Source organism: Streptomyces sp. NPDC003248, assembly GCF_055563235.1.
In genome coordinates, this window is the sequence record NZ_JBVHDT010000009.1 from 171,549 (window position 1) to 227,779 (window position 56,231).

Annotated in this window: 43 protein-coding genes (1 of these 43 only partly in view); 27 read left to right on the forward strand and 16 right to left on the reverse strand. The window is 67.8% G+C overall.

All coding sequences use genetic code 11. The features are described 5' to 3' along the window. The 7 genes from ACZ3KJ_RS22145 to ACZ3KJ_RS22175 all read right to left on the reverse strand — a co-directional run. On the reverse strand, positions 1-2,203 hold the 5' portion of the coding sequence (locus ACZ3KJ_RS22145) for an amino acid adenylation domain-containing protein (RefSeq protein ID WP_467529310.1). 5,012 nt of this gene lie to the left of the window's left edge; 2,203 of the gene's 7,215 nt are visible here — the first part of the coding sequence; the start codon lies at positions 2,201-2,203; the stop codon falls past the left edge of the window. A gap of 100 nt (positions 2,204-2,303) precedes the next feature. Further along, on the reverse strand, positions 2,304-3,404 hold the full coding sequence (locus ACZ3KJ_RS22150) for an SIS domain-containing protein (RefSeq protein WP_467529311.1): 1,101 nt from the start codon (positions 3,402-3,404) through the stop codon (positions 2,304-2,306). Positions 3,405-3,487: 83 nt separating this feature from the next. Beyond that, entirely contained in the window at positions 3,488-4,234 is a 747-nt protein-coding gene (locus ACZ3KJ_RS22155) for an SDR family NAD(P)-dependent oxidoreductase (RefSeq protein WP_467529313.1), read from the reverse strand. Between the two features lie 436 nt (positions 4,235-4,670). Next, complete coding sequence (locus ACZ3KJ_RS22160; protein WP_467529315.1) at positions 4,671-5,723, reverse strand: methyltransferase; 1,053 nt, start codon at positions 5,721-5,723, stop codon at positions 4,671-4,673. 165 nt (positions 5,724-5,888) lie between these two features. Continuing rightward, on the reverse strand, positions 5,889-7,082 hold the full coding sequence (locus ACZ3KJ_RS22165) for a cytochrome P450 family protein (RefSeq protein WP_467529464.1): 1,194 nt from the start codon (positions 7,080-7,082) through the stop codon (positions 5,889-5,891). Positions 7,083-7,871: 789 nt separating this feature from the next. Further along, positions 7,872-8,528 (reverse strand): ATP-dependent Clp protease proteolytic subunit, encoded by a 657-nt coding sequence (locus ACZ3KJ_RS22170; RefSeq protein WP_467529466.1) that lies wholly within the window; start codon positions 8,526-8,528, stop codon positions 7,872-7,874. Between the two features lie 61 nt (positions 8,529-8,589). Further along, the gene (locus tag ACZ3KJ_RS22175) at positions 8,590-9,186 is read right to left on the reverse strand and encodes an ATP-dependent Clp protease proteolytic subunit (RefSeq protein ID WP_467529467.1); all 597 of its coding nucleotides are present in this window, start codon (positions 9,184-9,186) and stop codon (positions 8,590-8,592) included. 659 nt (positions 9,187-9,845) lie between these two features. Between ACZ3KJ_RS22175 and ACZ3KJ_RS22180 the strand changes: the two genes are divergently transcribed. The 3 genes from ACZ3KJ_RS22180 to ACZ3KJ_RS22190 all read left to right on the forward strand — a co-directional run bounded on the left by ACZ3KJ_RS22180 (position 9,846) and on the right by ACZ3KJ_RS22190 (position 20,575). Continuing rightward, positions 9,846-10,571, forward strand: coding sequence for a dienelactone hydrolase family protein (locus tag ACZ3KJ_RS22180; protein ID WP_467529316.1), 726 nt, complete (start codon positions 9,846-9,848; stop codon positions 10,569-10,571). A 969-nt stretch (positions 10,572-11,540) separates the two neighbouring features. After that, positions 11,541-14,795, forward strand: coding sequence for a type I restriction-modification system subunit M (locus tag ACZ3KJ_RS22185; RefSeq protein WP_467529318.1), 3,255 nt, complete (start codon positions 11,541-11,543; stop codon positions 14,793-14,795). Between the two features lie 458 nt (positions 14,796-15,253). Beyond that, positions 15,254-20,575 carry a sacsin N-terminal ATP-binding-like domain-containing protein gene (locus tag ACZ3KJ_RS22190; RefSeq protein WP_467529320.1) on the forward strand — a complete coding sequence of 1,774 codons (5,322 nt, stop codon included), beginning with the start codon at positions 15,254-15,256 and terminating at the stop codon, positions 20,573-20,575. A 380-nt stretch (positions 20,576-20,955) separates the two neighbouring features. On the opposite strand, the gene ACZ3KJ_RS22195 is transcribed toward ACZ3KJ_RS22190, so the two are convergent. The 5 genes from ACZ3KJ_RS22195 to ACZ3KJ_RS22215 all read right to left on the reverse strand — a co-directional run bounded on the left by ACZ3KJ_RS22195 (position 20,956) and on the right by ACZ3KJ_RS22215 (position 25,603). Further along, on the reverse strand, positions 20,956-21,942 hold the full coding sequence (locus tag ACZ3KJ_RS22195) for a tyrosine-type recombinase/integrase (RefSeq protein ID WP_467529322.1): 987 nt from the start codon (positions 21,940-21,942) through the stop codon (positions 20,956-20,958). Positions 21,943-22,110: 168 nt separating this feature from the next. Continuing rightward, entirely contained in the window at positions 22,111-22,317 is a 207-nt protein-coding gene (locus ACZ3KJ_RS22200) for a helix-turn-helix domain-containing protein (protein WP_467529324.1), read from the reverse strand. 764 nt (positions 22,318-23,081) lie between these two features. Further along, positions 23,082-23,870, reverse strand: coding sequence for a WbqC family protein (locus ACZ3KJ_RS22205; protein WP_467529326.1), 789 nt, complete (start codon positions 23,868-23,870; stop codon positions 23,082-23,084). Further along, the gene (locus tag ACZ3KJ_RS22210; protein WP_365169386.1) at positions 23,812-24,480 is read right to left on the reverse strand and encodes a YdcF family protein; all 669 of its coding nucleotides are present in this window, start codon (positions 24,478-24,480) and stop codon (positions 23,812-23,814) included. The genes ACZ3KJ_RS22205 and ACZ3KJ_RS22210 overlap by 59 nt, the downstream gene beginning before the upstream one ends. A gap of 16 nt (positions 24,481-24,496) precedes the next feature. Beyond that, on the reverse strand, positions 24,497-25,603 hold the full coding sequence (locus tag ACZ3KJ_RS22215) for a helix-turn-helix domain-containing protein (RefSeq protein WP_467529328.1): 1,107 nt from the start codon (positions 25,601-25,603) through the stop codon (positions 24,497-24,499). A gap of 148 nt (positions 25,604-25,751) precedes the next feature. On the opposite strand from ACZ3KJ_RS22215, the gene ACZ3KJ_RS22220 reads away from it, so the two are divergent. Then, positions 25,752-26,147 (forward strand): hypothetical protein, encoded by a 396-nt coding sequence (locus ACZ3KJ_RS22220; RefSeq protein WP_467529329.1) that lies wholly within the window; start codon positions 25,752-25,754, stop codon positions 26,145-26,147. A gap of 101 nt (positions 26,148-26,248) precedes the next feature. Here ACZ3KJ_RS22220 and ACZ3KJ_RS22225 read toward each other — a convergent pair whose 3' ends face one another. Both ACZ3KJ_RS22225 and ACZ3KJ_RS22230 read right to left on the reverse strand, forming a co-directional pair. Next, positions 26,249-26,734, reverse strand: coding sequence for a TrmO family methyltransferase domain-containing protein (locus ACZ3KJ_RS22225; protein WP_100829610.1), 486 nt, complete (start codon positions 26,732-26,734; stop codon positions 26,249-26,251). A gap of 75 nt (positions 26,735-26,809) precedes the next feature. After that, entirely contained in the window at positions 26,810-28,198 is a 1,389-nt protein-coding gene (locus ACZ3KJ_RS22230; protein WP_467529331.1) for a Tat pathway signal protein, read from the reverse strand. Between the two features lie 343 nt (positions 28,199-28,541). Between ACZ3KJ_RS22230 and ACZ3KJ_RS22235 the strand changes: the two genes are divergently transcribed. The 19 genes from ACZ3KJ_RS22235 to ACZ3KJ_RS22325 all read left to right on the forward strand — a co-directional run bounded on the left by ACZ3KJ_RS22235 (position 28,542) and on the right by ACZ3KJ_RS22325 (position 49,120). After that, on the forward strand, positions 28,542-29,030 hold the full coding sequence (locus ACZ3KJ_RS22235; protein WP_467529333.1) for an ATP-binding protein: 489 nt from the start codon (positions 28,542-28,544) through the stop codon (positions 29,028-29,030). Positions 29,031-29,130: 100 nt separating this feature from the next. Continuing rightward, positions 29,131-29,760, forward strand: a complete 630-nt coding sequence (locus ACZ3KJ_RS22240) for an HAD family hydrolase (protein WP_403441337.1) — start codon at positions 29,131-29,133, stop codon at positions 29,758-29,760. After that, positions 29,757-31,610: a hypothetical protein gene (locus ACZ3KJ_RS22245; protein ID WP_467529336.1), complete on the forward strand. Its 1,854-nt coding sequence runs from the start codon at positions 29,757-29,759 to the stop codon at positions 31,608-31,610. The genes ACZ3KJ_RS22240 and ACZ3KJ_RS22245 overlap by 4 nt, the downstream gene beginning before the upstream one ends. Further along, positions 31,607-32,563, forward strand: a complete 957-nt coding sequence (locus ACZ3KJ_RS22250) for a thymidylate synthase (RefSeq protein WP_381079615.1) — start codon at positions 31,607-31,609, stop codon at positions 32,561-32,563. Before ACZ3KJ_RS22245 ends, ACZ3KJ_RS22250 begins: the two co-directional genes overlap by 4 nt. Positions 32,564-32,571: 8 nt before the next feature. Beyond that, positions 32,572-34,290 (forward strand): carbamoyltransferase family protein, encoded by a 1,719-nt coding sequence (locus ACZ3KJ_RS22255; RefSeq protein ID WP_453470566.1) that lies wholly within the window; start codon positions 32,572-32,574, stop codon positions 34,288-34,290. After that, positions 34,275-35,339 carry a glycosyltransferase family protein gene (locus ACZ3KJ_RS22260; RefSeq protein ID WP_467529339.1) on the forward strand — a complete coding sequence of 355 codons (1,065 nt, stop codon included), beginning with the start codon at positions 34,275-34,277 and terminating at the stop codon, positions 35,337-35,339. Before ACZ3KJ_RS22255 ends, ACZ3KJ_RS22260 begins: the two co-directional genes overlap by 16 nt. Positions 35,340-35,435: 96 nt before the next feature. Then, on the forward strand, positions 35,436-35,948 hold the full coding sequence (locus tag ACZ3KJ_RS22265; protein WP_208898226.1) for a P-loop NTPase family protein: 513 nt from the start codon (positions 35,436-35,438) through the stop codon (positions 35,946-35,948). 31 nt (positions 35,949-35,979) lie between these two features. Then, on the forward strand, positions 35,980-36,825 hold the full coding sequence (locus tag ACZ3KJ_RS22270; protein ID WP_467529342.1) for a class I SAM-dependent methyltransferase: 846 nt from the start codon (positions 35,980-35,982) through the stop codon (positions 36,823-36,825). Next, positions 36,822-37,583, forward strand: a complete 762-nt coding sequence (locus ACZ3KJ_RS22275) for a phosphotransferase (RefSeq protein WP_365169353.1) — start codon at positions 36,822-36,824, stop codon at positions 37,581-37,583. The genes ACZ3KJ_RS22270 and ACZ3KJ_RS22275 overlap by 4 nt, the downstream gene beginning before the upstream one ends. Further along, positions 37,580-38,236 carry a histidine phosphatase family protein gene (locus ACZ3KJ_RS22280; RefSeq protein ID WP_365169356.1) on the forward strand — a complete coding sequence of 219 codons (657 nt, stop codon included), beginning with the start codon at positions 37,580-37,582 and terminating at the stop codon, positions 38,234-38,236. The genes ACZ3KJ_RS22275 and ACZ3KJ_RS22280 overlap by 4 nt, the downstream gene beginning before the upstream one ends. Continuing rightward, entirely contained in the window at positions 38,233-39,069 is an 837-nt protein-coding gene (locus ACZ3KJ_RS22285) for an aminoglycoside phosphotransferase/kinase family protein (protein ID WP_467529344.1), read from the forward strand. Before ACZ3KJ_RS22280 ends, ACZ3KJ_RS22285 begins: the two co-directional genes overlap by 4 nt. 54 nt (positions 39,070-39,123) lie before the next feature. Continuing rightward, the gene (locus ACZ3KJ_RS22290; protein WP_467529346.1) at positions 39,124-40,104 is read left to right on the forward strand and encodes an NAD-dependent epimerase/dehydratase family protein; all 981 of its coding nucleotides are present in this window, start codon (positions 39,124-39,126) and stop codon (positions 40,102-40,104) included. A gap of 26 nt (positions 40,105-40,130) precedes the next feature. Beyond that, positions 40,131-41,252, forward strand: coding sequence for an adenosylhomocysteinase (locus tag ACZ3KJ_RS22295; protein ID WP_467529348.1), 1,122 nt, complete (start codon positions 40,131-40,133; stop codon positions 41,250-41,252). Positions 41,253-41,256: 4 nt separating this feature from the next. Then, positions 41,257-41,823 (forward strand): NUDIX hydrolase, encoded by a 567-nt coding sequence (locus tag ACZ3KJ_RS22300; protein ID WP_365169908.1) that lies wholly within the window; start codon positions 41,257-41,259, stop codon positions 41,821-41,823. A gap of 22 nt (positions 41,824-41,845) precedes the next feature. Then, positions 41,846-42,634: a 3-deoxy-manno-octulosonate cytidylyltransferase gene (locus tag ACZ3KJ_RS22305; RefSeq protein WP_467529350.1), complete on the forward strand. Its 789-nt coding sequence runs from the start codon at positions 41,846-41,848 to the stop codon at positions 42,632-42,634. Between the two features lie 460 nt (positions 42,635-43,094). Next, positions 43,095-45,083, forward strand: a complete 1,989-nt coding sequence (locus tag ACZ3KJ_RS22310) for an ATP-binding cassette domain-containing protein (protein ID WP_467529352.1) — start codon at positions 43,095-43,097, stop codon at positions 45,081-45,083. Continuing rightward, positions 45,080-47,008, forward strand: coding sequence for a methyltransferase, FxLD system (gene fxlM, locus ACZ3KJ_RS22315; protein WP_467529353.1), 1,929 nt, complete (start codon positions 45,080-45,082; stop codon positions 47,006-47,008). The genes ACZ3KJ_RS22310 and fxlM overlap by 4 nt, the downstream gene beginning before the upstream one ends. A gap of 22 nt (positions 47,009-47,030) precedes the next feature. Further along, positions 47,031-48,215 carry a bifunctional class I SAM-dependent methyltransferase/NUDIX hydrolase gene (locus ACZ3KJ_RS22320; protein ID WP_467529469.1) on the forward strand — a complete coding sequence of 395 codons (1,185 nt, stop codon included), beginning with the start codon at positions 47,031-47,033 and terminating at the stop codon, positions 48,213-48,215. A gap of 68 nt (positions 48,216-48,283) precedes the next feature. Continuing rightward, positions 48,284-49,120, forward strand: a complete 837-nt coding sequence (locus ACZ3KJ_RS22325; RefSeq protein WP_344016356.1) for a GNAT family N-acetyltransferase — start codon at positions 48,284-48,286, stop codon at positions 49,118-49,120. Positions 49,121-49,380: 260 nt separating this feature from the next. On the opposite strand, the gene ACZ3KJ_RS22330 is transcribed toward ACZ3KJ_RS22325, so the two are convergent. Continuing rightward, positions 49,381-49,668, reverse strand: coding sequence for an acyl-CoA thioesterase (locus ACZ3KJ_RS22330; RefSeq protein ID WP_467529355.1), 288 nt, complete (start codon positions 49,666-49,668; stop codon positions 49,381-49,383). Positions 49,669-49,762: 94 nt separating this feature from the next. Then, positions 49,763-51,154 carry a helix-turn-helix transcriptional regulator gene (locus ACZ3KJ_RS22335; RefSeq protein WP_467529357.1) on the reverse strand — a complete coding sequence of 464 codons (1,392 nt, stop codon included), beginning with the start codon at positions 51,152-51,154 and terminating at the stop codon, positions 49,763-49,765. Between the two features lie 1,345 nt (positions 51,155-52,499). Between ACZ3KJ_RS22335 and ACZ3KJ_RS22340 the strand changes: the two genes are divergently transcribed. From ACZ3KJ_RS22340 to ACZ3KJ_RS22355, 4 genes are all read left to right on the forward strand, one after another. After that, positions 52,500-53,411 (forward strand): helix-turn-helix domain-containing protein, encoded by a 912-nt coding sequence (locus ACZ3KJ_RS22340; RefSeq protein WP_467529359.1) that lies wholly within the window; start codon positions 52,500-52,502, stop codon positions 53,409-53,411. A 3-nt stretch (positions 53,412-53,414) separates the two neighbouring features. Then, on the forward strand, positions 53,415-54,098 hold the full coding sequence (locus ACZ3KJ_RS22345; RefSeq protein WP_467529361.1) for a zinc finger domain-containing protein: 684 nt from the start codon (positions 53,415-53,417) through the stop codon (positions 54,096-54,098). A gap of 158 nt (positions 54,099-54,256) precedes the next feature. Then, entirely contained in the window at positions 54,257-54,901 is a 645-nt protein-coding gene (locus ACZ3KJ_RS22350; RefSeq protein ID WP_467529362.1) for a WhiB family transcriptional regulator, read from the forward strand. Positions 54,902-55,052: 151 nt separating this feature from the next. After that, positions 55,053-56,231 (forward strand): hypothetical protein (locus ACZ3KJ_RS22355; RefSeq protein WP_467529364.1); only part of this gene is annotated, 1,179 nt, incomplete at its 3' end.

The following is a 56,231-nucleotide window of genomic DNA, read 5'->3' on the forward strand; positions in this document are numbered from 1 at the left end:
AGCGGTTCACCTGAGCGGGTGTCAGCGCCTCACCGCTGCAGAACACCTGGCGCAGGGAGGCCGCGTCCGCCACCCGGGCCGGATCCTCCTCGACCAGGTCGAGGAAGGGACCGAGCATCGACGGCACGAAGTGGACCACGCTCACCCGGTGTGCTCGTACGGTGCGGAGGATGGCTTCGGGGTCGCGCTCCCCCCGGGGCGGCAGCAGCGCCAGGCCGGCCCCGGTGAGCGCCCACCAGAACAGCTCCCACACCGACACGTCGAACGTCACCGGCGTTTTCTGCAGCAGGACGTCCCCCTCACCGACCGGGTAGCGGCGCTGCATCCACTCCAGCCGGTTCACCACGGAGCGGTGTTCGATCTGCACGCCCTTGGGCCGCCCGGTGGATCCGGAGGTGTAGATGACGTACGCCAGGTCCTGCGCTCCGCCCAGCGGGACGGGTGCGGCGGGCACGGTCGAGGCCGCGGCCTCCAGGCGCCGTACGGGCACGGCGTCGCCCACCAGGGCGGTGGGCACGGTGCTGCCCAGCAGCACCGCTGCCACCTTGCTGTCCGCCAGGACGAACCGGACCCGCTCCTCGGGGTGGTCCGGGTCGACGGGGACGTAGGCGGCACCTGCCTTGAGGACGCCCAGGACCGCTGCGACGAGGTGGGGGCCGCGCTCGGCCACCACGGCGACCCGGTCGCCCGTCTGCACGCCGTCCTCACGCAGCTGGTGCGCAATGTGGTTGGCCCAGCCGTCGAGGCGGGCGAAGGTCAGCGACTGTGCGGGGTCGTCGGTGACGACGGCCACCCGGTCGGGCGTCCGTGCCGCCTGCCGCTCGAAGAGCGCGTGGACCGTGGCGTCCTCGGTGAACGCGTGCACCGGGCCGGTGCCGGTCGCGATCAGGTCGGCCCGCTCCTCCTCGCCGACCATGGGGATCCGCGACAGCGGCAGGTCCGCTCCCGCGAGCGCACCCTTGAGGATCGCCTCGATGTGGAGGGCCACCGACTCCACGGGGAAGTCCGCGTCGAACACGTCCAGGGCGTAGTCCATGTCGACCAGGACGTCACCGATGTCGTCCAGTTCGTTGACGACCACGGCCAGCACGTCGTCGTCGTGGGCACGCGCCTGCACGACGGTCTCGTACTCCACGCCCTGGACGGCCGGCGGACTGGGCCAGCGCAGATAGGCGATGGTGGTGTCGAACAGCCGCTTGGGACCGCTTCCCTCGAGCGGTACGCAGCGCAGCAGGTCGCCCAGGGAGAAGCGCTCGTGGGGCTTGAGCTCCCGGGTCGACGCCTGCACCTCGGCGACGAGGTCGCTCATCGTACGGTCCTCGCCGGCTGTCACCCGCAGCGGCAGGGTGTTCGCGAAGTGGCCCACGGTCTGCTGCTGCGGAGTGGTGGGCCGGTTCAGCAGCGGTACGCCCAGGACGACTTCGTCGCTGCCGTGCACCCGCGACAGGTAGACGGCGAAGGCGCCCGCGACGAACGCGAAGACCGAATGGCCGCGTTCACGGATGTTCTCGATGACGCCGCGTTCGATCACGAAGCTGTGGCGGGCACTGCTGCGGGAGCCGGCCGGGGCCGAGCGGCGGAAGAGGGCCGGGGAGACACCCCGCAACCGCTGCCGGAAGTAGGCCCGGTCATCCGCGTAGTCGTCCGAGGCACGGTAGCGGCGCTCGTCCTCCGTGAATGCCAGGTACGACGGCACGGACGGCTCTTCGAACCGTCCGGTCCTTCGTATCCGGTCGTATTCGGCGCGGACTTGGGACATGAAGAGGTTCAGGCCCCAGGCGTCCGCGACGATGTGGTGCACCTTGACGTAGGAATGAAAGACTCCCTCGCCCTCCTTGAGGACCGCGAGCGTAAACAGCCGGTGGCGTTCCACCTCGAAAGGCACGTCGAACGCTTCCTTGATCCACGACTCGCAGGCATCCCGCGGCGATGGGGCGTCGGAAAGGTCGATCGTCGGGATGTCGTAATCCTCGTCCTCGACCCACTGACGCGGATTTCCCTCCTCCGGGTCGATCCGGATCCGGAATGCATCGTTGCGGTCGACCGCACGACGCAGGCACGCCTTGAGGAGGTCGACGTCCACGTCACCGGTGAACCGGTCGGTGATGAAGCAGTTGAACTGCGGGAGATCCGGAAAGAGAGAGTTCGCAGCCCAGATATCCTGCTGGTAGGCCGTGAGGGAGTAACGCTCCCGTCGATTCACGATCGCTCCATTTTCCTCGGCTCTTGCCTTCATTTCCTGATCGGTTCAGCTGTCCTCTCCGATGCCCTACGCCCGCGGTGGCCGACGCCGTACGCCCGTATCAACCGCCGTTCTCCGCGGCGATGGTGCTGCCGTGGTACCAGGAGTTTCCTGCGGCCTCGGATATGAGGTTGCGCGACTTCGTCTCCCGCGCCCTGCCCAGATCGAGAGTGAGGTACTGGACGAATTCCAGAGCGGTGAAGTACTGCCGAATGAAAGTCGGCTGGTCGAGTTCGATCTCGGTGACGGTGACCTTTGCGTTCTGCGGGATCGGTGCAGTCAGCAACGACACCAGATTCTTCCGCTTGACCCGGGTGTATTCGTCCTCTTCCGGGTCGGAGAAGACGAGGATGCTGTGCCTGCGCTCAGGGTCGGTGAGCGTGGCCACCTCGCTGTGGCAGAACTCGTGGAAATAGTTGCGCGTCGCCGGCACCATAGCGATTTCGTTGAAGTGCATCTTGGCCAACTTCAGCAGGCCCTCGTGCCACTTGGGTGAACCGAGCATGATGACGTTGGCGTTCTCGCTGCGCGCGGCGGCGTCCGCGGCCAGGGCGCGCAACTCGGGGGTGAAGTCGGTCCGCAGGTCCTCGGCCAGGGAACGGACCTCGGGCCCGTAGTCCTTGTCCAGCAGACCGAGCCGCAGGAACATGTCGACCAGGATCGAGAAGTACTGGCCCACATGGAACAGCGGGTACTCGCGGTCCGGCTTGCTCAGCGTCCAGCGCGCGACGGACACGCCGTGCTCCTCGCCCAGTTCGCCGAGCCGGCCGCCCGAGGTGAGCAGCAGCACCCGGTCGTGCATGGGGCGCAGCGCGTGGAAGGCGCGGACCGGCTCGTTGGAGTAGCCGCTGTACGAACTCAGGATGATGAGCGTGCGCTCGTCCTCGATCACCGCGCGCGGAACGAGGTACTCGAAGTCGTAGTCGTTGAAGACATACACTTCGAGGCCGCTGCGGATCGAGTTGAAGAACACTTTTATCACGTCCGACACGATGGCCGAGCAGCCCATTCCGCTGAAGACGATGCGCGTGAAGTGACCGTCCTTCAGCCTCTTCAAGAGGCCGGAAGCGATGCCGGATATGTCATACTCGTCGAACTTGGTGAACCCTGTGTGGTACTCCTGCTCCAGGAACTGCTGGTAGCGCTCAAGGCGTGATCGCATGAGGATTCCCCTCCTAGGAAATCAATGGAGTGCCGGCGATTCCGGCAGGAACGAGCGTGCGCCCCGGTCGCGCACCGAGTGCTTCACCACATGAACTGGCCGCCGTCCACAATCAGTTTCTGCCCCGTGATGTACGCGGCCCCCTCGCCCACCAGGAATTCCAGCGCATCCGCCATCTCGTCGGTGGCACCTATCCGGCGCTGCGGTATCTCACTCAGCAACGCATCCATGTACTCCGACTCCGCCAAGCGGTAGCGCGTACGCATTTCCTCCGTGTCGATCATTCCCGGAATGAGGCAGTTCACTCGGATACTCGGAGCGAGTTCCATGGCCAGGCACTTGGTGAGATGAAGCATCCCGGCTTTGCTCGAACAGTAGTTGGCGCCGTTCATCCGGGGCCGAATCGCTGTGGTCGCACCGATGTTGACAATGGAACCGCCGCCGGCCTCCAGCATGACCGGGGCGAAGGCCCTCGTCATATAGAACGGGCCGGACAGATTGGTGTCCAGTACCCGGCGCCAGTCGGAGTCGGAAATCTCAAGCACCGGACGGTCGATATTGAGACCGGCATTGTTCACCAGCACCTGCGGAACTCCGTGCTCGGTCCGCACGAGTTCCGCGAGTTCGGCGACCTCCCCCGGGTCGGACACATCCGACCGTACGACAGACAGCCCCTTTTCCACCTCTTGCAGAGCAAGATTCGCCGACTCTTCGTCACTGCGATACGTGGCGACCACCCGGAATCCCATCCGGGTCAGACGGTGACTGAAAGCGAGACCGATTCCCTTGGTTCCGCCGGTAACGATGGCAAGCCTGTCAGGCGAATTCACTCGAGCTCCCTTTCTTGGATGCGGCGCCGAGGACACGAACCGGGCACGCCGCGCCGCCCCGACACCGAGGAGACGGGAAGGCGGACGGGGCGACGACAGGGGTGACGGTGATGCGGTCCGGATCAGGTGTCGGCAGCGCGGGGCGGCGCTCAGCGCCGTTGCGCGGCCGTGCGCGGAGCCGTACGGATGCGTGCAGCCCGCACGCACGCGTGCTGCGAGGAGGGACGGGACGGGCCTGTACGTTGGCGAACGGCGCCCGGGTGGGAGAGCGGGAACGCATGGGTGCACGGACATGAGGACCCGAAGGGTGCGTCACCCGGGCGCAGGGCCCCGTCGAAGTGATCCGGCCGCGTCCCGACGGGTGGGCCGCCCCCGTGTCAGACGGTCGGAGTCGTCCGCCTGACGGATCGGCAGGGCGGCATGGAACGGACCGAAGTCATCGGGCGATGGGCTTGCGGGCACGCAGGATGACGTCGAAGCGGCCCGGGTACTGGCGGTCCATCGGCTCGAAGCCCGCTTCGGTGTACCACTGCTCGAATTCCTGCGCCGTGTAGATACGGCCCTCAGGTGACGCGATCGTCTGGACATACCCGGCCATGAACGCGGCGTGGGCGGGCCCGGTCTCGTCGTCGTCCTGGGCACACGCGACGATCACCATGTGACCGCCCGGCTCCAGCGCGCGGTACGTCTTCGCGAAGAGGTCGCGGACCTGATCGGGTGACCAGATCTCAAGGAAACGGGAGTAGACGACGCAGTCGTGGGACGAGGGGAACTCGTCCTTCCAGATGTCGGTCCCGACCGCGTTGATGCGCTCGGAGAGGCCGGCCTCGGCGATGCGGGCGGCGGCCATCTCCGCCACGTTGGGAAGTTCGAGGATGGTCGCCTGAAGATGCGGCCAGCGCTGCGCGAAACCGATGGAGTTGGTCCCGGTGCCTCCGCCGACGTCCAGCACCTTCTTGTACGACGAGAAGTCCACGGCGTTGACGAGGTCCTCGACCACCGAGCGACTCTGGTGCTCCATCATGGCCGTGAAGACCTGCTCCAGGTTCTTGTCCTCTCCGAGGAGCTCGTAGAGCGTGGTCGCCGGGGAACCGGCGAGCAGTTCGCGATGCAGCCCCTCGTTCGCGTTGTTCACCAGCGACTCGTGGAGCCAGCCCATCGGCTGGTACAGCATCTCGTGGGTGTAGCGGACGATCACCGGCATGAACGCGTCCTGGTCGCCGGCCAGCAGGTCGGTGGCCGCGGTGTTGTGGTAGCCGTCGCCCTCCTTGCGTACGAGGCCGAACGCACAGCAGCCGAGGAGCAGCACGTGTCCGGCACGTTCCTGCAGCCCGAGCTCGGCGGTGATCTCGTCGAGACTGCGGCCCGGCCGGTTCTTGAGCAGGGTGAAGAGTTCAAGACGCATGGCGGCGTGCATGAACGGGAACCTGAAGCTGGTGTACACCAGCTTCCACAGGTCGTCCAAGGCCGCTTCCGACGATTCCTTCACGGTTTGTCCTCCACGTTTCTTGCAGATCGCGAGCAAAGCGCTTTCGGCCATGGAGTAGTCGAGTTCCGCAACGTCCAGTTTTCTCAGGTTGATGCTCGATGCGGAATAGACATACGGCGTGCCGCAACCGCTTACCCGCCCGTCAGCCCGCCCGCGGCGGGCGTGTCACCACCGCACCGGCAGCTCCCGCACCCCCCGGATCAGCATCCCCGGGAGCCACTCCCCCGGCTCCCCGTCCGCCGTCAGGTCCGGGCAGCGCTCCAGTAGCGCGCGCAGCGCCACCTCGCCCTCGAGGCGGGCGAGGGGGGCGCCCAGGCAGAAGTGGATCCCGTGTCCGAAGGAGAGATGGCTCCGGGCATCGCGCCGTCGTACGTCGAAGCGTTCCGGATCGGGGAAGCGCGCCGGGTCGCGGTCCGCGCCGGCCATGGTGATCAGCACGATGGCGCCGCGCGGCACCCGTACGCCACCGATCTCGGTCTCCTCCAGGGCGATGCGCGGCGTGGTGGTCTCCACCGGCCCGTCGTAGCGCAGCGTCTCCTCCACCACCCCCGCCGCCAGCCCCGCCGGATCGGCCCGTACGGCCGCCATCTGCTCGGGGTGCGCGAAGAGCGCGCGCACCGCGTTGCCGATCGTGTTGACCGTCGTCTCGTGCCCGGCGACGAGCAGCAGGAAGGCCAACGAGACCAGCTCGTCCTCGGTGAGCCGGTCGCCGCCCTCGTCGACCGTGTGGACGAGGGCGCTGAGCAGGTCCTCCCCGGGGCTCTCGCGCTTGGCGGCGATGAGCCCCGTGAGATACGGCATGACCTGCTCGTACGCCTCCTTCTCCGCCTCGGGGCTGGTGGGCGCGAGGGTCTCGTTGGACCAGGCGTGGAAGGCGGCGCGGTCCAGGCCGGGGACGCCGAGCAGTTCGGAAATGACGATCATGGGGAGCGGGGAGGCGAACGCGTCGATGAGGTCGGCGCGGCGCGCTCCGTCCGCCGTCATGCGGTCCAGCAGCTCGTCGGTGATCTCCTGGATGCGGCCCCGCATCCCCTCGACCCGCCGGGCCGTGAACTCCCGCGCCACCAGCCCCCGCAGCCGGGTGTGGTGGGGCGGGTCGCTCATCAGCATGTTGGCGTTGCCGAGCATGTTCAGGGCGTACGGCGGGCTCCAGCCGGTCTGCCGCCACTCGCGCTGCCAGTCCCGGCTGAGCTGCGGGGCGGTGAAGGCCTCGCGCGCGGCCTCGTACCCGACCACGAGCCACACCCGGCCCCTGTCGGGTGTGACTACCTGGTGCACCGGGCCGCGCTCGCGCAGCCGCGCGTAGGCGACGTACGGGTCGGCGGTGAAGTCGGGGCTGAGCGAGGCGAGCACCTCGATCCCGCCGGGGCTGTCGGGCCGGTCGGTTAAGTCGGGTAACGCGGGATCGGCGGCGGATTTGTCGGTCTCGGTCACGACGGAATACCTTCCCTCAAGCCCGGGTCACCGGCCCCCGCCGACCATCCCGAGCACGGCCGCTCACTTGACAACGCCGAAGCGGGCATGAGGCTTCGCCTCGCCACGGCCGTTCACATAGATGGTTTCTCTGGCCGCAGATACAACACCAAGCCCGGTGATCCCACAAGGTGTTGAAGGTTCTCGCATCCGCACCAGTGGCGTGAATCATGTGCTACGCAACCGCTAAATCCCTGGCCAACGCGGCCTGATGATCAGGACTCGGTCGAACACAGGTCCGCCCAGCGGCTCAAAGTCGTCTGATGGAAACTCTGGCCTCTGACGCCCCTGCTCACCTCGAACGTCGCGACGGGATGGCCAGCGGTTTAAGAACTTCTGACATCGCGTCGCCGACCACGGTAAAGCTGCCGTCAAGGTTTCCGGAACACTCACGAATTCCGGGCCACGCCAATGAGCCCGGCGAGATACCTCTTCGCTTGCGCCGGGCTCACGGTGTTCGGAAGGGTGCGCAGCGCTCAAGCGGCCCGGCCCCGGTCCATGGGGCCGGGCCGCGGCTGCGCAGCCAGGGCCTGTTGCGAAAGTCCCGTCGTCCGCCCGGAGGGCGTGCATGGCGTCGCCAGGCAGACGGGACTTTCACAACAGGCCCTAGGGGCCTGGGACGCCTGCCGGCCGCACAGCGAGACGGCGGCGGCAGCGCAGAAGGAACGGGAGGAATCAGCGGACCCCTACGACCGAACGCGGGGTCACCACCTGGTCGACGATCCCGAACTCCAGGGCCTGGTCCGCCGTGAGCACGCGGTCGCGCTCGATGTCCTCGTGGACCTTGGCGACATCACGGCCGGTGTGGCGGGCGAGGAATCCCTCGACGAGCTCTCGCTGGCGCTGTATCTCGCGGCCATGGATCACCAGGTCGGAGATCTGGCCCTGGCTGCCGGGGCTGTGCGGCTGACTGAGGACGACCCGGGCCCCCGGTAGCGCCAGGCGCTTGCCGGCCGTACCCGCGGCCAGGATCACGGCGGCCACCGAGTTGGCCTGCCCCAGGCAGACCGTCTGGATGTCGGGCTGCACGAACTGCATCGTGTCGTACACCGCGGTGAGCGACGTGAGGTCGCCACCGGGCGAGTTGATGTACATGGAGATGTCCCGCTGCGGATCCAGCGACTCAAGGCACAGCAACTGGGCCATGACGTCGTTCGCCACAACGTCGTCGAGCTCGTGGCCGAGGAAGATCACACGCTCCTCGAAGAGCTTCGCGTAAGGATCGTACTCCCTGGTGCCCTGCGCGGTGCGCTCGACGAAGCGCGGCGTCACGTAGCGGCTCTCAGGGCGCAGACGGCCGGATCCGGACGGACCCGCCGCCGGGGTGGACATGGACGTGCTCACTGGACTTGGCCCTTCTGGGGATGGCCGAGCGTGCCGGTCAGGAAGGCGACTAGGCGATCGATCCGGGGGCGGGGTGATTGTCGCCCGACGACAGGACTTCGTCGATCAGGCCGTACTCCTTGGCCTCGTGGGCGGTGAACCAGCGGTCCCGGTCGGAGTCACGCGTGATCGTCTCGGCGTCCTGGCCGGAGTGGTGGGCGATGAGCTCGGCCATCTCCTGCTTGGTGCGGAGCAGTTGGTCCATGTAGACCTTGACGTCGGAGGCCGAGCCCCCGAGGCCCGCCGAGGGCTGGTGCATCAGGATCTTGGTGTGCGGCAGCGCGAAGCGCTTGCCCTTCGTACCGGCGGTGAGGAGGAACTGCCCCATGGAGGCACAGAATCCCATCGCAATGGTCACGACATCGTTCTTGATGTACTGCATCGTGTCGTAGACAGCCATACCTGCGGTGACCGAGCCGCCCGGCGAGTGGATGTACAGGTAGATGTCACGGGTCGGATCCGAGGCGAGCATCAGCATCTGCGCGGTGATGCGGTTGGCGATCTCGTCATCGACTTCCTTGCCCAGAAAGACGATCCGGTCGTCGAGAAGGCGGTTGTAGACCGCATCCACGCCAATGCCGTCACCGTTGACGCGGGCATAGGGCATCAACTGCTGTGCTTCGAGAGGTAACTGCCGATTGATCATCCGTTCCACTCCTTTGTTCGCGCGCGGCACCTTCGACGGACCAGGACTCTGTCCGTCAATCCGGTGCCCACCAGGCGTAGAGGCAGGTGCGCTCGCCCCCCACCCCACGCACCGTGAAGCTAACACGTAATTCAGCCCGCACGGTTGGGCAAAGGCGCCCGCTTCGCTGACAGCAGAGAACGCGCACCGCACTCAAGTGGCTTGAAATCTGGGGGATACATCTTCCCTCTCCCGGTCGGAAGAAGGCCCGGGCCACGAGCCCGCCCACTCATTCACGGGCACATAGGGGAATAATCGGCGCCTGGATCAGGCCAGAACGAGACGCCGGCCCGGAAAGGCGGGACGGTCCGTACGCGACACCCGCCCACGAACAACGCACTGCCCGTTCCCCGATGGCGACTTCATGATCACAGGTCCACGCAAGAGGAATGCCGACCCCGGTGTTTCACTGCCCCCTCCTCACTCTGCGTCAACACCGGTACGCGCGTGACGTCAGCCGTCCGGTCGACCCACAGGCGGCAATCCGCGCAGGGAAACTGCACGTCAGACGCATACCGAGCCCTCACCATCGGTGCCATCCGCCGTCCGGAACGGCTCCTCGGTCATTACGTTCTGTTCGCATGACGACGGTTACGACGCGCACGGTCACTTATCCGGCCGACGGCCTGACCATGGTCAGCCACCTCGCGCTCCCGGCCGGCAGCGGCCGTCGGCCCGCGGTCCTGATCGGCCCCGAGGGACCGGGGCTGAACGACTTCCAGCGGCGCCGCGCCGACGCCCTGGCCGAACTCGGCTATGTGGCACTGGCCTTCGACATCAACGGCGGACGCTGGTTCACCGACCCCGAGGAGATGCTGGCGCGCGTCACCCCTCTGCTCAGCGCCCCACGGAGGATGCGGGACATCGGCCACGCGGCCCTCGGCATCCTGCGCGCCGAACCGCGCACCGACCCCGACCGGATCGCCGCCATCGGTTACGGCACCGGGGGTGCGATCGCGCTGGAACTCGGCCGCGACGGCGTCGACCTGCGGGCGATCGGTACAATCAACGCACTCACCACCGGCCGGCCGGGCGAGGCGGCACGCATCCGGTGCCCGGTGTGGGCCGGGGTCGGATCGGAGGACCCGATCATGCCTCCGGCACAGCGCGAGGCGTTCGCCGCCGAGATACAGGATGCGGGTGTCGACTGGCGTCTCGTGCTCTACGGCGGCGCCGTGCACGCCTTCCACCACCCTCCCGTCGACCAGCCGGTGGTCCCCGGCGTCGCCCACCACCCGCGGCACGCACAGCGTGCCTGGCGCGATGTCGTGGACCTGCTCACCGAGTGCTTGCCCTTGGCGGAATGACGCACAGGGCCTTCCCTCGGCGGGAAGCCCCTGTGGGTTCCGTCCATTCAGGCCGCCGCGGCCGCCGAGAACTGTCCTCGCGTGATCGGCTGGTCCACCGCTGACCACATGCGCACCCGGCTCGAAACGCGAGTCGCCCCATGGGCGACGCCTCACCTCGAAGGCTCAGACATGGCCGGAGCTGTTCCGCTGGCCGGCCTACTGCACCCAGAGTCACCGTCACTCCGCCCTCGGCCACCTCATAGCAGCCGAATGCGAACACCAATTGACCTCGTCACCATAACCACACCACCCAAGAGGCGCGTCTCTCGAACTAGCAGGTCAGACGACGTCTACGAGCCATTCAAGGCTTGCGGGGCCCTGCACGGCATGCACTTCGGGAAACAGGTCGAGCACCATCGGCCACACCTGAAAAACCCAAGAAAGTCGCAGGTCAGAGTGCCTTTGCGGCAGGCTCCAAAATAGCCACGCACTCCACATGATGCGTCATCGGAAAGGGATCGACCTGGACGGGTCACAAAAAAGACCAGGTCAGAGGCAGTCTATCCGCCCGTTGTCCCGCGTACGGGAACTCGGAGCGTCAAACGAGCGTCACTCCAAACAATCCATCCTCGCGCTTCGCGACAGGCCGCCCGCACGAGAACCGACACCGCGCCAGCTGCGAAGGACGAGAGGGATTGGCTGGAGTGAACCGAGCAGTGCTTCGTCAGGTCTGGCGTTCATGTCTGGTGCGGAGCGCATTGCAGATATGAAGTCTGGGCAGGTGTGGCAGCTTCGCTGATAGAGAACGACGGCTGACGGCCGGTCGGCTGATCGACGGTTGACGAGGGACGACCGACGACGGTGGCGACACGCAGGTCCCCAGGTATCGTCACCGGCATGTCGGCGTCGAGTTCTCCTCGTGGGCCGGCCCGGCCACCGCCATGGGATGATCAGTCTCATGGAGGGCATCGGCCTGCGGAGGACAGCATGAGTGACGGCACCGAGCATCTGTCCAAGCTCGTCTGGTCGGTGGCCGACCTGCTGCGCGGCGACTTCAAGTCTTCCGAGTACGGGCGGGTGATCCTGCCGTTCACGGTGCTGCGCCGACTGGACTGCCTGCTGGCCCCGAGCCGGCAGGCGGTGCTCGACGAGGCCGAGCGCACCGACGGTGAGCAGGAGCGTGAGCAGCGCCTGACGGCCGCCTCGGGTTGGCCCTTCTACAACTCCAGCCGATTCTCCATGGAGAGCGTGCTCAGCGAGCCGGATCACACCGACCGGTTACTCCTGGCCCATGTCGACGGGTACTCCCGGAACGTCAGGGAACTGCTGGACGGCTTCGAGTTCGAGCGGACCGTCAACCGCCTGCACCAGGCCCGACTCCTCTACCGCGTCGTCGCACAGTTCGTCTCGATCGACCTGGGGCAGATGATCACCGACGACCACATGGAGAGCCTCTTCGAGGAGCTCGTCAGGCGGTTCGCGGAGAGCGGCAACGAGGCGAGCGGGGAGCACTACACCCCCCGAGACGTCGCCCACCTGATGGCCGGCTTCCTCGTCTCCGCCGACTCTGACCTCCTGACATCGCCGCATGCCGTCCGCACCATCCTGGATCCGGCCTGCGGGACGGCCGGCCTGCTGACCGAGGCTGCCTCGTACATCGCGTTGATGAACCCCCAAGCGGACGTCACGCTGTACGGCCAGGAGATAAACCGGGAGTCATGGGCGATCTCCCGTGCCACCATGATGACCAGTGGTCGCCGGGCCTCGACGATCGCCTTCGGGAACGTCTTCGCCGAGGACGGGCACCAGGGAACCGCCTTCGACTACCTCGTCGCCAATCCGCCGTTCGGCGTCGACTGGAAGAAGAGCGAGTACGCGGTCCGGTCGGAGCACGAGCAGCTCGGTTTCGCGGGCCGCTTCGGAGCCGGTCTTCCCCGGATCAACGACGGCTCACTGCTCTTCCTGCAGCACATGCTGGCGAAGATGAAGCCGGTGAGCGCCTCGGGCGAGGGCGGCAGCCGAATCGCGGTCATCTTCAACGGCTCCCCGATGTACGTCGGGGGTGCGGGGTCCGGCGAATCGGACATCCGGCGGTGGATCGTGGAAAACGACTGGCTCGAGGCCGTGGTCGCGCTGCCCGACCATCTCTTCTACAACACCGGCATCAGCACCTACCTGTGGGTCCTCAGCAACCGCAAGCCGGCACAGCGCAGGGGCCAGGTGCTGCTGCTGAACGCTCAGGACCAGTGGCAGCGGATGCGCCGCTCCATCGGCTCTAAGCGCAAATACATCACGTCGGACCAGATCGCCGAGATCACCGGGCTCTACCTGGAAACCATATCCGCCGACCCCGCCCAGCAGCCGGACGACCGGGTCCGCGTCGTCTCCACCCACGAACTGATGTACCAGCGCATCACGATCGATCAACCGCTGCGGCTCAGGTACGAGCTGTCCGAGGAGGTCCTGACTCGGCTCGCCGAATCGCGCGTCATCCAGAAGACCCATGATCCAGCTGCCCTGGTGGCCGCCCTGCGTCCGCTGGTCGGCTCGACGTGGACGAGGGGCCAGGAGGCCGTCACGGCGCTACGCCGGGCGGTCGCCTCGGCCGGCCTAAGCTGGCCGCGCGGGAAGGTCTTCGAGGCGGCGGTCCGCAAGGCCGTCGGCGTACGCGATGGCGACGGAGAGCCGCAGCGGATCGGCGAGGCGTACGAGCCGGATCCCGAGCTGCGCGAGTTCGTCCACCTGCCGCTGCAGGTGGATCCGATGGACCACCTCCGACGCGAAGTGCACCCGACCGCTCCGGATGCCTGGATCGACGACAGCAGGACGCGGGTGGGTTGCGAGATCCCATCCGCGCTCTTCTACCGGCCGGAACTGGACGGCGAGTTCGAACTGCTGCGTAACCTGGCCAGGTTGGAGACCACGCGGGTCCACCCGCCGCAGCGCGGCGAGGAGCAGGAGGACGGCGCCGACCGGCCCAAGCACCTGCGCGCCCAGGACCTCCACGAGGCGGACTCGGCCGTTGAGCTCCCGGACGCGCCGGAGGATGGGGTGGCACTGACCCTGTGCTCGGGCGGCATGCTCGTCGGACGGCCGGGGAACTGGCGCCTGCTGCCGCAGGGCTTCGGCGAGGCGGCGACCTCGCTCTTCGTGCTGCAGCCGCTCCGAGGCAGCGGCCAGGCGCTCTGCGAGTGGTTGAACTCCCGCAAGGACAACGGTCAGTACCCCAGCGCTCGCGATCTGCTGGACACGCACGTCCCCGTCGACCTGGTGACCGACAGCGAGGTGGAGAGCCTCCTGGAGACCGTGCAGGAGGGGCGGCGCGCACTGCGGACCACGATGTCGGGAATCTTGCCCAACGTCTTCGGCAGCGGCGAAAGGGACGTCCAGGGGGTTCGGAACGAGATCAGGGCCGCCGCCCACGAGGCCGGCCTGATCGGCGAACTCGTGCGCCCGCTGGACGACCCAATCTCGCGCGCCGAGTGGAGCTTTCCGTACCACGCCGCCGCGCTATCTCGTCGGTACCGGGTCAGCACGCACCCGGCGGAGCGGAAGGACGGACTGCTCAAGCTGGGCGAGGGCCTGGCCCGGGTGCTAGGTGTGCTGGCGCTCACCGAGCTCGCCGCGTCGAACGGCTTCTCCCGGAACCTGCGCAAGCAGTTCCGGACCGGCGCCACCTTCGGCACCTGGCTCTGGATCCTCGATCGGCTGGAGGCCGAGGGAATCGAGCCCCGCATCCAACAGCTCGCCACCGTACGCGACCGGGGAAACGCACGCGCGCTACTGGGCCACATCAAGGATTTCAGAAACACCTCGCATCACGCGCACGGCGTCCGCGCCAGCCATCAGCTGGCGGAGGACGTCGAGCGGCTGGAACCGCACATCGTGCGGGCGATCAGTGCGGTCAGCTGGCTCTCTGGGACGCACTGGGACTGGGTGGAGCGGTGCGAGTACCTCGACGAGGGCTCGTACCGGATAGTCGGGCTCCGTCTGAGGGGCAGCCATCCCAGCTGGGAGCCGTTCGAGCGGTCGAGCACCCAGCCGCTTCGGCCCGACCGCATTTACGTGGACAGTGCCCCGTACGGCGCTCCGGTCGATCTCTGGCCGTTCGCTGTCGTCAGCCTGTGCGAGGAGTGTCGGACCCGGGAGCTCTTCCTACTCAATGAAGCCCGGGACGACCAGCTGACGCTCCGCAGCCTGGAGGAGCATTCGCTGGAGATGACGTACGGGCCGCCCGAGTAGCGGGGCAAAGCTGAGCGACCTGGCGCGGCTGCGCCGGGTGCGGGACAGGGTCTAGGCGACGCCAACCTCCGGCCGATCCGGTTTCACGATCTCCGCCATTCCACGGCGACGCGGCGCGTCGTCCAGAACGATTCGTCCCGACGTACCCGTCATGGACCTGTTCCGTCGTTCGACCGGTCGCCCGTGAGGGAGACTTCGGCGGTGCGATGGTGCGGTGCAGCGCCGTAGCATCTGTTACTGACAGTTAGGGCATGTGAAGTATCCTTTTGAGCCATCTCACGGCCGCCTCACATCCGGTGACTTCTGATCCCGAGCCACCACGCAGCTGTCTTTGGCCAGTCCATGGCTCATTACCAAGGTTGGCTAGAAAGAGCGAGCCTTGCTGCGGGCGGCCCCGCGCGAGCGCCATGGTTTCGGCACGCACCGGTTGAGTGCGTGGTCACTGAGGGGGATAAGTCATGTCATCCATGGGAGACGCGGAGGCTGGCACGGCCTTCCAGGACATCATCACGGCGTTGACGCAGCGGCGCATCCAGATCTACGAGCAGGCGGGCGAGGACTGGCGCTTTGCCGAGAGCCTGAAGTCGGTCAGTGAGGACACGGCCCAGGAGTACGAGGGTCGGGCCGTACTGGAGCTCATCCAGAATGGGCACGATGCCCTGGCCGAGTCCAGCTCCGGAAGGATCGCTGTCCTGGTCTGCCCGCATGCCGGCGAGAACGGTGTCCTGTACGTCGCCAACGAGGGCGCTGGATTCACCGACAGCAACTTCCGCGCGATCACGGAAGTCGCCCTGTCGGACAAGGGCGCCGGGGAGGGCATTGGCAATAAGGGGCTCGGATTCCGTAGTGTGCTCCAGCTGACGGACTGGCCCGAGGTCTACTCCAAGGCATCCCCGTCATCGGTGAAGTTCGACGGCTTCTGCTTCCGGTTCGCGCGTCCCGAGGACGTGCGCGAGCTGGTGGACGATCCGGAGCTGGCAGACCGGGTGATCGAGGACATCTCGCCGCTGGCCCTGCCAGTCCCGGCCCAGGACCCCGATGCCACGCTCATGTCCCTGGCCGCGGAGGGATTCTCCACGGTCGTACGTCTGCCGCTGCGCAACAAGCACGCGGTGGAGGCCGCGATCGCGCAAGCCACCGAAGCGATCGATGGCGAGGCACCGCTCCTGCTCTTCCTGGACCGGGTAGGTGAACTGATCGTGGACGTCCAGGACAGCGGGGACCGGGGCGGTCGCCGCGTACTGGCGCGCTCGGTGACCCCGTCCAGGCTGGTGGCCCGACAGGAGGGAGGGTGGGTCGAGGAGGTCGACCTCGCGGAAGGCGGGCGTTATCTGCTGGCCCGCCGCACGCTCGCCCCCGATGGGCTGCGACGGGCGATCGAACAGAGCATCGAGGCACGGGAGATCGACGCGAAGTGGCTGAAGTGGGAAGGCGAAGCCTGGGTCGGGATCGCGCTTCGGCTGGACGAAGACCTGGAGCGCGGTCTGCTGTACACCTTCCTCCCGATGTCGGATGCGGCCCGTGCGCCCTTCCATGGCCACGCCCATGCTCCGTTCTTCACCAAGCTGGCCCGGCTTCATATCAGTGAGGCTGTGGGTCTAAACGCGTTCCTCCTGGACCAATTAGCCGAACTTTGCATGCAGTTGGTCTCGGCACTGCGCGCCCAGGGGCCGTGTACCGCAGTCCGGCATCTCATCCTGGACCTCGTGTGCTGGGACGCCCCGGCCCGAATCGACAGGGTGCTCGACGGGAAGCTGGCGGACGAGCCAATCGTTCCCCTGGTCGGGGCCGACTCGTGGGGCACGCTTCGGAGTTCGTTCGCATGGCCCGACAAGAAGCGCCCCTGGAAGGTCCTCACCGCCGAGGCGCTGGCCGAGGCCGGAGGTCGCCTCCTCGATCCTTCCGTCGGGCCACTTCGGGAGACCCGTCTGCTCAAACTCCACCAAGACCTTCTCGCAAAGCTCATGCGCCCTTCGTCACGGACGGCTGCGGCGTGGGTGGAGCGCGTCGCCGAACGGTTGCAGCCCTCTGGAGAGGCACGGCCAGATCCCTTGTGGGCGGACTTCTACGACGACCTCGCGCAAGCGTTCGCCGACCACCCCGAAGACCTTCGCGGCCGACGGATCATCCTCGATCAGGACGGCCGGCTTTGGCCCGCGCTCGGTGGTGCGGAAACGGCCGGCAAGAGTGAGCAAACCGTCTTCTTCCATCCCGAGGACGAGGGCGGCAACGGCACCGCTCAGGTACCGAAGGCGCTGAAGGCCCTGCGTCGGCGGATGGCCTTCACTCATCCCGGCATCGCCTGGGGACGTCCCGGACGTACCTTCCTCGAAGCCCACCGGCTGGTACGCCCGTACCGGCCCGGCCGGGTCTTCGAGGCACTGAGGGATCTCCTCGCCAAGAGCCCCTCGGACGCCCTGTGCCGAGATGCCTTGTCCTTCGCCCTCCGCCTCTTCCCCTCACTCACCGAGGTCGAGCGCCGTCGGCTCCCCCAGACAGGCTTCCGCCTGCCCACTGGTGAGGGCGACTGGATCAAGGCGGCACGTTGCCTCTTTTCCCCCGCTTGGGGCACCGAGGGAGGACGACGCCTGGCGAAGTTCCTGGACGCGGGTGGCAACGAGATCCCGTCCCTGGCCGCCCTGCGTAAGCGCTGGCTCAGTGACCCCGACGACTGGCCCGTTCCGGTCAGCGACCTCGCGGCCTACGTCGACTTCCTCAAGGCCATCGGTGTCGGCGACGGCCTCCCCCTTTCCTGGGCCGGCGGCAGGCTCGGGGCAGCCAACGGCCGGGACATGGAACCGGGAGTCGTGGCCAGGAGACTGCCGCTCGGCGACGTGCTCGGACGGGTCTGGGCAAAGGACGTCGACCGTACGTGGAGCGGCTTCGCCCACCCCTGGACGCCGTACGAGTTCCGCCGGCAGCTGCCGCACCTGCCAGGTGCCGTCGAGGTCGCGGAGCTGGGCCCTGCCGCCCGCCGAGAGTTCGCGGAGTTGTTGTTCATCGGGCTCCGCACCTGGGGAGACACGGCCTTCACCGTCCCCCTTCACCGGCCCTACCACGACCGGAATCCCGACCCCCACACCTGGCCGAGCCCGCTCGCCTCCTTCCTCCGCTCGATGCCCTGGGTCCCGGTGGAGGGCAGGGACACCGACGGTCCGGCCTTCGTCCCGCCTAACCGTGCCTGGTTCAGCGCCGAAGGAGACCTTCCAGCGTTCGTCCCCTCGCTCCCCCTCTCGATCCGTCGGGCTCTGGCCGACAAGGCGGTACTCGAACGTCTGCGCCGCTGCGGTCTGCGATTCTGGGACGAATCCGAACACGCCGGGGCGGCCGTGCGGGACCTCGGCGCGATCGTGGCCGCGGGTGGGGTGCCCGACCACCTCAGCGTCTCGTTCAAGAAGCACTACGGGAGGGCGTGGTCCTATGTGGCGGAAAGCGGGCGCTGGCCCTGGTCGGCCGGAGAGCCGGTCCAGCTGGCGGTGGTCCGCGAGCAAACACTGACCACCCTCACGCCCTCCTCCGAGGGGGAACCGGTCTACGTCTGCGACGAATCCGACCCGCTTAAGGAGACACTCGTCGAACTGGCAGGTCATCCCGTCCTGATCGCCGGATCCGACGACGGCGCGAGGATCGCGAAGAAAATGGAGTCGGGCGGAGTGAACGTGGCCCGGCTCTCCGACGCGCGGGTGCAGGTGAACAACCGAGACAAGAAGCCAATCAAGCCGTCGGACGACCATGCCCGGCTGACCGAGGGCCGGGAGTGGCTGATCCTAGTAGTGGCCCTGGTGATAGAGCTCAAGTCCGGCGCGTTCCTGCGCCGGAGCGAACGCACAGTGCGCTCCCTGCTCGACCGGTTGCGCGCGATCCGGATCGTCCGGGCCGAGGAGATTGAGATCCTGATCGCCGGCGAGCGCGTGGAGCCCCCACCGACGACCCGCAGCCTGCCGCTGCCCCATCCCGCCCACCCGACCGTCGTCGTCTGGAACGGCGCCAGCGATAGCGACGGTGACTGGGACGAACTACAGGCGGCCACATCGGCGGTCACGCAGCTCCTCCACCAGCCGTCCTTGCAGGACGCCCTGGAGCTCGTTCTCGTCAAGATGCAGCGGCACTTGAGCGGCGAGATGCCGGACCACATCGACGACCGCACACTCGCGCTGTCGCTCGACACGACCGAGTCCAGGATCTCGGAACTGCGACGCAGCCTCACGAACGACTTGCACCACACGGTCCGGCAACTCCGCCCCGTCCTGGTCTGTCTGGCTGGCACCGACCGCGCCAGCGCGGTTTCCGAGGCCCTGAATGAAGCCACCAGCGAGGAGGAGCTGGTTGCCGTCCTCGGCGGGCTCCCGTGCATCCTCCCGCTCCCCGCCGCCGAGCTGCTCACCGTCGCTCGTAGCTCCACGACGCCCGCCGAGCTTCGCGAGGCCCTGGCGCTGGACTACCAGGCGTTCAACGAGGCGCTCGCCGCCCTCGGAGCCCCATACAAGCCCGTCTGCGACCCGGACCTCCACGACCGGACGTTCAGCGAGTTCCTCCGCGCACACGCCGATTCCATCCTGGACCGCCTGCGCGAGCGGTACGCGCCACAGGCCGCAGGAGGAGGCGACGTGGCCGCGTACGCAGCGGCCCGCCATATGGACGACCTCACTGCCGACCCGGACTGGCTGCCCCGCTTCGCCTCCCCTCCCGAGGAGCAGATGCGAGCACGGGTCGCCCACTGGCTGCGGTCTCACGGAGCCGAAGACGACCTGGAACGCGCGGGTGATCTGGAGCCCGTCGACGAGCTACGCAGCCTCAACACGGCAGCGCTCCACCGCTTGGTCTCCGTACTGACGAAACTGGTGCCCGCCTGGTGCCGTCGTCACCGCGTCCCCGTGCCGCCCAGCTGGAACAGCACCCCCATGATGGAGGCGCGGACCGCAGTGCACGGTTCAGGATTGGCCGACCTTCTCGTCCTAAGCGAGAAGCGGCTCCTGAGCGAGGTGGCCCGCAGCGTGGGTTGGCCGGCCGGCATGCCGCACAGTGCCGACCCCGGCTTCCTGGGCCTCACGGCCCACGACCTCGCACAACCGCCCGTGCCATCACCCGGCATCGTCGGATCCCGCGGATCCGTCCAGCCCACGATCAAGATCGGCGAAGAAGAGATCGTCGTGGGGCGGGACCACTTTGCAGCCATCGCCGACCTGGCGGCGCACACGGTCGACGAGACCTTCCTCGGGCAGTCCGGGAAGGTGCGTCTCGACATCATGGCGCCCGTACCGCAACCCCGCCGCACACCAGACGCACGGACGACGAGGGTCGTCGTATCGCGTAAGGCCCAGCTGACCGAGGAACAGAAGGCGGCCATCGGCCTGGTGGGCGAGGTCTCCGCACGCGCCTGGCTGGAGCGCCGGTACGCCGAGGTCCACTGGGTCTCGGGCTACGCCGCGGTCCTCTTCGAGGACGCGGCAGCATCCGACGCCCACGGCTACGACTTTGAGGTGGCCTACCGCGGCAGCACACGCCTTTACGAGGTGAAGGCAACCAGCGAGTCCTACACGGAGCAGATGGAGTTCGAACTTGGTGTCTCCGAGGAAAGGGCTGCGCGAGAGTACGCACGCAGCACCCGCTATCGGATCTTGCTGATCACCTCTGCCCTCGATCCAGAACGGCGACGCGTGCTCGAACTGCCAAACCCACTCGCGGCGGCCGGACGTGACCGGTTCCGGGTGGTAGGCCGGGGGCTGCGTTACCAGTTTTACCCAACAGATGGAGTCTCCCATCCGATCTCGAAGAAGTAAGAGAGTCAGTGCACATCGGTGACGGCAAAGGGAAATGCCATCGGAAACATGCCCCGATGTATCGAGGCGGGAGAACATACAGGTCACAGCGATAAGCGTCACGGCCGCAGAGTAATGCGGCCTCACAGCGAACCACCCCGGAGCCGACCGCCAGCTGCTACACCGTGCCAGCCCCAAGGCCAGTCAGGGCTCTGGTATAGGACCTGACCTACTCTCACCGTCTCGCCGTACCCGAACTTCTGCCCACTGGAGCACGATCACTAAGACTCGTCGGTGAGCCGCACACCATCTCACCGACGAGTCGGCCCACTCCCGTGACCCGGGCTTGAACGACACGAAACGACTTCACCCTGTCCAGTACGGACAGGGTGAAGTCACTTTTATGCAGCTATGGTCAACGGCGTCTCCAGACGTTCCCATGCCCCGAGAACAGCCTTGTGAGCGTCCGGCTGCAGGTGGGCGTATCGCTGCGTGGTCTGGAAGCTTTCGTGGCCGAGGAGGTGCTGGACCTCGTAGAGCGAGACTCCCTTTTGAACCAGCCACGAGGCGCAGGTGTGGCGCATGGAGTGCGGTGGGTAGCGCGGGACGAGCTGCTGCTCACCGTCGCCGTCAAAGTAGTAGGCGCCTTCCACAGCCGGCCACCAGGTCTGCCGCCGCCAGTTGCCGTCATCGAGGAGTCGTCCAGCCCTGCCCTTGGTGATGGTGGTAAATACCACCGCGTCACGGTCTAGCCCGTAGATGTGGCGCTCAAGCGCCTCCAGGACATGGGATGGCAGCGGAACTTCCCGGCGGCTCTTAGAACTCTTCGGGTACTCCTTGATGCCGCTCTTAGTGTTGACCTCCACCACGAACAGTCGCGAGCGACGCTGGTCGATGCGGTGTCGGTGAAGGCCGGAAAGTTCACCCCAGCGCAATCCGGTGTAGAAGCCGAGCAGGCACATCGTCCTCCAGGGGGACGGCAGTTCGTCCAAGATGCTCTGCGCCTGATCGAGTGTGAACCACTGCGGCGGTTTAACTGCGATCTTGGGCAGGTCGATGCTGCGGCAAGGGCTCACCGTGATCACGTCGTCGTCGACGGCCGCGCGCATGATCGAGGACGTCAGGTTGTAGGCCCGCTTGATCGCGGCAGCACCCGTGCCCTTCTCGACCAGGGAGCGGACCCAGCTCTGGACGTCCATTCGGGTGATGGCGCGCATCTCCCAGTCCGCCCAGTAGGGCATGACATGGTTTTTGATGCAGGAGGCGTCGCCTCGCATGGTGTGGCGCTCGACCACCCGAGCGCTCCACCAACGGTCGTGCCACTCACGGAACACCATTTCGCCGGCCCTCGGGTCGCGCATACCTCCGCGAGCGAACTGGGTTTCCATCTCGATGCCCCAAGCTCGCGCCTGAGCCTTGAGAGGGAATGACTCACTGAACCGGTCTCCTGTCCGGTTGCGTACGGTCGCCTGCCACTTGCCGGACTTCAACTTGCGCAGGTACGCGGCACTACTCCTTTATTCCGGGGACGGTGAGGACCATGCTGACAGCGAAGGTCAGCGGCGGGCGGGCGGGGAAGGGACTGATCTGCTGGTAATGAACTCCTCCAAGCAGGATGCGGGGACACGGACGCGCGAGCGGCCCGTTCCGGTGCGCAGGTCGACGACCGGAAGTTCCCCGGCTGCAATGAAGCGGTAGACAGTGCGGCGATCGACGTCCAAGGCGGCGGCGACAGCGGGAATGGACATCAGACGGGCAGGCATGGTGAGTCCTTGAGAGTGGGATGTGAAAGGAGCCGACGCATCGGTTCAGCTGGCCTGTTGAGCAGGAAGAGGCATTGCCACCTCCAGGCGGAGGCGTACTGGTGATGCCAGAAGGTCGCAGGCCAGCGACGCTCTTGTTCTCCTCTCAGGCTCAAGCGCTGTCCTGCGTTCGGTGCGGCTCCACCGCCAAGCACAGCCGACCGCGAACACCCTCAATGGTCGCCACGATCGCCGGTTTGGCTAACCGGCGATCGTGGTCTATGTTCCGGTCGCGCCAGGCAAGAAGCCGACCATCGGCTGACAACCACGGCACCAACTTCCAGGGCCGCTGAGACGCTCCGATGCTAGGGCCTGCTGGGTGAAATCCAAGCGGTAGGCACCAAAAGGAGAGGTCAACAGGATGATCAACCGAACTGATATGAGCTAGCACGCCTAAGAAGAAGATCCTCACCTTGCGAGCGGTGGGCCATTCACCTGCCCACATTCTTTCGAGGTCTTATAGATTGACATAGCCCCGCGTAGCGTTCCAGCCTTTGGACGTGCTTTCTCGTCTGCCGTGAGCGAATACTGAAGGCCACAGGTCCCTTTATGCCCCGGATACGCTTAGTTGCTGCGGGCTGCGGAGCTGTTTGGAGCGTTCTCACCGCTGGCTACGCTTTTCCCAGTAAGGACGAAATGACCGCCCGGCCGTAGATCGACCCGACCCAAGGAGTAGGACCGTCGCAGGCCGTCTTGTCACCGACCTAATGCGAATAGTTTGCATGTTAATCGGCGAAGCGGTACAAGGTGGCAACGGCGCGCACTTCCTTGGTTACGGCCCGGATGCCGTAGGTCATGAGGGGGTGCACGGCGCTTAGCTCGTGCCCGCCATCCCACACCCCAGATGCAGGCGTACGGAAGGGAACCACGCTTATCCCGTGAGCGGTGAAGGGGACCACACCGAGGTAGCGTGTACCGCCGGTACCGCAGATGTAGCTCCGGGCCTGGGTCACCGCTGCGAGGTCGGCGAGTCGCTGCGACCGCTCAGAGCGGGCGGGCAAACGACTGCTGTACAGGATGCGGCCCTTCCACCCCATCAGCCCGAGGAGCATCCGCGTGGATGCCTCGGCCACATCAGCAGTCTTGTCCGTTCGCCAGAACTCGTCGAGCACAGAGTCCAATTCCTCCCGGAAGAGCGGCCAGTCAGTGGAGCTGCCGTAGTGCTGCGCGAGCATGTGCATGACTCGCCGACGTGAGCGTTCCGGATCGACCAGAAGAGCATCCCGGATGAGGGTCGACCGACCATGAGGAAGGTGGGTAGGGATCGAGAGCCATTGACGTCGGCCTGGGTGGGACATGCTGGCCAGCCGGGCACGGTGCTGGTAGTCGCGGCGGGCAAACTGGACGTCTTCGAGCACGATCCAGTAATCCGCCGCGAACAGCTTGGCCAGAGTGTTCAGTCGCGGCAGGAAGTTCGGCTGATGGATCGCGCACAGCCCACCGGGCGCGGGGAGGTCATGAGGCGATGAGTCTGCTGGTGAATCCGGCGCGGATAAGGGACTCGTACGCGGCATGTACGTCCTCCGGGACATGCTGCTCGATGGCGAACCCGAGCTTCGGGTACTCGATAACACGCTGGAGGTCGCCGACGAGCATGTCGATGACGAGCTTCTCGTCGCCGATGCTCTTGAGGTAGTCGTCGAACTCCATGGACTCCGAGGCACAGGTCACCTCGACCTGGGGCCAGAGTTTGCGGGCGGTGGCGAAGGAGCGGCGCTCCATGTAGGGCTTGGAGACAAGCAGCACGGACTTCGGCGTGATGCCGGCGGATGCGAGGACCTCGCGGGACAGGGTGATGTTCTGGCCGGTGTTGCCGGCGTTCGGCTCCACGAGGATTGCGCTATCCGGCACACCTAGGGCGAGGGCGTGCTCGCGGAAGTGCACGGCTTCCCCACGGGGGAACACCTTGGCTGTGGTCGGGCTGTTGCCGCCGGTGAACACAAGAGTGGGAAACAGGCCGGCGCGGTACAGCTCGGCGCTGAAGGCGGCCACGCCGAGGTCGTGACTGCCGAGCCCGATCGCGACATCGACGGGGCCCACGTCGTGATGCATCTGGTGGAAGTCCCAGACCAGCTTGGCCTTGCTGATCTGCTCCTCGGTGATGGCCGGCTGGTTGTCGGTCACTCGCTTATCTCCCTGGTCACCATCGTGTGGGGCGGGCTGCCCCGTCGGCCGTCCTCCGGATGTCCGTGATGCTGCGGAGCTGGTGGCTCAGCCCGTACTGGGCCGCCTCCCTGGCAGCGTCGTCGAGGACGGGTAGCCCATCATCCAGGGTGGCGGGATCGGAGAGCAGGATGTGGCCATATGCGGTGTCCAGGCGTACCCGCTGCATGGGCGATTCCGTGACGCCCGTACTGCGTGCAAGGTCGATGAGGCGCAGGGCGGCATCGAGGTTCCCGGAACCGCGGTGAGCGAGGGCCAGCTTCTGTTGCGCGACCGACCAGTCCTCCTGTTCGGCGAGGTCCTCAAAGACGTGGACCGCTGTTTCCATCACGCTGACCGCATAGTCGTGGTTGCCGTCCTTGCTCAGAGCCGTGCCCACCCACAGACGAGCGCGGGCACGGTCACGAGGGGACAGTCGATCGTCGGCTGCCAGGTCCTCGTACTGGCGCGCCGCTGTCTCAAGTTCGCCGACCATCTCCGTGACGACGGCTAGGGAGAGATCGAGCTGAGCTACGCGGCGCGGGATCGCCAACTGCATATAGAGCGAACGAGCGTTGGCGTATGCGCGCTGGGCCGAGAGTGGGCCTACGACGGCCCCCTGGTCTCGCATCAGGTCTCCGTGCAGCGCGGTGGAACGTGCCAGCAGGGACAAGCCCCGTTCATCCAACTCCGAGGCTTTGTAGCGAGAGGTCCAGCGGTGCAGAAGTGATTCTGCGAAGGGAAAGTTTTGGCGGGCAAGGGCCACCACTGCGCGCTCCAGGTCGTCGGCCCACGTCTCGTAGTCCCAAGCTCGTGGGCGGGGAATGGTGACACGCCCGGTCGTTTCCGGAGGATTGTTCCCCTTGGCGAGTTTGGCGAGCTCTGTTTCGAAACGCACGTGTGTCTGCGCGTTCGCCTGGGCCAGCGCTGTATCCAAGATGGCCTGGCTCTCCGTATTGGGTCGCCGCTTGGCCAGAAACTTTTCCCAGTTGCTGACGGTATTGACCGAGACGCCCAGTCTTTCGGCGAAGGCGCGCACGCTCAAGCGGAGAGCCTTCCGGAGGGCAAGTGCCTCCAGGCCGGTCCATTCATGAACGGTCGCCACGTGCCACTCCTTTCCGTCGCCATCGAAGCACGCTGAGTCGCGCCAGGTGGACGGAAGTGGGACAGAAGTGGGACGGCCGTGGATTCCCCGACCGCCCGGCCGCCATCAGGCTCGAAGTGCCCCTCCGAAGACGGCCTGATGGACGGTCATGATCTTGGAACCCCTCACCGAACAGCGGCACGTCACCGGTCCGCTCGTGTTCGGCTACCTGCGCCTGGTGCGGGTCTCGCGTGCTCGTCAGCTGGCCCTGACGATGGCGATCAGCGACTACTGCCGTCGTCACGAGCTGACACTGGCCGGCGTCTACATGGAGCGTTGCTCTGCCACGCCGTCCGCGTTCGTGGGCATGCTCGATGCCCTCACGGCCACTCGGTCCTATGGGGTGGTACTTCCCACCCCGTTGCACCTCGGCCCCAAGGCCATAGCGGCTGAACGGCGCAGTCAGCTGACCGAAACCGGCGCCCATCTGCTGCTGATCCGTGGTGAACAGACGGCTCCCCCAGGCGAAGGCGCCGCAGCCGTCGCCGCCGGAGGCACCGAGTGATGAGTGCCTGCCGGTACAGCCCTGCGCGACCCTGGTTGGCGCCCGCTCGGGCGGCTAAGTCCCGGCCGGCCGCCAGCCTCGGTTACGGAAGATGCCTTGAGTCAGCGCTCGGCGGCGTGCCTCCAGTAGTCCTTCAGCATCTCGCCGGGCCACGCGGGCTGGGTGACGGGGCCGCGCGGCAGGAACTCCTTGAAGACCGCCACCAAATCCACCACCAGCGTGCCGTCGTCAGCGTCGAGGTCCGTCACATGCAGATCCCGTCCGTCGACGCGGAGCAACCGCGGGAACGAGGTCGCGAGGCGAGCCGGACGCCGGTGGTTGTGGTGCACGAAGGTTCCCGTCGCCGGCCAGTCCGGGTTGTCCCGCGGGCTGCGCGCGTGGAGGGCAACGTCCTCAGGAGAGCCGAAGTTGAAGAACCAGGTGACCTGGAGGTGAGAGAACTCCTCGATCCCCTGCAGGGTTTCCTCCGGGTACTCCGGGCGCAGCCGAATGATCGACTCCACACCGCCCTTGAAGTCGTCGAGGCGCCCCTTGTGGCCCCCGACCACCTCGGCGATCACCGGCACCTCGATGGACTTTGTGGACACGGGTTCCCCCTTCTCCGCTCGCGGCACGGCAAGGCGGTCAGCCACAGCATGCCCGCCTTCACCACCATGGCGCCGTCAGGCTACTCGTTCGAGTACGGCCTTGGCGCGCTCGTCGATCTCCGCCGCCACGCTGATTCCCCGATTACGGAAAGGGGACAGCATCCGGCGCATGTTCACGGCTGCCTCGCGTGCTCTGCCCGACTGGACGCCCTCCATCGCGTCCAGGGCCTGTGCCCACGTGTGGCACGCGGACTCCACGTTCCCCTTGCGGGCCTGCACAGTGCCCATGTAGCCCAACGTCACCGCGTGGGTCCGGCTGAAGGTGTCGGCCTTCCTGGTCAGCACGCTGTTGTTGAATTCTTGGAGCGCTCCGTCGAGATCGCCGAGCGTCCACAGGGTGCGGGCGGTCTCGTGGGCCAGGGAAGCCCGCTGGAAGAACCACACCCGACTCGGATCCTCGTCACCGACGTCCGCCGCAGCCAGGTCGTCCTCGGCGCGGAGAAGCGCTGCGATCGCGGCCCGCTTCTGTCCGTTGGCAGCAAGACTGCGTGCCTGCACCACTCCGAGCAGTGCCCGCTCGCGAGGGGTCGCGAGGGTGTACCGCTTACGCTCCACGGAAGCCGTGGCGAGGTCGACGGCAGCCCGTGGGTGGCCGAGATCCGTTGCCTGGTGAGCCATCGCCCGCAGGATGTGGCCAGCGAGGGGAGCGTCGTCGGCTTCCGCCGCGAGCTTCAGCGCCAGCGTGAAGTAGCGCCGCGCGGCCTCATGGTGAGAGGCGTCGAAGCTCATCCAGCCGGCGACGTACACCGCCTCGGAGGCAGCGGCGAGGAGGGCGCGACGAGTGTCGTCGCTGGTGAATACCCCTCCGACGTACCTGGCAACGTCGTCGACGAGGTACTGGTAGAGGGCCGTGCGGCCATCCATGCCGCCGTGTCGCTGGTCTCTTCGAGAGAAGAACTCTGTCATCTCACGCACAGCGCTGACTTCGGCGGCCCCGACCCTGCGGCTCGTCGCGGCGGGGCGGGACTTTGCCCGCTGGGGAGCCTCATCCCACCACTGCTGTCCAGGCAGAACCAGGCCACCCACCGAGTAGGCGGCGCCGGCCAGCAATCGGCGGCGTTCGAGATCCACGTCGCTTCTCCCAAGGTCTACCAGCGCAGTCAGCGTATCGACGTTCCACTCCGATGCTGCGGCTGCACCCGCGTCCGGCGCGGAGAGCCCAATCTCGGCTGGCGTGATGGGGCGTTGGAGTCGTCGGGACAACGTCTCGCACAAGATAAGGGGCGCTCTGCCCGAGGGCTGTGTTCCCGCCACCCACATGGCGATGTGCGAGCGGCTGGTGCCCAGCAGTTCCCTCGCTTCCACCTCGGCCGCGACCCGCACAAAGGCAGCCGCCACTTTCTGCTGCGACCAGCCTGTTTCCGCGATCGCGTCGGCCAGCTTCACGTTCCGCTCGCGCGCCATCGTCTACCTCGGTTCACCAAAACGATCTTTGACGGGTTTGACGGCCCCGACAGCCGCCGGGAGATACCGCCGCGATGTGATCCACGGTTCGCTCGTGGTCAACGAAACCACCAACTGCCTTTGCCCGGGAGGAAACCGGTGAAGACCAGCCACACGACTGGCACCGCCACCCGGACTGTGCCGGGCGACGGGCGCGCTCCCGCTCCGACGTCTGGCGTACGGCACCTCGACCACCCCCCGCCGGTGGCCGTGCTCGGGCAAAACCTCCGCCGCTTCGACCACTCCGACAAGACCGCCGATCGAGTCCTCCGCGGGCTCAAGCACCAGTTGTGAGAAGGCGAGCATGGACCGAATCGAAAGTCTGGGGAGTGTGATCAGCGCTCCCGAACAGAAGAAGACCCTGACGCTCGCCGCCAACGACAGGGCTCCGGGCAAGGCGCGGTCCTTCACCCGGGAAGCGCTGATGGCGTGGGGGGTGGAAGACCTTCTGGACCAGGCTGTACTGATCGTCAGCGAGCTCACCACCAACGCCGAGCGGCACGGCCGAACTCCGGGCGTGGACCTGAGCCTTCCATCCAGAGTGGAAGGCGAGCCCGTCGAAGAGATCACGCTGACGTTAGCCCTGCAGGCAGGTGTTGTGGGGATCGAGGTCGAAGACAACTCCCCTGAGCCCCCAGTGCCTCAGATCGCCTCGCTCTATGCCACCAGCGGACGGGGCCTACACCTCGTGTCGGCAGCGGCCGACGCCTGGACTGCCTGTCCCAAGGAAGACGGACGCGGCAAGAGAGTGATCGCTCTCGTGAGGCGCACCGAGTCGCCCTTCACCTCCTAACCCCTTCCCTTGGAGATCCCTGATGTCATCCCGGCCTACTTCCTCACCCGCGCCGACCTCCGGCGGAACGAGGCGGGGCCTCGACGTCGATGCCGTACGTGTGCTGCTGCTGGACCTGGACGGCGTGCTCGTCGACACCCGCCCGGTCATGAAGCGCGCGTGGCGCCAGGTCTGTGAGGACCACGGCCTCGACGTGCCGTTCGGGGAGTACGAGCGTCACCTGGGTCGGCCCTTCGCCGACATCATGCAGCAGCTCGGGCTCGCTGACGCCGAGCCGATCCACCAGACCTACTCCAAGGCGTCGACGGCCGCCTCTCACCTTGCCCGACAGTTCGACGGCGTCATGGAGGTTCTGCATGCCTTCGCCGCTGCCGACTGGCGGCTGGGGATTGTCACGTCCAAGCCGTTGGCGCGAGCCACCCCTCTCCTGGCTCAGCTCGGCGTCCCTTTCGCCACGGTACGCACGCCGAACGGGATAGGGCGGGGGAAACCCGCGCCAGACCCAATCCTGCTCGCCCTGATCGACCTGGGCGCCGACCCGGCCGATGCCCTGTACGTCGGAGACATGGCGGTCGACCAGGAGGCAGCCCGTCGCGCCGGCGTCTCGTACGTGCACGCGGGCTGGGGCTACGGCACCCCGAGCCCCCCGGCCCCCGTCGTCGCCGAATCGCCGAAGGACCTGCTGCGGCTCATGAACACCGGGCCGATCCTCGAAGGGAGCCTGGTATGACGCCGACCAAGCGCAGCGCCTTGGGCATCGCCCGCACCGACTCCGATGGCAAGCCCCTGTGGGCGCTGGTCGGCGAGGCCGCGCTCGCGACCATGAAGTCCGACCGGATCACCACGTCCGAACTGGAGGCCCTGCCCTTCGACCCACGCGATGCTGAAGCACGGGTCAACCATGTGATGGAGGCCCTCGAAGCGTACGGCGCCGACCTCGCGAGGACTCCGGGTGGCGCGGGGTGGCTGTACGTCCAGCACGTGCCGGCGCGGCGCCTGGTGGCACAGGTCGTACGTAAGCTGGCGGCGCTCAGCGCGTGGGAGCCGTTCGCCAAGGCCCCAGGTCCGCTGAGACTCGCGCCCTACGAAGGACTCGTCGGGCTGCGGTCGAGCAGCTCCCGCGAGTACCGGGCGTACACGGTCACCTGGTCGGGCATTGCCTACCTGCTCGGAGCCGCAGCCCTTCACAACCCCCTCCGATCCGCGCAGTTACGCAACCTCCCTCCTGCCCTGACGGCCGCATCGGTGCCGAGCCCGGCGCCCTCGGAGCTTCCAGTGAGCGAGGTGGTGGCGTTGTCGTGGTCGTCCCGTCACGCGGCCACTCTGCTGCCAGTGCTGGAGGAGCTGGCCAGGAACGGGCGCCCCAGCCTCGTGGTGGACTTGGCGACCGACCCGGCGGAGCGGTGTCCGGCTTCGGGCGTCGCGGGGGTGAACCTGTGCTCGCCTCCGCCCAGTCTCTTCGACCTCTCCGGCGTCGTAGACGGGCTGAGGCCGCAGGATGACGGCCCCTTCGTTCGAGTCGACGAGCACGAGCTCCGACTGGCCCGATTGCTCCGCCTCGTGTCCGTACTTCTGGAGACGAGCGGCGGGTGCACCCAGCCGTCTTGGCGATCCGTGGTCCGGGCGGAGACATGGTTGGACGGCGTTCTCGCCGCCGTACGGCCGCATACCGTCCTGGTCAGCAACGACACCAGCCCGCTGGGTGCGCTGGCCGTACATGTGGCAGAGCGCCATGGGATGAACACGGTGCACGTCCAGCACGGGGCCTGGACGGCTGAGTCGGTCGCATGGCCCGCCCTGCACAGCCGCGACATCGTGGTCATGGGTGAGCGGGACCTCCCCCTCGCGAAGGAGTGGGTGCGCCACCCTGACGCCGAAGTCCATGTCCTGGGCCAGCCCCGCTTCGATGTACTCGCTGGCCTCGGCCGCGATACCCAGCGGCGCTACCTGGAACATCTGCTGGCCCACGGCCCGCGTCGCAGTCCTGCCCGTATCGCGGTGTGGGCCTGCCAGCCCTTCGGTCCTGACCGGCTCAAGGCCCAGGCCGACCTGCTGCTGGACGGTCTGTGGCAGGCCGGCAGCGACTGGGGCCTCGTCATCGCGCCGCACCCGGCGCAGAGCATCGACGTCTTCGCCCCCCTGCTCGAACGGCACGGTCGGCCGCTCGTGGCCGTGGCCGATCCCCGGGTCGGCGCTCGTGGCTGCCTCGCCGGTGCCGACGCCCTGGCAAGCGCCTATTCGACGTGCGGCATCGAAGCCGCGCTGATGGGCGTGCCGGTGCTCGAACTGGGTTCGCCCGGCGAGCGCACGCTCGGACTCTCCGACCACGGCCTTGCACGGCGGTGCAGCACCGTCGATGACATCGCCGACGCTCTCGTCGCACTGCGCGGTCCGCACCCGCCTGCCGACCGGGCGGCGACGGACGCGGTGTGCCGGTGGCGCGGTGACAGCGCAGCCCAAGTCGCATGCCTCATCACCCGCCGCTCGGGCGGCCATGCCATGCACTCCCACCACAGCAACCACGATGCCCGCGCCGCCAAGTCCGGACGGCCGCAGGGCGAAGGAGTACCTGTCCGATGACACACCTGACCGCCGACAGCGTCGCCGAACTGTTCGTCGGCGCTGTCACCCTGGCCAAGAGCGGCGACAGGGTCAGCCCTCGCGGCATGGCGACCCGTGAGGTGCTCGACGTCCACATGCGGCTGACCCAGCCGCGGGCTCGCCTGCTGTACGCGCCGCCGGCACGCGTCATCAATCCGGCGTTCGCCGTGGCGGAGACCGTCTGGCACCTCTCCGGCTCGGACGCTCCGTGGATCTTCGATTACAACGCGCGCCTGCGGCAGTACGCCGACGACGGTGTCCTGCGGGGCGCGTACGGGCCACGTATGCGGAAGTGGGCCGGTAACGTGGATCAGCTGAGCCGCATCGTCGAGATCCTCAAAGAGGACCCCGACTCCCGCCGGGCCCTGATCCAGCTCTACGACCCGGCCCAGGACGCTGCAGGGCACAAGGACGTGCCCTGCACGCTGGGCTTCGGCTTCCATCTGCGTGCCGGCCGCCTGCACATGTCGACGACGATGCGTGGTCAGGACGTGTGGATCGGCATGCCGTACGACCTGTTCTTCTACACCGTGCTGCATGAGCTGGTCGCGGGCTGGCTCGGCGCCGAGCTGGGCGATTTCCACCACCACGTGGGATCACTGCACATCTACGAGAACCATCTCGACCAGGCGGAAGAGCTGACCGCGGTGACCGCGAGCGCGGTCATGCCGGACCTCACCACACCGTGGCGGGGCTTCGACGATCTGCTCGACCAGGTCGAGGCCCGGGACGTGACCGGCCACCCGGGCTGGGACACGATGGCCGAGACACTGCGCAGCTACCGCCTGTGGAAGGACGGCGCGCGTGAGCAGGCGTGGCGGGTCGCCGACAAGATCGACGGGCCGCTGGGCGAGGCGCTCATCGCCTGGTACGGCGAGCTCAATCGTCATGCCGGCGCCTCGACCGCGCGCGAGACGGCGGGGACGCGGTGATGGCCACCATGGACCGCGCGCCCTCGGTCATCCTGGGGCTGTGTTCCTTCACGCACGACTCCTCCGCTGCCCTGCTGGTAGACGGGGAGCTAATCGGCTTCGTGGAGGAGGAGCGCCTCTCCCAGCACAAACACACCAAGGACTACCCCGGCTACGCAGTCGAGTGGCTGCTCGGCGAGGCCCGGCTCACCGCGGCCGACGTCGACGCCGTCGCCTACAACTTCCAGCCCGCCCACTACCTGGCCGAGTCCCCGGCAGCCCTGCGCCTGTCTCTGTCGCCGACGACGCGCGATCGGGCGCTGCCGAGGGCTCACGGCTTCGCCAAGGTGGCGCTGCGCACCCATCTGCGAACCCGCGCCCTCGGTCGGCGGTTCACCTCCGCTGGCGTCATCCCTGTCTTGCACCACCGGGCTCACCAGCTGACGGCCTTCGCCGCCTCAGGGTGGAACGAGTCCGCCGTGCTCATCGTGGACAGCCTCGGCGAGCGGCAGACCACCACCATCGCCCGTGGACACAACGCGCTCCACCCTTCCACCCGCACCCTGGAGGCGATCAACGACCCTGCCTCCCTGGGCTATGTGTACGGCGCGGTCACCGAGCACCTCGGGTGGCGTCGTGGTGACGAGGAGGGCACCGTGATGGCGCTCGCCGCCCTCGGCGATCCGGAGCGGTTCCGCCCACTTTTTGCCCGGGCCCTGCGCACCACACCCACGGGCTTCTCGGTCGACCCCGCCTACTTCCCGCCGCGCGTGCTGACCTCGGGCTACCCGAGGACCTCTCGCCGCTTCATGGACGAGACATGCCCCGAGCGCCACCCGAGCGAGCCGATCCAAGACGTCCACCGGGATTTGGCCGCCGCCCTCCAGGAGCGCACCGAGCAGGTGATACTGCATCTGGCCCGCAGGGCCCGGACGATCACCAGATCGCGCCGCCTGTGTGTCGGCGGTGGAGTCGCCACGAACTGCGTGAGCATCGGGCGGATCATCGAGGCCGGAATTTTCGACGAAGTCTTCGTCCCGCCCGCCCCGGGCGACGCCGGCACCGCGATCGGGGCCGCCATCGCCGCACACACCGGCAGCCGCACCCGGCGGCCCGTGTCCGGCGTCGCCCGGGCCTGCTATCTCGGCCCGTCGTACCAGCACCAGGCCCTTGACCTCACGCCATGGCCCGGGCTCCAGCAGAAGACGCTGGGCGTGGAGTCCGCCGAGTTCCTCGCCGACCAGCTTGCCCACGGCATGATCGTCGGGCTCTTCCAGGGACCAGTCGAAGCCGGCCCCCGCGCCCTTGGGAATCGCTCGATCCTCGCCTCTCCATTGGAGCCCGGGGTCGTCGAGCGTCTGAACGCCACCGTGAAGTTCCGGGAGCCGTTCCGCCCATTCGCCCCCATGGTCCTGGCCGAACGCGCCGCGGAGTTCTTCACCCTCGGCCAAGAGGCGCCGTACATGTCGATGGCGTCCGGCGTAACCGACGAGGCGCGCGAGCGCGTGCCAGCCATCGTGCACGCCAACGGCACCTCCCGCCTCCAGACCGTCACCCGGTCGCAGAACGCGTTCATGCACGACGTGCTGAGCGCCTTCGCCCGCCGTACAGGGGTGCCGGTGCTGATCAACACCTCCCTCAACGTCAAGGGCAAGCCGATCTGCGGAACACCGGAGATGGCTCTGGACTGCCTGGCCAACTCCGGACTGGACGCCCTGCTGCTGGAAGGTCGGTGGATCACAAAGTGAAGATCGGATACAGCTTCTGGGGATTCCTCGGCAACGGAATCACCGACACCCCGGACGGGGGCCGCAGCCACCGCCGCCCCCTGATCGACGCCCTCCTCGGCCGCGGCCACGAGATCGTCTTCCTACAGGCCAACCGCGACCTGATCGAGGCCGGCGACGACCTCGGCAACGCCTACGCCTTCCACAGCGGCACCCCGGACATCGACGTCCTGTTCCTGGAGTGGCGCTGGGCAATCGACGGGCGGAACACCAACCCGTGCGGCACCGAGGGGCACACCTGCGACCTGCACCGCCAGACAGAGCTGGTCACCTGGTACACAGTTCGGCTCGGAACCCCGACCGTGATCTGGGATAAGGACCGCCAGCTCCGGCCGGACAGCGTGTGGCGGCGTATCCGCCAGACCACTGTGTGCGAGGCCGCTCTCGAACCTACGGCGGGTGCCCACCGCCTGCTCTTCCCGGTCGACGACCGTCTCCTCGACGAGGCGGATCCGATCGTGCTCGCCAAGAAGCCCAGGGATCTCGTCCTCGGGTACGTCGGCAACCAGTACGACCGCGACGAGCATTTCGACCGCTTCTTCGCGTCCGCCGCCACCCGCTTCGATCACCTGGTCGGGGGCAAGTGGACCAAGACCGATCGCTGGCCCCACGTCCGGTTCCTCGGCAGGCTGCCCTTCGAGGCGGTCCACGCCGTGTATGGCAGGTCTCTGGCAACCGTGCTGATGCTGCCGGAGCGGTACGCCGTCGTCGGGCAGATGACGCAGCGGATCTTCGAGGCCGTTCTCGCCGGATGCCTGCCGCTCACTCCTGCCGACATCCTGCACGCGGACCGCTTCGTGCCCGAGGAACTGATCGTCAGCTCCGGCAGCGAGGTGATCGAGCGGCTCGCCCACCTCCAGCGGATCGCCGGCACCCAGCAGCACGCGGACCTGATCGCGGCCTGCCTGGACCGCCTGGACCTGTTCCGCCTGAGTCGGCAGGTAGACGCGTTGGAAGCCGTACTGGACACGGCCGCCAGCCCCGTAAATGTGGAGCGGGGAGCGGCGTGATGCAGCTGGCTTCCCAGGCCATGGCACCTGGATCATCCGAACGTGTCCGACCGGCCGGTCCGACCGGGCACCCGAGCGCCTCTACGCTGAAGCACCATGAAGAAGGTCGCCATCGTCGGCTGCGGAGGCAGCGGCAAGTCCTACCTGGCACGCGAGCTGGGCAGGATCCTCGACGCCCCGGTCACGCACCTGGACGCCGCGTTCTACGACGACGCGTGGAACGCGCTGCCCATGGAGAAGTTCGCCGCCCTGCAGCAGGACCTGGTCGCGCAGCCGAAGTGGGTGATCGACGGCAACTACAACTCCACCTTGCAGATCCGGCTCGAAGCCTGCGACACGGTGGTCCTCATGGACGTCTCGACCGTAGCCGCGCTGTACGGGATCTTCTCCCGCCAGATCCGGCACGGTGCAGGGCACAAGGGCAACGGGGTGCACAACCGCATCCACTGGGGCGTGATCAAGTACGTGGCGACGTACCGCCGCAAGATGCGCCCGCGCGTCATGGCCAAGATCGAGGAATTCGCCTCGGGCCGTGCCGAGGTGGTGCTGCTGCGCAACCGGCGACAGACGCACCGCTGGCTGCGCAAGGTCGCCGCCGAGCACCGCTGAGCGCTCCGCGCCCCCGAGGGGAAGGTGCGGCATGAGCGGCGCCAACCCCTTCCTGGACCCCGCGCGGCAAGCGGAGCTGTATGGGCACGCCTCGCGGCTGGCCGGCCGGTCCAATGCCCTGATGCGGGCGAAAACCTCCGGACGCCCGGTACCAGACACGATCGTGCGCCTGGTGCGCGCCCACCACGAGCGGGCAGACACGCTCGGCCTGGTCTTGGACGTCGGCTGTGGTCGCGGTACAAGCAGTCTGGCCCTGGCCCAGCAACTCCGGCCGCAGCGGGTACTCGGTCTCGACGCGGCTCCGGCCTTGATCGAACAGGCCCTACACCGCGCTCAACGGCTCCCCGACGTCCCAGTCAGCTTCCTCATGGGCAACTTCCACCAACTGCCGCTTCCTGCACAGTCATTCGACGTCGCTGTCGCAGCCTTCTGCCTTTACCACTCACCGCAGCCTCAGACGGTGGTCGCGGAGATGAAGCGGGTGCTGGCTCCGGGAGGGCTGGCCGTGCTCGTCACGAAGGGACTCGACAGCTACCGGGAGATGGACCAGCTGGTCTCTGCCGCCGGCCTCGACCCGCGGGCCGAGCAGCACGAGAGCCTGTACGTCTCGGCGCACAGCGGCAACCTCGCCCACCTGGCCGCCGTGTCGCTCGACGTACTCGCTGTGGAGCACGAGGAACACCGCTTCACCTTCGACGGACACGACCACGTGGCGGAATACCTGGCCACCAGCCCGAAGTACGACCTCGCCCCGGGCCTTTACGGCAATCCGGGCGCGCTCGCGGCAACACTGCATGAGTTCCTGCCGGACCGGCCCCTCACCACCAAGTCCCTCGTCACCTTCGTGGTGGCCAAGTCGGGGGGAGGACGGTCGTGAGCGTTCGCCAGTTCACCAAGCACTACGAGACCCCCGGCCGGGTGGCCTCGGCAGCCCGCCATCACGCCTGGCTCGTCGAGCACGCACCGCCGCTGCGGCTTCCGGCGCTGACGGTGGTGGGGCCGACGAGCCTGACATACGAGTGGATCGACGGCCGTCCTGCCCGGACCGAGGACCTGCCGGCCCTGGCTGGGTTGCTGGGCGATGTCCACGGGGCCGCCTGGACCACCGACCTCCGGCCGGCCGCGCTCAACAGGCCCCACCGTTTCCGTGACGGCATCGCGTTCGGCGACTACATCGGTCCCCGGCAGGCTGCCCTGCGAAGAAGGCTGGAACAGGGGTACCTGCCGGACCGCGGGGCCTTGCACGCATTGCTGACGCTGCTCGAGAAGACCGCCGAGGGGCCGACCGCCTTCTACAAGGACAGCAACCCGCGAAACTTCATCATCACCGAGGCCGGCGAGATCTACACGGTCGACACCGACGATCTGACGCTGGCGCCGATGGGTTACGACCTGGCGAAACTGATCGCGACGCTGGTCCTGACGTACGGGCCTTTGCCGACTCCAACCATTGACTCGGCCCTGTGCGCCTACAACGAGGCCGCCGTACGCCACGACCCCCGGCTTGGCATCACGGATCGCGAGCGGCTCGACGACTTCCTCGCCCTGCACGCCGTGTTGACCGCTCCGTACGCCGGGCGCAACGGCTACCGCTACTGCTGGTCGCCCCGACCCTGCCCCCGAGGATCCGCATGATCACCACCGAACTCGTCTTCGTCCGCCACGGCGAAGCCCAGTGCAACGTCGACGGCCTGGTAGGCGGCCCGCGCACCTGCACCGGGCTTACCAACCGCGGATACGCCCAGACCGAACGGGTCGCGCTCCGCCTCGCCACCGAGCACCGCGACAAGCCGTTCGGAGCGCTGTACGCCGGCCCACGCCTCCGTCTGCGCCAGACCGGCGAGATCATCAGCCAGGCCCTCAACCTCCCCATGTTCACCGACGACCGCCTCGACGGTCCGGTCCACGGTGCCGCCGACGGCAGACCGTGGGCGGAGGTGAAAACAGCCGCCGATGGCGGGCCGCACGCCCACCCGGACAGGCCCTGGGCTGCTGGATCCGACACGTGGAACGGCTACCTGGAGCGTGCCGGCCGCCTTCTACGGGAGCTCATCGACCATCACGAGGGTGAGCGCATCCTGTTCGCCGCGCACGGCGAGACCGTGATCGTCGCCCACACCCTGCTCCTGGGAATCCCGCTCGGATCTCCGGCCGGGTTCACGGTCTCTCACGGGTCCATCACCCGGTGGCAACACCACCTCAACCGGCTTGGGCAGAGACGGTGGATGCTCGACCGCCACAACGACACCGAGCACCTGGCCGCGTTAGCGCAGGAGGCTGTCGCGTGATCACGCTGTCCGATGATCCGCGGCTGAGCCTGGCACGCGGCGCACTCGGAGCGGTCCGGATCGTGCACGATCCGACTCTCCCGCCCCGAGTCCTGCGTCTGGTCGACACCGACGGCAATGAGTTCTTCGCCAAGCAACACAGCGAACGCGACCGATACACCCGAGAACTCCATGCCTATCTCGCCTGGGGAGCTCACCTGATCGGGCACGTCCCCCGAGTGGTGGGCCGACAGGACAGAACATGCACCCTGCTGCTCACCGCGGTGCGCGGCGTACGGGCGGATGCGGTCGCCCCCGGATCGCCGGAGGAGGAACAGGCTCACTACGAGGCCGGGCGCGTCCTGGGCAAGCTGCACCACGCCACCTCGGTACCGCGTACCGGCGCCGTCGGCACGGAACTCGCCCAGCGGCTACGCGACTGGAGCGCCCGTGCAGACCGAGCCGGCCTCATCTCCACGGCCGAACGCGACCGCATGAGCCACAGCGCGGACGTCTTGGCGAACACGCTCATGGACAGCGCGGTGTGCCACCTCGACTACCAGCCGCGGAACTGGCTCCTTGGGGACGCCTTCGGAATGTGCGACTTCGAGCACATGCGCCGGGACGCCCGCATCCGCGACTTCGCCCGGCTCGAATTCCGCCGCTGGCAGGCCGCTCCCCACCTCCGCACGGCTTTCTTCGCCGGATACGGAACGCCGCTGAACGACACCGAACAGCGACTGCTGGAGTCCTTCGGTGCGATCGAGGCCGTCACCGCCCTGGTCCGCGGACACGAGCAGGACGATCTCGCCCTCAGCAGCCACGGCCGCACCGTTCTCGCCCGGCTCGCTTGAACCACAACCCTCCCCGGATTCCTGGAGAACTCCGTGTCACAGCACGCATCCCACATGACCACCACCGTGCCCCGCCGGGCTGTGGTGACCGGCGACGCCGGCTTTATCGGCTCCCACCTCGCGCAGGCCCTCGTCCAGGCCGGCGCCGTCGTCGTCGGCGTCGACCGTCGTGACCCTGCCACCGACCCCACGGCCGCAGCCAACCTGGCCGCCCTGCAGAGGCTCCCGGGGTACATGCACGTCACCGCTGACCTCCTCAACTGCGCGATCGAGCCGCTTCTCGTGGACGCGAACGCCGTCTTTCACCTGGCCGGCATCCCCGGGGTACGCCCCTCCTGGGGGCCGAAGTTCAGCGAGTACGTCGCCTCCAACGTCCTCGCCACCCACCGCGTCATGGACGCCGTCACCCGTATGGGTGTTCCCCGGCTGGTGGTGGCCTCGTCCTCCAGCGTCTACGGCCCCACCGAGGGCGGTCCGAGCGTAGAAACCGACCGGCCACAGCCAGCATCCCCGTACGCGGTCACGAAACTCGCCGAGGAGCAGCTCTGCCTCGCGCACTCCGCCCAGGCCCATTGCCCCGCCAGCGTCGTCGCTCTGCGGTACTTCACCGTTTACGGCCCCCGGCAGCGCCCCGACATGTTCACGCACCGCGCCCTCACGGCCGCCCTGACCGGCCAGTCACTACGTCTGTACGGAGACGGTCACCAGCGCAGGGACTTCACGTACATCGACGACGCAGTCGCCGCCACCATCGCCGCGGCCACGATCCCGACCGCCAGCGGAGTGATCAACGTCGGGGGTGGTTCGAGCGCCTCCCTGCTGGAAGTGATCAACATTGCGAACAGCCTCTCCGGTCGCGAGATCCAGGTTCACCAGGAAAACCACCGCAGCGGCGACGTCCTCACCACCCGCGCCGACCCCGGCCGCGCCCATGAGGTCTTGGGCTGGCAGCCCCAGGTCGACCTTCACAACGGCATGCGAGCCCACATGCAGGCGCTTGCCGCCGAGACCGCCGCGTACGGCCACGCGGCATAACCAGCGGGACACCAGGAGGAGTTGCAGTGGAGAGTCCTGAAAGGGCGCGACTGGAAGCCTTTTTCCGGCAGATCACAACACGGTTTCCCGCTGGCGAGCACGTCACCACGCTGATCATCACGCACCTGCTCTACGAGCGGCCGGCGTTCCTCCGCGCGATGGCCGCGACGTCCACGGTCGGTGCTGTACTACCCAAGCCCAGGTCCGTCGACCAGCCGACGCTGGAGAAGGTCCGACGTGCCTTCACCGTCCATGACCTGAACCGAGAACTGTTTGCCGACTCGACCTGGGCGTTGGAGTACCTGGAGGACACAGCAGGCGGCCGGAACGTCATCCTGATAGACATCGGCGGCTACTTCGCGCCGTGCCTCGACACCCTGGTAGAGAAGTTCTCCGGCCGTGTCCTCGGCGTCGTCGAGGACACCGAGAACGGACACCAGCGGTACGCGGCACTCGACCGCCTGCCCTGCCCGGTCGTCTCGGTGGCCCGCTCCCCGCTGAAGGACTGCGAGGACCACCTGGTGGGCCGGTCCATCGTCTTCTCGACCGACGCCCTCGTACGCGCCCGCGGCGACATTCTGACCAGCCGAAATGCCTGCGTCATCGGGTTCGGCAAGGTCGGCCGGGCCATCGCTCAGACGCTGCGCGCCCAAGACCTACGCGTCACCGTCCACGACACCGATCCAGTCAAGAGAGTGCAGGCGCATTCCCAAGGCTTCCGTACGAGCGCGTCGACGGCCGAGGCGCTGCGGGAGGCAGAACTCGTCCTGTGTGCCACCGGCAACCTCGCCCTCCGCCAGGGCGATTTCTCCGCCCTGCGCAACGGGGCGTACCTCGCCTCGGTAACGTCCTCAGAGGACGAACTTGAACTCGGCAGCCTCCATGGCCTCTACAAGCGCACCCCGGTCAGCGAGCATCTGACGCGCTACGAGATCACGGGCCACTACTTCTACGTCCTCGCTGACGGCGGCGCCGTCAACTTCGTGCACGGCGCCGCCGTCGGCTCATACATCCATCTCGTTCAGGCCGAGATACTCGCCGCCACCGCGGCCCTCAGCCACGGCCGCTTCCAGTCCGGTCTCCACGAAATGGCCGCACCCGACCGCCAGGCCATCGCCAGGATCTGGTTCGACTACTTCGACAGGTGATTCCATGCCGCCTTCCCCCGACCACATCCGTGCCACCGTTGAGGGGTACCTCACCCGCCACCCGTCCGAGCGGGACGCCCTGGCTGCGCTCTTCGTCGCCCTTACCGGCGGGGACGATCCGACCAGCCGCAAGACCTTTCCCACGCACGTCACGTGCAGCGCCATCGTCATCGACAGCAACGACCGGGTGCTCCACATTCAGCACAACGCCACGGGCAAGGCTCTCGCGCCCGGTGGCCACAACGAGCCAGGGGACACAGACCTACCCGGTGCCGCCCTTCGTGAACTGGGCGAGGAAGCCGGCATTCCTCGCGATGCCGTCGTCCCCCTCCCCGGCTTTGAGACCGTGCCGCTGGACATCGACGTACACGACATCGCCGCCAACCCCGCGAAGGGCGAGCCGGCACACCAGCACGTCGACTTCCGCTGGGCCTTCCTCCTCCGGGCCGAACACGCCGTGACGCTTCAAACCGAAGAGGTCAGCGGATACGAGTGGCGGTCCTTCGAGGACTCTGCCTCGCCGACCGTCCGCGCCAAGCTGGCCCTCCTCCCCCGCCCCACCCATTCCTGACACTCACCGACGGGAGTACGCCGTGGCAGTCACCACCGCCGCACCGCCGAGCACCGCGCGCCGTCACCACATAGCGGTCATCCCGTGCCGCTGGGGAGCCTCCCGATTTCCAGGAAAGCCCCTTGCGCAGCTCGGGGACAAGCCGCTGCTGTGGCACGTCCACCAGCGCTGCCTGGAGGCAGAGCGCCTCGACGGGGTGGTGGTCGCCACCGATGATGAGCGCATCGAGGAGGTGTGCCACCGCCTGGGCATCGAGTGCATGCGGACCGGAGAACACCTCACCGGCACGGACCGCGTCGCGGAGTGCGCAGAACGCCTGCCCGCAGACGCCTACATCAACGTCCAGGGGGACGAGCCGTTCATCTCCCCCACCGCGATTGACGCTGTCTCCCGAGCCATGGAGCACCTGGCACCCAGAGCCCTGGCAGTGAACGCATACACAGAGCTGGACGACGCCGGCGCCGTCCTGGACCACAACGTCGTCAAGGTCGTCGTCGACGCCGAGCACAACGCCCTCATGTTCTCCCGGCAGCCGATCCCCTACCCGCGCGGTGACCGGCCGAGGTACCTGCGTCAGCTCGGTCTCTACGGCTTCACCCGAACGGCCCTCGACACGTTCCGGCGTCTCCCTCAGGGGCCGCTGGAACGTACCGAAGGCGTGGAGATGCTGCGCTTCATCGAGCATGGCCACGACGTACGGATGCTCGGCGTCGCGGACGATGGGTTGGCGGTCGACACTCCCGAGGACCTCGCGAGGGCCGGCACCTTGTTGCGGACTCACACCGCGCGGGCGATCGCCCGCTTCTCCTGATGACCGCGGTCGACCGCCAGTCCCTGGATCCGGCGCTCTGCTCACACGCTTCGACGAGACCGCGCCCGTCCCCGGCGCCGCAGCAGCATGCTCGGCGTTTTGGCCACCGCCGCTCCGACCCCTGACCCAGGGGCCGCAAGGATCGATGCCACCCGCAAGCTCCGGCGCGCGCTGAATCCCAGGGTTACCAACACGACCGAAACACATGTGTTCGAAATTGCGGCCGGCTCGTTGAGCCACACGAACCAGCCGCACAACCGTCAAGGGGGACCACGTTGACTTCGGCCAGAACACCAGCACATGCGACTCCCCATAACGTGGCACGAGGGGATGGGTACTCGTACCGTGACGAGTCCAGCGGCATGGCCTCTGTGCGGATGATCACGGTCGCCACCATGGCGCGGGGGCTGCCCACGCCGGCTCTCCGGTCGCTGAGCTGCTCCGAGCCGGGAGGCGCCCGGTGAAGAGGTTCTTCGGACGCGTGCGGATGGCGGAGCCGGAGGTCTCCGACGCCGAGGAGGAACTCTTCGGCGGTCCTTTGCGCTACGACCTGGGCTGGTCGGAACACGAGCGTGCCCGGCTGGACTTAACGATGATGTCGGCTCTGCGCTCCATGCCCGGTCTGGTCGGGGCGACCTTGCGGATGGCGTGGCGTGCCGACCGCCGCGCGCTGCTCACGGTCGCCGTCAGCGAAATCGGGCAGGGTGTCGCCGCGGCGGTCGGGTTGCTCGCGGTCAACGCCGTCATGCACGCGCTGCTCGACTCGGGCACCCCCGAGCAGCGGCTGCACGCGGTGCTGCCGGGCCTGGTCGCCGCCGCAGCAGCGGCCGTGGTCAACTCGGGTCTGGCCGGCTGGTCCACCTCGCGGGCGGGCCGGCTGGAGCCGCTGGTCGAGCGGATCGCCACGACCCAGTACCTGGCCGCAGCCGCGTCGGTGGAGCTGGAGGCCATCGAGGACCCGGAGTTCCGACGCCTGATCGATGTCGCCCAGTACGGCGCCGCATCCGCCCGCCGCATGATCAGCGCCTGCGTGGCCGCGCTGAACGGCACCATCTCCCTGATCTCCACGGCCAGCGTCCTCACCATCCTCCACCCGGTGCTGCTGCCGCTGCTGATCCTGATCGCGGCGCCGCGCGGCTGGGGCGCGATGCGGGTGGCGCAGGAACGGTACGTGTCGGTGATGACCTGGGTCGAGCACGTACGGGCCAGCCGCCTCATCGGGAACCTGCTCACCGAGCGCTCCGCCGCGCAGGAGGTGCGCATCCATGCCGTCGGGCCGTTCCTGCTCAGCCGCTACGAGCGGATGGCCGAGAGCGCCGAGGCCGAGCAGGAGCGGCTGGCCGTCGGCAAGGCGGTCACCGAGTGGGTGGCCGCCGCGTTGTCCGGGCTCGCCATGGCGGCGACGTACGCGGCCATGTTCTGGCTGATCATGAGTGGGCATATGAGTCTGGCCGTGGCCGGGACCGCCGTCATCGCCGTCCGGTCCGGCTCGGCGAGCCTGGGCGCGCTGGTGATGAACATCAACCAGCTGCACGAGGAGTCCCTCTACGTCCGCGACCACGCCCGGTTCCTGGACGAGGCGGCGCGGCGCACCATTCCCAGCGGGGGCGATCCCGTTCCGACGCGGGTGAGGCAGGTCGCTCTGGAAAAAGTGAGCTACCGCTACCCGGACCGGGAAGCCCCCGCCCTGGACGAGGTCTCCCTCACGCTGCCCATGGGCTCGGTCACCGCCGTGGTCGGCGAGAACGGCTCAGGCAAGAGCACTCTGATGAAGGTGTTGTCGGGCCTGTTGCTGCCGCAGAGCGGGATCGTGTGGTGGGGAGAAGCGGACATCGCTTCCCTGGACCGCTCCGAGGTCTTCGACCGCGTCTCACTGCTCACCCAGGACTTCCAACGCTGGCCCGTGACAGCGGCGTTGAACATCCGGATCGGCCGGCCCGCCCGGCCGGCCGATCCCGAGCACCTGCAGCCTTCGGTGGACTACGCGGGTGCCGGACCGGTCATCGCAAAACTTCCCGAAGGGCTGCGCACCCTGCTGGCCCGGATGTTCCGCGGCGCGAGCGAACTGTCCGGCGGCGAGTGGCAGAAGATCGGGCTCGCCCGGACCCACTGGCGCAGCGCCACCTCGGATGCCGACGGCGTGCTCATCGTGGACGAGCCCACCTCCGCCCTCGACCCGGAAGCGGAGATCGCCGCCTTCGACCGCATCCGCCGGCTCGCCGCCCCGAACCGGGCCGTCGTCCTGGTCACCCACCGCATGTCCGGCGTCCGCCATGCCGACCGCATCTACGTCCTGCACCACGGACGCCTCGTCGAGCACGGCAGCCACGACGAACTCATGGCCGCCCAAGGCCGCTACGCCTCGATGTTCGACGCGCAAGCCGCCCAGTACGCCCCCGCGGGCACCATCCCCCGCCCCGGCTCCCCCACCATCGCAGATCCCGCATGACCCGCTCGAAAGGCCCCCAGGTGACGACTCCCCCCACGACCGCACAGGAACACGATCCCAGTGCACTGCGGCACCGGCTCGTCGGCCAGCTCCTCGCGGCTGGCCACGTCCGCACCGCCACTGTCGAGGCCGCCCTGCGCAGGGTTCCCCGCCATGCTTTCGCACCGGAAGTGCCCGTTAAGACCGCGTACGCCGATGACATCATCCCCACACGCCACACGCCCGACGGCCGGATCAGCAGCTCCGTCAGCGCACCGTGGCTCCAGGCCGTCATGCTCGAATCGGCCCGCCTCCGGCCTGGCCACCATGTCCTGGAGGTCGGCTCAGGCGGTTACAACGCCGCCTTGATCGCCGAACTGGTCGGCCCGACCGGACAGGCCACCACCGTCGACATCGACCCAGACGTCACCGACCGCGCCGCCCGCTTCCTCGCCGCCGCCGGATACGACCGTGTCCGTGTCCTCACCGCGGACGCCGAGTATCTGCCCGCCGATGTCGTCCCCGAAGGCGGATTCGACGCGGTGATCGTCACGGTCGACACCTGGGATCTGCCGTGGATCACCATGGTCGCGGAGGGCGGACGCCTCGTCGCCCCGCTACGCCTCCACCAGTACGTTTGGTCCATTGGGTTCACGAAACACGACGGTGCACTCATCAGTGAGGAGCCACTCACCGTGTGCGGCTTCGTCCCCATGCAAGGCGCCGGCGCATGGGAACCGAATCTACGCACCATCCCAGGCTGCGGCATCCGCCTTGCCTTCGAGGACGGAACACCCATGCCCGTCGACCAGCTGGCCCCGGCCTTCGACATGGCGCCCTCAACGGTCCGTACGCACGTCACCGTCGGGGGTGAGGAACCCTTCGACTCCCTCACCCTCTATCTGGCCGGGGCTCTCCCCGGCTTCTGCCGCCTGCCCGTCGACCCGGACCACCACACCGGCCTCATCAGTCCCCCACCCCCGCACTGGCCCGGCGCGGCCATGGTGCGTGGGAGGTCACTCGCCCGTCTGGCACACGAGCGGATCGGAGACGGCGAAAATGGCAACGGCGCCTACGAGTTCGTCATCCACGGCTACGGACCGGCCGGTCACCTGGCGGCCACAGAAATGGCCGAGCACGTCCGGCACTGGCAGCGCAACCACCGCGCCGCACCCTGCCCGCACATCACGGTCCAGCCCAAGGACGCCACCGGACCGACCGGCGCCTATACCGACGGCCTGCACGTGTTCCATAAGAAACACACGCGGATCAAGATCGACTGGCCCGTCATTCCCGGCGAAGCAGCGCCTGCAGCCCTTGCCGACGCCCAAGACCATGAGCCCTGCTGTTCTGCCCGCTCGCAAAGCGGCCGAGTGGCGACCGTGCCGGCCACCGCCGACTACTGGGAGCCGCTCTGGGCCGGCGGACGCCGGTATCGCGAGGTCACCAGCGCCGAGGCAGCGATGCTGGCCGATCATGTCGGACCGGGCCACGGACGCCCGGCACTCGACATCGGCACCGGCGAGGGTTCACTCGCCCGCCACCTTCACCAGCTCGGTTACCGCACCATCGGCATCGACTTCGCGCCCAGCGCCATCGCCGCGGCCCGCAACACCCAGCGGGGCGACGGGCCGGCCTGGCACCTGATGGACTTCGTCTCCGACGACCTCAGCGCCCTGCCGGATGCCGCGTATGCGATCGTCACCTGCCGCCTGGTCTACCGGTGGATCGACGACAAGGCGGCCTTCCTCGACCGCGTCCGACAGGTCCTGGCGCCCGGCGGGACCTTCTGGGTCGTCACCGAACTCGCCGGCCGCCGCGAGGAGGACGATCCGTACAGGCACCTCGGTATCACACCCGCCGAGGCCGAAATCCTCACCGCGGGCTGGTCCGTAGTACGCACCGCCGATCTCGACGTGCTGCGCTGCTATGCACTCCGCCCCTGAACTGAGCACGGAGGTCGACGTGTTGGACATCGAGCATCAGAACCGCCTCGCCTGGGACACCTATGGAAAGCACCACCTGGAGCGCGCCACTCCCCTGCCGGAAGTGGAACGGATCAGCTGGGGCCCTGCAGCGAACGGGCCCGGGGACGCCCTCCTCGGGGACGTCGAGGGCCTGCGGGTCCTGGACATCGGCTGCGGCCCTGGTCGGCACGCCGCCCACCTGGCCCGCACCTACGGAGCGCAGGTGGACGGCGTCGATGCTTCCCTCAGCCAAATCGAGAGAGCGCGTGCCCGCTACCCCGATGTACCGGACCTGCGGCTGGTGCACGCCGACGCTGTCGAGTACCTGGGCACGACAGCCCCGTACGACGTGATCTACTCCCTCAGCACCTTCCACTTCCTCGACCCGCACCGGCTCTTGCCCGCCCTGTCGACCGCCGTCAAACCGGGCGGACGGCTGTACTTCACCGTGCTGCACACCAACTCCGATGGCGACGGCCCCACCTCGACCGTCACCCCACGCCCGGAGATCCTGCGCATGGCCGGCGGCGACGATCTCACGGTGCACATGTGGGTGCTCACACCCGAGTTGTGGGAAGACCTGCTCGTGCACTACGGGTTCCGCGTGCAGGGCATCACCGTCCTCGACGCGCCGGAGAGGAACAACCACGCCTCCTACCGACTGTTCCAGGTCCACCGGCCGGCCCGGATCACCGCCCGTCCCCGCACCGCGAAGCCACCCGTCGCCCATGCGGCCGTCGGCGCCGGCGCAGTGCTCCTCGGACCCGAGGGCCTCCTCCTCGGCCGACACCGGCTGGGCACACGGGAGCTGCCCGGCGGGACCGTGGAGCCGGGCGAGTCACTGCACGAGGCAGTCGTGCGCGAACTCGCCGAGGAGACCGGTCTGTGCGCCGACCCGGCCGACGTCCGTCTTCTCGGCATGTTCCTCGACCAGGTCGGCGACGTCGTCCGCATCACCTTCGGCGCGCTCGTCACCCACTGGCAAGGCGAGCCGGCCGACCAGCCTGGCGAGAGTGTCGGAGACTGGCGCTGGTGGCCGCTGGATGCCCTGCCGCCGGACCTGTTCGAATGCAGCGCCCAGATCCTCACAACCTGGCGCCCGGACCTCCCCATCGACCACGCCCCCGCCCGCTTCTCGCCCATCACCGACCCGCACACGACCGCCTCCGCGTCATCCCAGCCCTGACTGAGGCGGGCCTCACCCGGTGAACCCCCTACCGCCTCACCCATCGCCGAATCAACAGGACCGATCCCGTGACCACTCCACGCCGTGCCACGCCCGCCGATGCCGAAGGCATCACCCGCCTGCGGTCCGAGCTGATCCTCTCCCAGCCGCTCACCCCTGACTGGCTGGCCCTGTGCCGAGACCAACTGACCGAACGCCTCGAGGCTCACGGCGATGCCCGGGCCTACGTCGTCGAAGCACCCGAGGGAGGACTCGTCACCTGCGCCCTGGCACTCGTCAGCCCCGTACTGCCCGCAGCCCGGTATCCCAAGGGACTGGCCGCACGCATCCAAGCCGTGGCCACCCGGCCCGGGTACCGACGTCGCGGCTACGCCAAAGCCGCCCTCACCGCGCTCCTCAACGACCTGGAGCAGGAAGACATCACCCTTTTCGAACTGCACGCCAGTGACGAATCCAGGTCTCTGTACGAGGGGCTCGGATTCGTCAGCGATCCAGCACTGATGCGCAGAACCGCACTACCTCCGCAATCTCGCGGTCAGCACAGGTGCGGCGCTCTGACCGACGACTGGGACACGATCCAGCGTCTGGCCGACACGTTCAGCCGTCTCGATGCCGAGAACGGACTCGCGCCAGAGGAGCAATGGACCCTGCAAGTGCTCAAGCTCGCCGAAGAGGTCGGCGAGGCCGCGCAGGCCGTCATCGGAGCCCGGGGCACCAACCCGAGAAAAGGGCACAGCCACACGTGGACAGACGTCCAAGACGAGGTGGCCGACGCTGTCATCACCGGCATGGTCGCCCTCGCACGACTGCGTCCCGACGCACGTGAATACTTCACGGCCGTCCTGGCCCGAAAAGCCGCGAAGTTCCTTCCATCACAGGATTCCGGCGACGAGCTGCTTCGCTGACGTAGCCCTGCCACGTGCTCCCGCTTCTCGACGTGCTCAACCGCCTCTCCCGGCAGTGACGGATGCGGCCAGAGACGCATGGGCCCCGGCTAGACGTCGTCAGCCGGGGCCTGCATGCATGTAGAGACAGCTCAGCGGTTCAGGACTCGGTGTAGCGAGCGAGGAAGTCCAGCTCGGCTTGAGAGATCCGCCGCGGCCTGCCGGTCTCCAGGTTGTACGCGGCCATCAAGGTCGTGGCTTCGGCATACAGATGGTCCGCGTCACGGATTTCGTAGGCAAGTTCCAGCCTCGCCCCCCCGACAGGTGACGACCCTGACGTGCACTTCAACGGGCTCCTCGCAGTAGGACAGGGGAGCGCGGTAGTCCACGATGGAGCGGCTGACCACGAATGCGTGCTGGCGGCGGCCGGCTTCGTCGGTGGGCAGCATCTCCTGGAACATCCGGGTCCTCGCCTCCTCCATGTACCGGGGGAAGAGTGCGTTATTGACGTGCCCGTACGCGTCCGCGTCGGCCCAGCGCAACGGGAGGGCATAGGTGTACTTCTTCACGAGAAAGGTCTTCCTGTATGTGGGGGGCAGATGGCATGGGGGCCACTGATGCTGTCGGCGGGCGGCTCTGAGCGAGGCCATCCATCTCGGTCCTTCAGCCTGCCATGCAGCTCTTCGGCGACTCGGCATTGCCTTCCTGAACCTGCTGCAGGACATCGCGGAGCACACGCTGCTCGGTGTCGCGCTCGTCGAGGAGCTGCCCGATGCGAACGCTTGCCGCCGCAGGATCGGCCGGCAGCGCAGCGCGCACCAGCTGACGCATCTCAAGGAGGCACGCGCCTTCGATCGTGTGCCTGGGCACGCGAGCGATAACGGTGGCCGGTGAGACATGGGTGACGGACCAGCAGCCGGTGGTCTCTTCTGTGGCCCACACCACGGTGCGCTTGTCCGGGGAAAGCGTCAGATGGACGTCGGGACCCACGGTTCTGCTGATGGCCGGCAGGGGGACGCCGTTCTCACCCGCCAGCGCTGCCGCTTCGTCTGCAGTGGCGACGACCATGCGAGACGCGAGGGTTGCCGCCTCCCTTCGCCAGCGGGTGGCGGCGTCTTCGGCCGCGCGGTTCTGCGCGTGCCGCTGGGCCGTCGCCACGTCCTCTTCGTTCGCGGTCATGGTTGCCCAGGCATCGCGGACGCCGCCGAGGGCGTCGCGCTCCTCGTCGCCATGGCCCTCAACCCAGGTGATCACAACGAAGCGGCAGTCGGGCATCGACGCGGGATAGAGGACGTGGCTGACGACCTCGATCGTCTCCCAGTCCAGCGTCGGCACGTTCATCCGGAAGACATGGCCATCGCGTGTCTCCCCCATATCGTGCTCGGTCTCCCAGACGTGCCGCACGTCGGGGTCCTTCTTGACGTCCTCGATCAGCCGGCGCAGCTCGGCGTCATTCGGCCTGGTGGCCTGGGCGAACTTGAGGATCTTCACGTACGCCGAGGCGTGCTTGTCCCAGTCCTGGTACTGGGCGCGGGCCTCCGGCGTCGTCAGAGCCCACCGAATGAGATTCGCGCCCGGCTCCATCACCCACGGCCACCACTCCGCCATGGCGGTGTTGAAGGCCAGGATGTTCCAGTGCTGGTCACACAGGTACGCGGGGCTGGGCATCTGCCGGTCGATGAGCAGACGCAAAGCCTGTTGCAGCTCCGGCTGGCTGGACCCACTCGGCGGAACGAGCATCGAGCCGACGTTGTAGAGCAGCAGTGCGTGACGCTCATCGCGGTCCAGCCGAAGTAGCCCGGAAAGGGCCTCGCACTGCGTGCGGGACAGTCGGGGCGGTGTCGCACCACGTTCGATCTTGCGATACGTGCGCTCGCTCATGCCCAGAGCCCTGGCCGTCCGATACTGGGTTACCCCTGCCGCCTTGCGCCACCTGCGCAGGAGGGCACCAAAGCCCATGTAGTGGCCGGCCAACTGCTGTCCGCTGCCGTCGCGCTCCGAAATCTGCCCGCCCGTAGCGTCATTCCCGCTGGGCTTTTGTTCCTGCGTGACCACGAAAATCCTGCCTTTGACTCTCAGGAGACGCAACGTTCTGGGCGCACATAAGGGCCCAGCGGCAGCGAATGCGCTGGACCCGCCCTTCGCCTCCCGGAAGAACCATACGCAATCCTTAACGATCTTGAACCGGGTGGGTCGCCCGCGAAAGGCGGCCACATGGTTCAACGTCGAACAAATGAGGCGCGACATGGTGGCACGTTCACGCCCTAAACGGACATGCCTCAAGGTCCACTCCTTGAGGTGGCCGGTAAATCGGCAAAACGTTGCCGCTTTTCGCTGAGCGGAGCGATGAACGGTCTAGACCACACTTCTTAGCGGACATTCGGTTGGCACCGCTGCTGGCATTTCCCTTACCTGATACGTGAGTTACGGCGTCGTAGGTACGCACCAACTACTGCAACACCCTGGCCACCTACCCCCACAAACTGGACAAATGATCGCCGTTGACGGGGTCGGACGGGCTTGACTTAAATCGCTCTGGCCAGCAGTTCCGCTCATCAATGTGGCATGAGACACAAGGGGGTCGCAGTGAGGATCATGTCCAAGACGCTCGGGTCCTTCGATCTGTGTCCACCGCTTAGCCGGTTGCTTGTCGACGTCGACGACGACCCGGAACATCCGTCGAGCCGGCCCACTGAAACAACAACCCGAAGCCGGATAGCGGTACGCGCAGCGCGACGGTTATTGATTCGCCATTCGGTGCTATGAGGGCGACGACAAGCGCCGGAATTGACCACCTCATATTTTCTGCGCAGATGTTAGCGCCTCGAATTACGGCTTCGTGTCTATGAGTACTGCCGGTAATCGCGGCAGTCGCCCCGCAGCGGCTCAGCAGTACATGGTCGATCGCCACCAGTCGACCGGACGTGCGACCTCGTCACTCTCTGCAACAAGTACAGAGTTTTAGAGCCAACTCTGGGTCTTGACACGGGTCGGTGCGTATGTTCGTCGTCCCCCGGGCACCCCGCCTGGTGCCCATCGAGCGTGAGGAGGAGGGCAGGAACCCAACGACTCGCGCAGGTCCGTATACAGCGACGGCGCCCAGGAGCGGCTACTCCTGGACGCCGAACGCGTAGCGGCACGTACCGCCCCGATCCGGCCCGGCTAGGCCAGAGAGGGCGGAGATTGCCCACCATCACCACGCTGATCCCTTTCCGACGGGCGCTTCAGCGTGGCAACACTGCAAAGTGGATTCTTCCATGCCTCCCGCCATACGCAAAAGGCCCCGTCATCCGGCCTGCGCGGCATCGGCTCTCGCCCTGGCGTCGCATCGCTTGGGCACGCTGCACGCCAGCCCGGCGTCGGTGAACAGCCGGCCGGGCGTCGCGGCCGGGGGTGTCCGATGAGCGTCAACGCACGCGAGTGGGTGTGGGAGCACAGCTCCAGCCGGGGCACCGCGCGGCTGGTCTTGCTGTCGATCGCCGACCGGGTCGCCGACGACAGGTGCGTCGCCTGGGCCTCGCTGACGAGTCTGGTGCAGAGAACGAACGCCAGCCGGACGGCAGTGAGGGACGCGCTGGTCGCGCTCGACAAGAGCGGCGAGCTGAGGGTGCTGGGGCACCTGGAGGGCCCGCAACGGACCACGGTGTACCGGCTGCCCCGGGCTGCCGCGTGGCTGGCGAAGGTCGCCGACGCTCGACGTGAGGACCCGGAGGCGTACGTCGACCCACCGACCGACTCCGATCCGGTGCCCAAGCTGGACGAGGAGGCCGAGAAGGGCCTGCGGCGGTACGGGATCTGCCCCAAGAAGGGTGCGGAATCTGGCCCCTCCCGCCGGAATCCGGCCGGTACGGAATCCGGCCCCTCGCGTCGGAATCTGACCCCCCGACGTGCCGGAATCCGACCCCAGCACGGTACGGAATCCGACACACAGAACCGTAGAGAACCTAAGTTGAACCGGAATGGCAGCAGTAGTGGTGCTGCCGTCACCTCGGCTGCCGACTGGCAGGTCGACCCAGCCAGCCACACCTGGGCCCGCCAGCAAGGCCACCTCGACCGCCTCGGCGAGGAGGGCCTGCGAACAGCCGACGCAAAGTGGCGCGCCCACCGCGCCGGGCACACCCCCCGACCGCCCGCTGCCTGGGCTGCCGACTGGCGCTCCTGGATCGCCCGGGAGCACGCTCCGGCCCGCCCGAAGCTCTACGCCATACCTGGCAGCGGACACGCCCCGACGGGCGGCATGACCCGCGCCGAGGCCCATACCGCCGCTCTCCTCGCCGCCCTCAACGAGCCGACGCCGACCGGAACGGAGTAGCCCATGGACCGCCGCGAAACTGCCGCCCTGCTGGCCTACATCGGCCGACTCGATCCCCGCACCATCCGCACCGACCAGGGCGAAGCCCGTGGCCAGCTCGCCCAGTGGCACGAGCTGCTGGACGAGGTACCGCTGGCCACGCCGCACGGCTGGGACGCCTGCGTCGTCGCCCGCCGCCACATCCGCGTCTCGCCGTACCAGATCCTGCCCGCGGACATCGCCCGCCCGTGGGAGAGCTACAAGCGCGACCGCCTGCACCGGCACACCGACCCCACCCCGTCGGCCGACCCCGACGACCAGGCGGCATGGACCGCTGAGCTGGTCGGCACCCGCCGTGCGGTCGCCACCGGCTCCGCCCAGCCGGTGATGTACCGGCAGCTGGCCGCAAGCCGTGTCAGCCCGAGGCTGGAAGCCCGGCTGAAGGAAGTCGGCTCCTGCATTCCGCCGGAGGCCAGGGCTGCCCTCGCGCCCTTCCGTCGCGCCCGCGCCGCCCGCGAGGCAGCCCTCGCCCAGGGCCAGCCCGACGCTCTCTCGGTGCGCTGCGATTGGTGCGAGGCACCGGTCGGCGAGCCGTGCCGCCGCCGGCGCGTCGACCCCGACGGTTTCGCACGCGGTAGCGCCCCGCGGGCCACCCCGCATCACTGCCGCCTGGACCTCGCCGCCGCCCAGCACGCGGCCTTGGCCTGACCGACTCGCACGACGGTGCACCGTCCGGTGCACCCGCGCAACACCACCGTCCCGCCCCTGCTGCCGCGCCCCTGTCCCGCGCCGCAGCAGGCGCCCGACGCCGCGTCCACCCACGCCGACCTGCTGTCGGCCGGCGCGGCAGCACACCGGAGACCACCTTGCGCCACATCACCATCCACACCACGCCGGCCACCGGCCTGCGCGGCATCGGCGACACCAGCTGGCAGCCCCACGGCGCCTGCCACGGCATGGACCCCGATGACGCCGACGCCACCTTCTTTCCCCTGCCCCGGGACTACGAGGCCATCGCCGACGCGAAGGAACTCTGCGCCATGTGCCCCGTGCGCCGCGACTGCCTCAACTACGCCTTGGAGAACGACCTCAAGGAGGGCGTCTGGGGCGGGCTGACCGCTGAAGAACGCGAACCCTGGCACAAGGGACTGCCCCATCGCCTCGACTACAGCCGCGTGGTCGCCTTCTTCAACGGCCGCGACGTCCACCTCACCGAGGCCGAGCGGCAGGTCGTCATCGACCACGCCTACGTCCGCGGATGGCGCCCCGACCGGCTCGCCGTCGCTCTGCAGATCGGCACCAAGCACGCCCGGGACCTGCTGCGGCAGGCCGCCAACAAGGTCTTCGACCGCGACCGCACCCTCGGCGTACCTCGTCGCAAGGACGCAAAGAGGAAGGCCGCACCCAGCAAGGCCAGCCGACCTGGGTCCGCCCGGCCCGCCACACAGCAGCCCGTCACCCGCCCGGTGGCGCCGGCCTCGGCGCACCCCCCTCTCGGAAAGGCCGCATGACCCACCCTTCCTGTCCCTCGGTGCGAGCCCCGACCTCTCCCACCTGCTCGCCCTCGGCGTCCCCGCCGCCGCGCTGGCCCTGGCCCTGGTCGGCTGGGCGTTCCGGCGACGGGCACAGAACCCGCAGAAACGACTCGGCACTGCCGCGGTCGTGGTCGCCGCCCTGGCCGCGCTCGGCTGCACCGCCTACAGCGCCGACACCAGCTGGCGCTTCGCCACCGACTATCTCAACATCGCCGGCACGGCCGAACGCGCCAGCATGTTCGCCGCCGCGGAACTGGGCCTGTTCGCCACCGCCCTGATGGCCCGGCAGAACCTGAACACCCAGGGCGCTCCTGGACTGCCGGGCACCTTGGTGTGGCTCATCACCGGAGTACAAGTGATCCCCGCTTACGCCGAGAGCGGTCCCGTAGGAGGCACTGTCCGCGCCTTCGTCGGACCGGTGATGGCGGCGATGCTCTGGCACCTGGCCATGGGCATCGAGCTGCGCCTGCGCACCCCTGGTGCCGCCTCCCACGGCCTGATCGCCACTCTCGGGCGAGAAGCACGCGAGCGCCTGCTGTCCCGACTTGGCATCGCCGCCCGGGACCGCGACGCTGCGCAGATCAGCCGTGACCGCGCCACCGCCCGCGCCGTGGCCCTGGCCACCCGGCTTGCCGAACTCACAGCCGAGCAGCGGCAGAGTCGACGGGGTCGGCGCCTGACCCGGCGGCTGTCGATAGCGATCGGCCGGGCCTCGGTCGCCACCGTCCCCGCCCAGCGAGCCGAGCTGCTGGCCCAGCTTGCCGCCCGCCGACACGCGCTCGCGCTCGCCACCGTCCCGCTGCCCTCCCCATGGTCCCCACCGCGCTCCGGCGAGATGGCGACCACGGTCCCCGCCGCTAGCACCGAGAGCAGCTCGGCCAACCACGGTCCCCACATCGTCGTCACTCGGAACGGGGACCGGGGACTGCAACCTCACCGGAGACCAGACACCGAGAACGCCAAGCAGCACCCCGGGACCGAGGACCGGGCAGCGGGGACCGAGGCGGGGACCGAGGACCGAGGCTCGATTCACGGGACCCACGAGCCGGGGACCAAGGCAGTGAACGCGGAGCCCGGTGAGGAGCACGAGAGCCGCTTGGGGACCGGCCTCCTGGTCGATGAAGTGCCTGCACAACGCCCTGAATGGCACCGGGGACCGGGGACCGACGAGTCGGTGACCGACACCACCGGGGACCGGGGACCGAACGACACGGTGACCGACACCACCGGGGACCGGGGACCGAACGACACGGTGACCGACACCACCGGGGACCGGGGACCGAACGACACGGTGACCGACACCACC

What these genes read in the sequence shown, in the direction of transcription:
- ACZ3KJ_RS22150 (WP_467529311.1), bottom strand. Translation starts at nt 3,404, where the DNA reads ATGCGATCACGCCTTGAGCGCTACCAGCAGTTCCTGGAGCAGGAGTAC.
- ACZ3KJ_RS22170 (WP_467529466.1), bottom strand. Translation starts at nt 8,528, where the DNA reads ATGTCCACCCCGGCGGCGGGTCCGTCCGGATCCGGCCGTCTGCGCCCT.
- ACZ3KJ_RS22175 (WP_467529467.1), bottom strand. Translation starts at nt 9,186, where the DNA reads ATGCCCTATGCCCGCGTCAACGGTGACGGCATTGGCGTGGATGCGGTC.
- ACZ3KJ_RS22180 (WP_467529316.1), top strand. Translation starts at nt 9,846, where the DNA reads ATGACGACGGTTACGACGCGCACGGTCACTTATCCGGCCGACGGCCTG.
- ACZ3KJ_RS22185 (WP_467529318.1), top strand. Translation starts at nt 11,541, where the DNA reads ATGAGTGACGGCACCGAGCATCTGTCCAAGCTCGTCTGGTCGGTGGCC.
- ACZ3KJ_RS22190 (WP_467529320.1), top strand. Translation starts at nt 15,254, where the DNA reads ATGTCATCCATGGGAGACGCGGAGGCTGGCACGGCCTTCCAGGACATC.
- ACZ3KJ_RS22195 (WP_467529322.1), bottom strand. Translation starts at nt 21,942, where the DNA reads ATGGAAACCCAGTTCGCTCGCGGAGGTATGCGCGACCCGAGGGCCGGC.
- ACZ3KJ_RS22200 (WP_467529324.1), bottom strand. Translation starts at nt 22,317, where the DNA reads ATGCCTGCCCGTCTGATGTCCATTCCCGCTGTCGCCGCCGCCTTGGAC.
- ACZ3KJ_RS22205 (WP_467529326.1), bottom strand. Translation starts at nt 23,870, where the DNA reads ATGCCGCGTACGAGTCCCTTATCCGCGCCGGATTCACCAGCAGACTCA.
- ACZ3KJ_RS22220 (WP_467529329.1), top strand. Translation starts at nt 25,752, where the DNA reads ATGATCTTGGAACCCCTCACCGAACAGCGGCACGTCACCGGTCCGCTC.
- ACZ3KJ_RS22230 (WP_467529331.1), bottom strand. Translation starts at nt 28,198, where the DNA reads ATGGCGCGCGAGCGGAACGTGAAGCTGGCCGACGCGATCGCGGAAACA.
- ACZ3KJ_RS22235 (WP_467529333.1), top strand. Translation starts at nt 28,542, where the DNA reads ATGGACCGAATCGAAAGTCTGGGGAGTGTGATCAGCGCTCCCGAACAG.
- ACZ3KJ_RS22245 (WP_467529336.1), top strand. Translation starts at nt 29,757, where the DNA reads ATGACGCCGACCAAGCGCAGCGCCTTGGGCATCGCCCGCACCGACTCC.
- ACZ3KJ_RS22250 (WP_381079615.1), top strand. Translation starts at nt 31,607, where the DNA reads ATGACACACCTGACCGCCGACAGCGTCGCCGAACTGTTCGTCGGCGCT.
- ACZ3KJ_RS22255 (WP_453470566.1), top strand. Translation starts at nt 32,572, where the DNA reads ATGGACCGCGCGCCCTCGGTCATCCTGGGGCTGTGTTCCTTCACGCAC.
- ACZ3KJ_RS22265 (WP_208898226.1), top strand. Translation starts at nt 35,436, where the DNA reads ATGAAGAAGGTCGCCATCGTCGGCTGCGGAGGCAGCGGCAAGTCCTAC.
- ACZ3KJ_RS22270 (WP_467529342.1), top strand. Translation starts at nt 35,980, where the DNA reads ATGAGCGGCGCCAACCCCTTCCTGGACCCCGCGCGGCAAGCGGAGCTG.
- ACZ3KJ_RS22280 (WP_365169356.1), top strand. Translation starts at nt 37,580, where the DNA reads ATGATCACCACCGAACTCGTCTTCGTCCGCCACGGCGAAGCCCAGTGC.
- ACZ3KJ_RS22290 (WP_467529346.1), top strand. Translation starts at nt 39,124, where the DNA reads ATGACCACCACCGTGCCCCGCCGGGCTGTGGTGACCGGCGACGCCGGC.
- ACZ3KJ_RS22300 (WP_365169908.1), top strand. Translation starts at nt 41,257, where the DNA reads ATGCCGCCTTCCCCCGACCACATCCGTGCCACCGTTGAGGGGTACCTC.
- fxlM (WP_467529353.1), top strand. Translation starts at nt 45,080, where the DNA reads ATGACCCGCTCGAAAGGCCCCCAGGTGACGACTCCCCCCACGACCGCA.
- ACZ3KJ_RS22340 (WP_467529359.1), top strand. Translation starts at nt 52,500, where the DNA reads ATGAGCGTCAACGCACGCGAGTGGGTGTGGGAGCACAGCTCCAGCCGG.
- ACZ3KJ_RS22345 (WP_467529361.1), top strand. Translation starts at nt 53,415, where the DNA reads ATGGACCGCCGCGAAACTGCCGCCCTGCTGGCCTACATCGGCCGACTC.